59 protein-coding genes, 1 tRNA gene and 1 pseudogene are annotated in these 50,270 nt (G+C 67.4%); 8 read left to right on the top strand and 53 right to left on the bottom strand.

All coding sequences use genetic code 11. The features are described from left to right. Positions 1-94 precede the first annotated feature (94 nt). On the bottom strand, positions 95-1,942 hold the full coding sequence (locus BN13_RS11925) for a methylmalonyl-CoA mutase subunit beta (RefSeq protein ID WP_235434028.1): 1,848 nt from the start codon (positions 1,940-1,942) through the stop codon (positions 95-97). A 173-nt stretch (positions 1,943-2,115) separates the two neighbouring features. Then, on the bottom strand, positions 2,116-2,952 hold the full coding sequence (truA, locus tag BN13_RS11920; RefSeq protein ID WP_048547126.1) for a tRNA pseudouridine(38-40) synthase TruA: 837 nt from the start codon (positions 2,950-2,952) through the stop codon (positions 2,116-2,118). Between the two features lie 134 nt (positions 2,953-3,086). Here truA and BN13_RS11915 point away from each other — a divergent pair, with 134 nt between their 5' ends. From BN13_RS11915 to BN13_RS11905, 3 genes are read left to right on the top strand one after another with little or no spacing between them, the layout of a single operon-like run. Further along, complete coding sequence (locus BN13_RS11915) at positions 3,087-3,575, top strand: GNAT family N-acetyltransferase (RefSeq protein ID WP_048547124.1); 489 nt, start codon at positions 3,087-3,089, stop codon at positions 3,573-3,575. Positions 3,576-3,612: 37 nt separating this feature from the next. Continuing rightward, entirely contained in the window at positions 3,613-4,182 is a 570-nt protein-coding gene (locus BN13_RS11910; protein ID WP_048547122.1) for an MFS transporter, read from the top strand. Between the two features lie 33 nt (positions 4,183-4,215). Further along, the gene (locus BN13_RS11905; RefSeq protein WP_048547120.1) at positions 4,216-4,794 is read left to right on the top strand and encodes an MFS transporter; all 579 of its coding nucleotides are present in this window, start codon (positions 4,216-4,218) and stop codon (positions 4,792-4,794) included. 148 nt (positions 4,795-4,942) lie between these two features. Here BN13_RS11905 and rplQ read toward each other — a convergent pair whose 3' ends face one another. The 7 genes from rplQ to infA all read right to left on the bottom strand — a co-directional run bounded on the left by rplQ (position 4,943) and on the right by infA (position 9,253). After that, positions 4,943-5,944 (bottom strand): 50S ribosomal protein L17, encoded by a 1,002-nt coding sequence (gene rplQ / locus BN13_RS11900; protein WP_048547118.1) that lies wholly within the window; start codon positions 5,942-5,944, stop codon positions 4,943-4,945. 26 nt (positions 5,945-5,970) lie between these two features. Beyond that, positions 5,971-6,993, bottom strand: coding sequence for a DNA-directed RNA polymerase subunit alpha (locus tag BN13_RS11895; RefSeq protein WP_048547115.1), 1,023 nt, complete (start codon positions 6,991-6,993; stop codon positions 5,971-5,973). 253 nt (positions 6,994-7,246) lie between these two features. Further along, positions 7,247-7,855, bottom strand: coding sequence for a 30S ribosomal protein S4 (gene rpsD / locus BN13_RS11890; protein ID WP_048547113.1), 609 nt, complete (start codon positions 7,853-7,855; stop codon positions 7,247-7,249). A 31-nt stretch (positions 7,856-7,886) separates the two neighbouring features. Further along, positions 7,887-8,282 (bottom strand): 30S ribosomal protein S11, encoded by a 396-nt coding sequence (gene rpsK / locus BN13_RS11885; protein ID WP_048547110.1) that lies wholly within the window; start codon positions 8,280-8,282, stop codon positions 7,887-7,889. Beyond that, positions 8,282-8,659: a 30S ribosomal protein S13 gene (rpsM, locus tag BN13_RS11880; protein ID WP_048547107.1), complete on the bottom strand. Its 378-nt coding sequence runs from the start codon at positions 8,657-8,659 to the stop codon at positions 8,282-8,284. The genes rpsK and rpsM overlap by 1 nt, the downstream gene beginning before the upstream one ends. A gap of 198 nt (positions 8,660-8,857) precedes the next feature. Further along, positions 8,858-8,971 (bottom strand): 50S ribosomal protein L36, encoded by a 114-nt coding sequence (gene rpmJ, locus BN13_RS11875; protein ID WP_022925314.1) that lies wholly within the window; start codon positions 8,969-8,971, stop codon positions 8,858-8,860. Between the two features lie 60 nt (positions 8,972-9,031). After that, the gene (gene infA, locus BN13_RS11870; RefSeq protein WP_048549119.1) at positions 9,032-9,253 is read right to left on the bottom strand and encodes a translation initiation factor IF-1; all 222 of its coding nucleotides are present in this window, start codon (positions 9,251-9,253) and stop codon (positions 9,032-9,034) included. On the opposite strand from infA, the gene BN13_RS20630 reads away from it, so the two are divergent. Beyond that, complete coding sequence (locus BN13_RS20630) at positions 9,231-9,653, top strand: IPT/TIG domain-containing protein (RefSeq protein WP_157038567.1); 423 nt, start codon at positions 9,231-9,233, stop codon at positions 9,651-9,653. The two genes, infA and BN13_RS20630, sit on opposite strands and share 23 nt — an antisense overlap. A 25-nt stretch (positions 9,654-9,678) precedes the next feature. Here BN13_RS20630 and trxA read toward each other — a convergent pair whose 3' ends face one another. From trxA to BN13_RS11650, 44 genes and pseudogenes are all read right to left on the bottom strand, one after another. Continuing rightward, positions 9,679-10,044 (bottom strand): thioredoxin, encoded by a 366-nt coding sequence (gene trxA / locus BN13_RS11865; protein WP_048547102.1) that lies wholly within the window; start codon positions 10,042-10,044, stop codon positions 9,679-9,681. A 46-nt stretch (positions 10,045-10,090) separates the two neighbouring features. Continuing rightward, on the bottom strand, positions 10,091-11,548 hold the full coding sequence (locus tag BN13_RS11860; RefSeq protein WP_162199952.1) for a serine hydrolase domain-containing protein: 1,458 nt from the start codon (positions 11,546-11,548) through the stop codon (positions 10,091-10,093). 54 nt (positions 11,549-11,602) lie between these two features. Then, a complete protein-coding gene (map, locus tag BN13_RS11855) occupies positions 11,603-12,445 on the bottom strand; it encodes a type I methionyl aminopeptidase (RefSeq protein ID WP_048547096.1) in 843 nt (280 codons plus the stop codon). Between the two features lie 16 nt (positions 12,446-12,461). Next, positions 12,462-13,034, bottom strand: a complete 573-nt coding sequence (locus BN13_RS11850; RefSeq protein WP_048549118.1) for an adenylate kinase — start codon at positions 13,032-13,034, stop codon at positions 12,462-12,464. A 7-nt stretch (positions 13,035-13,041) separates the two neighbouring features. After that, positions 13,042-14,349 carry a preprotein translocase subunit SecY gene (gene secY, locus BN13_RS11845; protein ID WP_048549117.1) on the bottom strand — a complete coding sequence of 436 codons (1,308 nt, stop codon included), beginning with the start codon at positions 14,347-14,349 and terminating at the stop codon, positions 13,042-13,044. A 208-nt stretch (positions 14,350-14,557) separates the two neighbouring features. Next, positions 14,558-15,031 (bottom strand): 50S ribosomal protein L15, encoded by a 474-nt coding sequence (gene rplO / locus BN13_RS11840; protein WP_048547093.1) that lies wholly within the window; start codon positions 15,029-15,031, stop codon positions 14,558-14,560. A 2-nt stretch (positions 15,032-15,033) separates the two neighbouring features. Beyond that, complete coding sequence (rpmD, locus tag BN13_RS11835) at positions 15,034-15,216, bottom strand: 50S ribosomal protein L30 (RefSeq protein ID WP_048547091.1); 183 nt, start codon at positions 15,214-15,216, stop codon at positions 15,034-15,036. Beyond that, a complete protein-coding gene (rpsE, locus tag BN13_RS11830; protein WP_048547089.1) occupies positions 15,216-15,860 on the bottom strand; it encodes a 30S ribosomal protein S5 in 645 nt (214 codons plus the stop codon). Before rpsE ends, rpmD begins: the two co-directional genes overlap by 1 nt. 31 nt (positions 15,861-15,891) lie before the next feature. Next, positions 15,892-16,266, bottom strand: coding sequence for a 50S ribosomal protein L18 (rplR, locus tag BN13_RS11825; protein ID WP_048547086.1), 375 nt, complete (start codon positions 16,264-16,266; stop codon positions 15,892-15,894). Between the two features lie 2 nt (positions 16,267-16,268). After that, positions 16,269-16,808, bottom strand: a complete 540-nt coding sequence (gene rplF / locus BN13_RS11820; RefSeq protein ID WP_048547084.1) for a 50S ribosomal protein L6 — start codon at positions 16,806-16,808, stop codon at positions 16,269-16,271. 12 nt (positions 16,809-16,820) lie between these two features. Further along, a complete protein-coding gene (gene rpsH, locus BN13_RS11815; protein ID WP_048547083.1) occupies positions 16,821-17,219 on the bottom strand; it encodes a 30S ribosomal protein S8 in 399 nt (132 codons plus the stop codon). A 230-nt stretch (positions 17,220-17,449) separates the two neighbouring features. Further along, positions 17,450-17,635, bottom strand: a complete 186-nt coding sequence (locus BN13_RS11810) for a type Z 30S ribosomal protein S14 (RefSeq protein WP_048547081.1) — start codon at positions 17,633-17,635, stop codon at positions 17,450-17,452. A 4-nt stretch (positions 17,636-17,639) separates the two neighbouring features. Then, complete coding sequence (rplE, locus tag BN13_RS11805; protein WP_048547079.1) at positions 17,640-18,200, bottom strand: 50S ribosomal protein L5; 561 nt, start codon at positions 18,198-18,200, stop codon at positions 17,640-17,642. After that, positions 18,200-18,535 carry a 50S ribosomal protein L24 gene (gene rplX, locus BN13_RS11800; protein WP_048547078.1) on the bottom strand — a complete coding sequence of 112 codons (336 nt, stop codon included), beginning with the start codon at positions 18,533-18,535 and terminating at the stop codon, positions 18,200-18,202. The genes rplE and rplX overlap by 1 nt, the downstream gene beginning before the upstream one ends. A gap of 4 nt (positions 18,536-18,539) precedes the next feature. Beyond that, entirely contained in the window at positions 18,540-18,908 is a 369-nt protein-coding gene (gene rplN / locus BN13_RS11795) for a 50S ribosomal protein L14 (protein ID WP_048547075.1), read from the bottom strand. 130 nt (positions 18,909-19,038) lie between these two features. Continuing rightward, positions 19,039-19,326, bottom strand: coding sequence for a 30S ribosomal protein S17 (rpsQ, locus tag BN13_RS11790; protein WP_048549116.1), 288 nt, complete (start codon positions 19,324-19,326; stop codon positions 19,039-19,041). Positions 19,327-19,349: 23 nt separating this feature from the next. Continuing rightward, positions 19,350-19,562, bottom strand: a pseudogene (rpmC, locus tag BN13_RS11785) (50S ribosomal protein L29); the annotation flags it as partial. Beyond that, positions 19,562-19,981, bottom strand: coding sequence for a 50S ribosomal protein L16 (gene rplP / locus BN13_RS11780; RefSeq protein ID WP_048547070.1), 420 nt, complete (start codon positions 19,979-19,981; stop codon positions 19,562-19,564). The pseudogene rpmC and the gene rplP, both read right to left, overlap by 1 nt. Positions 19,982-19,988: 7 nt before the next feature. Beyond that, positions 19,989-20,786: a 30S ribosomal protein S3 gene (rpsC, locus tag BN13_RS11775; protein ID WP_048547068.1), complete on the bottom strand. Its 798-nt coding sequence runs from the start codon at positions 20,784-20,786 to the stop codon at positions 19,989-19,991. After that, positions 20,786-21,157 (bottom strand): 50S ribosomal protein L22, encoded by a 372-nt coding sequence (gene rplV / locus BN13_RS11770; RefSeq protein WP_048549115.1) that lies wholly within the window; start codon positions 21,155-21,157, stop codon positions 20,786-20,788. Before rplV ends, rpsC begins: the two co-directional genes overlap by 1 nt. A gap of 17 nt (positions 21,158-21,174) precedes the next feature. Then, positions 21,175-21,456, bottom strand: coding sequence for a 30S ribosomal protein S19 (gene rpsS, locus BN13_RS11765; RefSeq protein WP_048547066.1), 282 nt, complete (start codon positions 21,454-21,456; stop codon positions 21,175-21,177). Between the two features lie 15 nt (positions 21,457-21,471). Beyond that, positions 21,472-22,308 (bottom strand): 50S ribosomal protein L2, encoded by an 837-nt coding sequence (rplB, locus tag BN13_RS11760; protein WP_048547063.1) that lies wholly within the window; start codon positions 22,306-22,308, stop codon positions 21,472-21,474. A gap of 14 nt (positions 22,309-22,322) precedes the next feature. Continuing rightward, positions 22,323-22,622, bottom strand: a complete 300-nt coding sequence (gene rplW / locus BN13_RS11755; RefSeq protein WP_048547061.1) for a 50S ribosomal protein L23 — start codon at positions 22,620-22,622, stop codon at positions 22,323-22,325. Continuing rightward, complete coding sequence (gene rplD, locus BN13_RS11750) at positions 22,619-23,233, bottom strand: 50S ribosomal protein L4, sunset domain variant (protein ID WP_048547059.1); 615 nt, start codon at positions 23,231-23,233, stop codon at positions 22,619-22,621. The genes rplW and rplD overlap by 4 nt, the downstream gene beginning before the upstream one ends. 2 nt (positions 23,234-23,235) lie before the next feature. Then, the gene (rplC, locus tag BN13_RS11745; RefSeq protein WP_048547057.1) at positions 23,236-23,892 is read right to left on the bottom strand and encodes a 50S ribosomal protein L3; all 657 of its coding nucleotides are present in this window, start codon (positions 23,890-23,892) and stop codon (positions 23,236-23,238) included. 11 nt (positions 23,893-23,903) lie between these two features. Then, the gene (rpsJ, locus tag BN13_RS11740; protein WP_019146773.1) at positions 23,904-24,212 is read right to left on the bottom strand and encodes a 30S ribosomal protein S10; all 309 of its coding nucleotides are present in this window, start codon (positions 24,210-24,212) and stop codon (positions 23,904-23,906) included. Between the two features lie 576 nt (positions 24,213-24,788). Then, positions 24,789-25,985 carry an elongation factor Tu gene (tuf, locus tag BN13_RS11735; RefSeq protein ID WP_048547053.1) on the bottom strand — a complete coding sequence of 399 codons (1,197 nt, stop codon included), beginning with the start codon at positions 25,983-25,985 and terminating at the stop codon, positions 24,789-24,791. A gap of 102 nt (positions 25,986-26,087) precedes the next feature. Then, entirely contained in the window at positions 26,088-28,202 is a 2,115-nt protein-coding gene (fusA, locus tag BN13_RS11730; RefSeq protein ID WP_048547051.1) for an elongation factor G, read from the bottom strand. A 118-nt stretch (positions 28,203-28,320) separates the two neighbouring features. Next, a complete protein-coding gene (gene rpsG, locus BN13_RS11725) occupies positions 28,321-28,791 on the bottom strand; it encodes a 30S ribosomal protein S7 (protein WP_048547048.1) in 471 nt (156 codons plus the stop codon). Further along, positions 28,791-29,165: a 30S ribosomal protein S12 gene (gene rpsL, locus BN13_RS11720; RefSeq protein ID WP_048547046.1), complete on the bottom strand. Its 375-nt coding sequence runs from the start codon at positions 29,163-29,165 to the stop codon at positions 28,791-28,793. The genes rpsG and rpsL overlap by 1 nt, the downstream gene beginning before the upstream one ends. 504 nt (positions 29,166-29,669) lie before the next feature. Beyond that, positions 29,670-30,473 carry a thioesterase family protein gene (locus tag BN13_RS11715; protein ID WP_048547044.1) on the bottom strand — a complete coding sequence of 268 codons (804 nt, stop codon included), beginning with the start codon at positions 30,471-30,473 and terminating at the stop codon, positions 29,670-29,672. Further along, positions 30,463-31,023: a GNAT family N-acetyltransferase gene (locus BN13_RS11710; protein ID WP_048547042.1), complete on the bottom strand. Its 561-nt coding sequence runs from the start codon at positions 31,021-31,023 to the stop codon at positions 30,463-30,465. Before BN13_RS11710 ends, BN13_RS11715 begins: the two co-directional genes overlap by 11 nt. Next, a complete protein-coding gene (locus BN13_RS20345) occupies positions 31,020-31,847 on the bottom strand; it encodes an endonuclease/exonuclease/phosphatase family protein (RefSeq protein WP_048547040.1) in 828 nt (275 codons plus the stop codon). Before BN13_RS20345 ends, BN13_RS11710 begins: the two co-directional genes overlap by 4 nt. Beyond that, complete coding sequence (locus BN13_RS11700) at positions 31,844-32,083, bottom strand: hypothetical protein (RefSeq protein WP_048547038.1); 240 nt, start codon at positions 32,081-32,083, stop codon at positions 31,844-31,846. The genes BN13_RS20345 and BN13_RS11700 overlap by 4 nt, the downstream gene beginning before the upstream one ends. Positions 32,084-32,420: 337 nt before the next feature. Next, entirely contained in the window at positions 32,421-36,305 is a 3,885-nt protein-coding gene (locus BN13_RS11695; RefSeq protein WP_048547035.1) for a DNA-directed RNA polymerase subunit beta', read from the bottom strand. An 86-nt stretch (positions 36,306-36,391) separates the two neighbouring features. After that, positions 36,392-39,871, bottom strand: coding sequence for a DNA-directed RNA polymerase subunit beta (gene rpoB, locus BN13_RS11690; RefSeq protein WP_048547033.1), 3,480 nt, complete (start codon positions 39,869-39,871; stop codon positions 36,392-36,394). Between the two features lie 443 nt (positions 39,872-40,314). Beyond that, positions 40,315-40,707, bottom strand: coding sequence for a 50S ribosomal protein L7/L12 (gene rplL / locus BN13_RS11685; protein WP_048547031.1), 393 nt, complete (start codon positions 40,705-40,707; stop codon positions 40,315-40,317). Positions 40,708-40,776: 69 nt separating this feature from the next. Next, on the bottom strand, positions 40,777-41,406 hold the full coding sequence (gene rplJ / locus BN13_RS11680) for a 50S ribosomal protein L10 (RefSeq protein WP_048547028.1): 630 nt from the start codon (positions 41,404-41,406) through the stop codon (positions 40,777-40,779). A gap of 326 nt (positions 41,407-41,732) precedes the next feature. Beyond that, complete coding sequence (locus BN13_RS11675; protein WP_048547025.1) at positions 41,733-42,596, bottom strand: hypothetical protein; 864 nt, start codon at positions 42,594-42,596, stop codon at positions 41,733-41,735. 218 nt (positions 42,597-42,814) lie between these two features. Further along, positions 42,815-43,531: a 50S ribosomal protein L1 gene (gene rplA / locus BN13_RS11670; RefSeq protein ID WP_048547023.1), complete on the bottom strand. Its 717-nt coding sequence runs from the start codon at positions 43,529-43,531 to the stop codon at positions 42,815-42,817. Between the two features lie 92 nt (positions 43,532-43,623). Further along, complete coding sequence (gene rplK / locus BN13_RS11665) at positions 43,624-44,055, bottom strand: 50S ribosomal protein L11 (protein ID WP_048547020.1); 432 nt, start codon at positions 44,053-44,055, stop codon at positions 43,624-43,626. A 289-nt stretch (positions 44,056-44,344) separates the two neighbouring features. Then, positions 44,345-45,133 carry a transcription termination/antitermination protein NusG gene (nusG, locus tag BN13_RS11660; protein ID WP_048549114.1) on the bottom strand — a complete coding sequence of 263 codons (789 nt, stop codon included), beginning with the start codon at positions 45,131-45,133 and terminating at the stop codon, positions 44,345-44,347. A gap of 46 nt (positions 45,134-45,179) precedes the next feature. Further along, complete coding sequence (gene secE, locus BN13_RS11655; RefSeq protein ID WP_048549113.1) at positions 45,180-45,428, bottom strand: preprotein translocase subunit SecE; 249 nt, start codon at positions 45,426-45,428, stop codon at positions 45,180-45,182. Between the two features lie 73 nt (positions 45,429-45,501). Continuing rightward, a tRNA-Trp gene (locus BN13_RS11650) sits at positions 45,502-45,574 on the bottom strand. A 142-nt stretch (positions 45,575-45,716) separates the two neighbouring features. Here BN13_RS11650 and BN13_RS11645 point away from each other — a divergent pair. From BN13_RS11645 to BN13_RS11630, 4 genes are all read left to right on the top strand, one after another. After that, on the top strand, positions 45,717-47,036 hold the full coding sequence (locus tag BN13_RS11645; protein ID WP_157038566.1) for an aminotransferase class I/II-fold pyridoxal phosphate-dependent enzyme: 1,320 nt from the start codon (positions 45,717-45,719) through the stop codon (positions 47,034-47,036). Between the two features lie 4 nt (positions 47,037-47,040). Further along, positions 47,041-47,514, top strand: coding sequence for a DUF5709 domain-containing protein (locus BN13_RS19330; RefSeq protein WP_048547016.1), 474 nt, complete (start codon positions 47,041-47,043; stop codon positions 47,512-47,514). A 31-nt stretch (positions 47,515-47,545) separates the two neighbouring features. Next, on the top strand, positions 47,546-48,595 hold the full coding sequence (locus BN13_RS11635) for an adenosine deaminase (RefSeq protein ID WP_157038721.1): 1,050 nt from the start codon (positions 47,546-47,548) through the stop codon (positions 48,593-48,595). A 129-nt stretch (positions 48,596-48,724) separates the two neighbouring features. After that, positions 48,725-50,206 (top strand): outer membrane protein assembly factor BamB family protein, encoded by a 1,482-nt coding sequence (locus tag BN13_RS11630; protein WP_048547014.1) that lies wholly within the window; start codon positions 48,725-48,727, stop codon positions 50,204-50,206. The last annotated feature ends 64 nt before the right edge of the window (positions 50,207-50,270 follow it).

Raw genomic sequence — 50,270 nt, 5'->3', positions numbered from 1 at the left:
CCCCCCGAGTCCCCCCCAACGGCTATGCCTTCGCTGCGCTCAGTCGGCTCCATAGACCCGAGTGCAACTCGAGCGAAGTCGGGGATTGTCGTCATCAGAGGGCTCCTTCCGCCGGGACGCCGAGTCTGTCGAGCAGGCCGGAGAGGAAGGCGACCACATCCATGCCGTCGTAAATCTCGCCGTCCACACTCGTCGCCCCGAGTTCCTTGGCGCGACCGGCGACGAAGATCGTCGGGACGCCGGCCTCGCGCAGGGTCGCCACCGCGTCGGCGGCATGCGCGGCATACCCCTTGGGAGAGCTCGCGATCACGGCCACGCTCGGGTTTGTCGCCGTGGCATCGGCGGCCGCCGACGCGCCCTCGAACAGGCTCGCCTCGATCCCACCAGCCGCCAGCAGATTGGTTACGAATGTCTCGCGGGCTCCGAAGTCGCGGCGCCCGCCGAGCGCCACCAACGCGACACTGGGGGCGACGCCACCCTGGGCGGCGAAGGCGAGCGAGCGATCCCGGAGCCCTTCGTATGCCGCGGCATCCCGCCGCGGGAGCAGCGCACCGTCGCGCGTGGGCAGGTCAGCACGGGACCGGCGAGCCAGGCGTTGCTCCCCCGCCAAGGGAAACATCGAGACGCCGGTGATCGGCTGGCGACGGGTGGCGATGCGCGCTCCCTCCTCAGCGATGGCTTCCTGAATCCGCTGCGCAACAAGGCCGTTGGCCAGAGCAGCGGGCATACCCCCGGCAGCCTCGACGGCCTGAACGACGGCCCACGCCTTCGTCGCGACATCTCGGGTGAGGTCTTCGACGTAGTAGGAGCCACCCGCGGGGTCGGTGACGCGGCCGATATTGGCCTCGTCCGCGAGCACGATCTGGGTGTTGCGTGCTAAGCGCCGCGAGAACTTCTCCGGCAGGCCGGCGATGGTGTCGTAGGGCAGGACCGTGATCGAATCGGCGCCGCCCGCACAGGCGGCGAAGGTCGCGATGGTGCTGCGCAAGACATTGACCCAGGGGTCCTCGCGAGTGAACATCCGGGTCGCGGTGACCGCGTGCACGCGGGCGCCGCGCTCGGACTCGGGCACTCCGCATACCTCGCCGACGCGCGCCCATAGCGCGCGGAGGGCGCGGAGTGCGGCGATCGTCAGGAACTGGTCGGCGGTCGCAGAGATGCGGAACTCAATGTGCGGGAACGCCTTTGGCGCTTCGATGCCGGCCTCGGCGAGCGCGCGCAGGTAAGCGATGCCGGTGGCGACGGCGTACGCGATCTCGTCGACGGCGCTCGCGCCGGCGTCCCGGTAGACCCGCGCATCGACGGTGATGGCGCGCACCTCGGGAAGGCCGTCGAGCCCGCCGATTGCCCCGACGAGTCCGCTGAGGTCCGGCGTCGTCCCGGTGCGCGCCGCCGCGCCGATCGGGTCGTGGCCGAGGTTGCCGCTGGCCACGGCGGCGCCGCGCAGGACCGCGAGAAGGGCCTCGGCAGCCGCGGGCTGAGCGTCCCACGACGAGACGACGACGGGGGCGAGGTCGAGGCGCACATCGGCGAGCGCCTCGGCCACCGCATCGGGGGCGATGCCGTCGGCGCCGATGTGCAGCCATACGGACGTGGCACCGTGCTCGAGATCGTCGAGAACCGCCGCGCGGGTGCGGGCCGCGTCGGGGTCGTCGTGGAGTTGGCGGACGTCCCACGGCTGGTTGGGATCGCGCAGCGCCCGGCCGCGCGTGAAGGGCATCGCGCCGGGGACACCCAGTGGGCGGGCGTCGGCCGGGCGCGAATAGAGCGGGTCGATGACCAGGTCACCGGCGAGCGTGGTGCGCAGGGACGCCTCGGCGTCGGCGGGCGCGAGCTTCGCGTCCTCGGCGCGGATTTTGTTGACGACACCGGCGACCAGGCGCTGCCAGTCCTCGTGGGTCTGCGCGGGGAAGCCCCCGGCGAGGGTCATCGACTCGGACATGCGCGCTCCTTCGGGCAACCGGACAACCGCGGCGGGCGAGGTCGAGACGGCACGCGTCCGGCGGCCTCGCCGGTCGGATTCCAGCCTATCGACGAGTGAGGAAGCGGCTGACCAGTTGGGGGGAGAGGTTCGGCACAGCGGCCGGGGCGGGCGCCGAGCGGTCGATCGAGCGGTTAGCCGGGCAGGCACCGGAGGGCACGCGCGGCCTCGGCCCGGCTGGCGAGTTCGTCATCGAGCGGGTAGCCGACCTCCTCCAGCGACAGGCCGTGCGCGGGCATCACCTTGACCCGAGGGTCGCGTATGCCGGCGCGCAGCACCTCCGCAGGGAAGCTCACGTCCGCGCGGCCGAGCCCGACAGGAACGACGGCGCCGACGAGGGCGCGGACCATCGAGTGGCAGAAGGCATCGGCGATGACGGTGGCCTCGGCGATGCCCTCGCTGGTGCGGTGCCAGGAGTAATCGAGCAGGGTTCGAATCGTTGTGGCGCCCTCGCGCTTCTTGCAGAAAGCGGCAAAGTCATTGAGCCCCAACAGCTTTTGCGCTGCCTCGTGCATGGCGTCGACGTCGAGCGGGTCGCCCAGCGTCACGGTGTCGCGCCGGCGCAGCGGATCGCTGGCAGCGATGTTGTCGCTGATCCGGTAGCGATAGCGCCGGTGCGTCGCCGAGAAGCGCGCATCGAAGCCTGGGGGTGCTTTGGTGACTCGGTGCACGACGACATCGGGCGGGAGTATGCCGCGCAGCCGGGTGGCAGCCGCCAGCTCCGGTGAGCGGGACGAGCGGCCCGGGAGGGCGGCATACGCATCGTGGTTGATGTCGGCGTGCGCGACCTGGCCGCGTGCGTGGACGCCGGCGTCGGTCCGGCCGGCGACGACCAGGCGCACGGGCTCGGGCGCGCGCAGCAAGGTGGTGAGGGCCGCCGACAACTCCCCCTCGACCGTCCGCAGCCCCGGCTGGGCGGCCCACCCGGCGAAGTCGGTGCCGTCATATCCAAGCTCGAGGCGGATCCGCACCCGCCCATCATCCCCCGGTCAACTCAGCACAAGGTAGTCAACTGCGGACAGCTTGCAAGGTGTCCGCAGTTGACTAACTGCTGCTAGCAGAACTTCCTTGGCCCCGGGCCGGCCGACGGAATAGGTTCTGCACCATGCGGATACGGGAGGCCGAGGCGGAGGATTGGGCGGCGATCTGGCCGATCTGGAAGGGGATTGTCGACGACGGGGAGACCTATGCGTATCCCGACACCGCCACCAGCGAGCAGGCGCGCGGGTGGTGGATGGAGGGGCCGCCGAGCCGAGTCGTTGTCGCCGTGGGCGACACCGGTAATGTCCTCGGCACCGCGAAGATGGGGCCGAACCGGCCCGGCCGCGGTGACCACGTCGGCACGGCGTCTTTCATGGTCGGCCCGGCCGCCCGCGGGCTCGGCGTCGGGCGCGCGCTGGCCGAAGACATGATCGCCTGGCACCGGCAGCAGGGCTTCCTCGCCATCCAGTTCAATGCGGTTGTCGAGACGAACACGGCAGCCGTCCGCCTCTGGCAAGACCTCGGTTTCACGATCATCGGCACCGTCCCCGGCGCCTTCCGCTCGCGCCGCCACGGCGATGTCGGGCTGCACGTGATGTATCTGCCGCTCTGACCTCGACTGCGCCCTCGCGGCAGCAAGTTACTCGGCAGTGACAAAGGTCCACAGTGACCCACGTGAGCACGAGCTCGCCAACGTCGAGGTCCACAGCCTGCCGCCCGCGCAATGGCTGCCCGTCGCCGGCGCCTTCGCCGTCCAGGGCCTCCTGTTCATCGGTATGACGACCCACCTCCCCGCCCTGCAACACCGCTTCGACCTCGGCGAACTCGGACTCACCCTGATCCTGCTGGCGATGGTGCTGCTGTCCGGGGCCGGATCGGTCCTGGCCGAGCAGATCGCCACCCGGCGCGACAGTGCCACCGCCCTGCGAATCGGGCTGTCCGGCTTGTCGATTGGCGTCGCGGGCATCGGTCTGGCACCGAGCCTTGTCGCGCTGGGGGGCGGGGTCACGGCATACGGCCTGGCAGTCGGCATGGTCGACGCGGCGAGCAATATGCAGGGCATCGCCCTGGAGCACCGCGCGGGCAGGACCCTGCTTCCCGACTGCACGCCGGGTGGACGACCGGCGGAATCCTCGCCACGGTGCTGGCGCTGCTCACCGGGGACGGGCCCCTGGCGTGGGCCGTGGCGCCGCTGGCCATCGTCCCAGTGCTGCTGCTGACCGCCACCTTCCAACGCCACGACACCCCGGCCGATGCCGGCCAAATCATCACCGTTCCCTGGCGCCAGATCAGCCTCGTCGGCGCGGCGCCGTGCTGTTCTACAGGTCGACACCGCCGCCACGACGTGGGGGCCGGTCTTCCTGCATACGGTCCACGGTCTGGCGGTCGGCTCCGTGGCCTGGGCGACCCTTCCGTATTTCGTCGCCGCGCTCGCGGCGCGGATGGGGGCCGCTGCGACGCGGGCTTGCCTCGGCGGCCCGCGGACGATCTCCCTCGGCGCCCTGATCGCGGCAGCGGCCTTGGCGCTGCTGGTCGCCTCCCCCTCGGGACCGGTTGCCGTGGCCGCCTTCGCGCTACTCGGACTGGGCGTCGGGGTCATCGCGCCGCTGAGCTTTACGGCCGCCGCACGGCTCGCGGGTGGGCCCGGCGCCGACCGCGCCCGGCTCGATGCGGTGGTCGCACGCTTCAACCAGTTCAACTACGCGGGAGCGCTCATCGGGGCGGTGATGACCGGGCTCGTCGGCTCGGGCAACCTGCGCATCGGCTTCGCCGTCCCGATGGTGCTGATTCTCGGCATACTCCCGCTTGCCCGCCAGTTCGCGACGACCTGAGTCTGGGAGAGAACCTAGACATACTCAACGAAGATGAGCCGTTGCGTATGTCCACGTTCCGGCAATGGGCGCAAATGTGTCCCAGGGGAAAGCAAAGGCCCCGCTCCCGAAGTGGGAGCGGGGCCTTCAATCAGGCGTATGACGAGGCTCAGGCCTCGTCGTCGACCTTCTGCTTCGCGGCGCCACCGGCGGGCTTGAAGCCAGCAGCCTCAGCGTCGGCGGCGGACTTGAACCAGAACTCGGCCTCGGTGGCGTCATACCACTGCGAGCCGGGGACGTGGTAGAGCCCGGAGTCGGCGTTGCCCTTGACGGTGTAGCCCTCAGGGGCGGCGCCGTCGGCGTTCGCAGCAACAGCACCCGCGGGCAGTTCGACAGCAGCGGCGGCCTCGGTGGCGTCGGCCGCCGGGGCCTCCTCCACCGCAGCGTCGGACGCAGCGTCAGCCGAGCCCGCGTCGCTCACCAGACCAGCTGCCGCGGTGGCGGCAACCGGCTCGGCGTCGGTCAGGTCGGCAACCGGAGCGGCGGCAGCCTCGTCGGCAACGGCCTCAACCGCAGCACCTTCCGCGGCGGCGTCGGTCTCGGCGGCCTCGACCGCAGCGACCTCGTCGGCGACCGGAGCGTCCTGGACCTCAGCGGCGACGGCCGCGTCGTCCGCTGCGGCACCGGCGGCGTCCTCGATCTCGACCGGGGCGTCCTGATCGTCCGCGGCAGCCCTGGCCTTCTTGTCCTTGGCGGCGCGCTTGGTCGCACCCTCGGCCTCAGCGACGACGGCGCGCTTCGGCTTGGCCGAGACCGGCTCGCGGACGAGCTCGATCACGGCCATGGGGGCGTTGTCGCCCTTGCGGGGGCTGATCTTGACGATGCGGGTGTAGCCGCCGGGACGCTCGGCCATGTCCGGCGCGATCTCGACGAAGAGGCGGTGGACGACACCCTTGTCGCGGATGATCGTCATCACGCGACGGCGGGCGTGCAGGTCACCGCGCTTGGCAAAGGTCACCATGCGCTCGGCGAGCGGGCGCATGCGCTTGGCCTTGGCCTCGGTCGTGGTGATGGCGTCGTGCTCGAAGAGCGCGGTCACGAGGTTTGCGAGGATGAGCCGCTCGTGCGCGGGACCGCCTCCGAGGCGGGGACCCTTCTTGGGGGCAGGCATGTGAATCTCCTAGTTGGGGTGGTCGCTCAGAGCTGCTCGTCCTCGGCGAAGGACAGGTCGTCCTCGTCGAAGTCGTCATAACCGTCGGACATCGCGGTGGGGTCGAATCCGGGCGGGCTGTCCTTGAGGTTCAGGCCCATGTCGTGAAGCTTGGCCTTGACCTCGTCGATGGACTTGGTGCCGAAGTTGCGGATGTCCAGCAGGTCCGCCTCGCTGCGACCGACGAGTTCACCCACGGTGTGGATGCCCTCACGCTTGAGGCAGTTGCAGGAGCGGACCGTCAGGACGAGGTCCTCGATCGGCAGGGCGAGGTCGGCGGCCAGCGCGGCGTCGGTGGGCGACGGGCCCATGTCGATGCCCTCGGCCTCGACGTTGAGCTCGCGGGCCAGGCCGAACAACTCGACGAGGGTCTTGCCGGCAGACGCCATGGCATCGCGGGGAGCCATCGAGTTCTTGGTCTCGACGTCGACGATCAGCTTGTCGAAGTCGGTGCGCTGCTCGACACGGGTTGCCTCGACCTTGTAGGTGACGGCCAGGACCGGCGAGTAGATCGAGTCGACCGGGATGCGGCCGATCTCCTGGTCACCGGACTTGTTCTGCTGCGCCGAGACGTAGCCGCGGCCGCGTTCGACGATCAGCTCCATCTCGAGCTTGCCCTTGTCGTTCAGGGTCGCGATGTGCAGGTCGGGGTTGTGGATCTCCACGCCGGCCGGCGGGGCGATGTCAGCGGCCGTGACGGCGCCGGCGCCCTGCTTGCGGAGGTACATCACCACGGGCTCGTCCTCCTCGGAGGAGACGACCAGGCCCTTGATGTTGAGGATGATCTCGGTGACATCCTCCTTGACCCCGGGGACGGTGGAGAACTCGTGCAGCACGCCGTCGACGCGGATGCTGGTCACGGACGCGCCGGGGATGCTCGACAGGAGCGTGCGGCGCAGGGAGTTGCCGAGCGTGTAGCCGAAGCCCGGCTCCAGCGGCTCGATGACGAACCGCGAGCGGTTCTCGGCGACGACCTCTTCGGTGAGGACGGGACGCTGTGCGATCAGCACTATCTTCTTCTTCCTCGAGGGACACCCGCTATTTGATGCCCGTCGCGTGCGCGACTCTCACGCGCGCACCCCGCCCGTCTGTCTGAGCGCGGCACTACTGGCCTGCGGCCAACCACAGACCACAGCGGACGGGTATGTCGCCCCTTAGGGCGGCATACCCGACCGCGGTCCGAGAAACCGCCGAGCGAAGCGAGGCTTGGTTTCTCGGAACAGAAAGAACGGCCTTCGCTTCGCGAAGACTGTGCCTTCCGGGCTAGTTCTTGGAGTACAACTCGACGATCAGCTGCTCGGTGAGCTGGGTGTCGATCTGCTCGCGGACGGGCAGTTGGTGGATCAGGATCTGCAGGCTGCCCGCGACGACCTGCATCCAGGCCGGGGCGGTGCGCTCGCCGAAGGTCTCCCGCGCCAGCTGGAACGGGAAGGTCTCGACGGACTGCTTGCGGATCGTGATGATGTCGAACTGCTCGACGCGGTATGACGGAACATCGACGCGGACGCCGTTGACCTCGAAGTGGCCGTGCGTGACCAGCTGGCGGGCGTGGCGACGCGTGCGGGCCAGGCCGGCGCGGTAGATGACGTTGTCCAGGCGGGACTCGAGGATGGTCAGCAGGTTGCTACCGGTCTTGCCGGGGCGGGTGGCTGCCTCCTCGTAGTAGCGACGGAACTGCTTCTCCATGACGCCATAGGTGAAGCGGGCGCGCTGCTTCTCCTGGAGCTGAGTGAGGTACTCCTTCTCCTGGATGCGGCGGCGGCCGTGCTGGCCGGGCGGGAAGGGACGCAGGTCGAAGTTCTTGTCGCCGCCGACGAGGTCGAGCTTGTAGCGACGGGACTTCTTGGTGATGGGGCCGGTGTAACGAGCCATGACTTAGCTATTTCTCCGTTTCAGTGCAGGCTCAGACGCGGCGGCGCTTGGGCGGGCGGACACCGTTGTGCGGGCTGGGGGTGACATCGGAGATGGCACCGACCTCCAGGCCGGCAGCGGTCAGGGAACGGATAGCGGTCTCACGACCCGAGCCGGGACCCTTGACGAAGACGTCGACCTTGCGCATGCCGTGTTCCATGGCGCGGCGGGCGCAGGCCTCGGCGGCCATCTGGGCGGCATACGGGGTGGACTTGCGGGAGCCCTTGAAGCCGACCTGGCCGGCGGACGCCCACGAGATCACCGCACCGGTCGGGTCGGTGATGGAGATGATGGTGTTGTTGAACGTGCTCTTGATGTGGGCCTGACCCACGGCGACGTTCTTCTTGACCTTGCGACGGACCTTGGTCGCACGAGCCTTGGGGGGCATTACTTACCAGCCTTCTTCTTACCGGCGACGGTGCGCTTGGGGCCCTTGCGGGTGCGCGCGTTGGTCTTGGTCCGCTGACCGCGAACCGGCAGACCCTTGCGGTGACGCAAGCCCTCGTAGGACCCGATCTCGACCTTGCGACGGATGTCGGCGGCCACCTCGCGGCGGAGGTCACCTTCGATCTTGACGTTGGCTTCGAGGTAGTCACGCAGCGCAACCAGCTGGTCGTCGACGAGGTCCTTCACGCGGACCGACGGGTCAACACCCGTCGCGGCCAGCGCCTGCTTGGACGTCGTCCGACCCACACCAAAGATGTAGGTCAGGGCGACCTCGACGCGCTTGTCGCGCGGGAGGTCAACTCCAACAAGACGTGCCATGGAGTGGCATTCCTTTTCTGTCGTCCGGAGGTATGGAAGCAGCGCCAGTCGGGTGGTCGCTCACGGACTCGTATGCCGTGCCAGCCCGTCCCCGGCCTCCGGGCCGGGGGTGACGTCCCGCCACGTGCGGGGGTCGGGTGCTGCGGTAGTGCGATGTTGAATTGTGTGCGGGAAGGTCGTGCGACCGGTGCCCGGTGCTCAGCCCTGACGCTGCTTGTGGCGCAGGTTGTCGCAGATCACCATGACCCGCCCGTGACGGCGGATCACCTTGCACTTGTCGCAGATCTTCTTGACACTCGGCTGAACCTTCATTGCCTCGGTCTTTTCTCGATCGGCGTCCCGCGTCCCAGGCTGGGCGCGCGGGTCTTGCGGTTAGCGGTAACGGAAAACGATGCGCCCGCGGGTCAGGTCATAGGGGCTGAGTTCCACCACGACCCGGTCCTCGGGGAGGATCCGGATGTAGTGCTGGCGCATCTTGCCCGAGATGTGGGCGAGAACCTTGTGACCGTTGGTGAGCTCCACGCGGAACATCGCGTTGGGGAGGGCTTCAACAATCGTGCCCTCGACCTCGATGACACCGTCCTTCTTGGCCATATCCTCCGTCAATCCATGTTGGCGACCGACCCCGCTGAGGTTGGGAACGGCCATACGAAATCGGCCCCATGGAGCACACGCAAGGCGCGAGCGCACACGTGACCGACGCTCCATCATACGGGAGGTATGCCGCGCCCCGAAATCGCGGCGGGCGACCCTCCTCCCCACGGACTTCCCCGCAGGTGGCTACGACCTGCACATCCAGGGCGCCGGTTTCATCAATGTCACCTCGGTGCTCCTGGGCGACACTCCCGCCACCAACATCCGGGTGCTGTCGTCGAACGAACTTGTCGTCACTGTCCCGCCTCACGCCGCCGGCGTGGTGAACGTGAAGGCGTTCACGACTCTCGGCCACTCGGTCGGGACGGAGTACGACGATTTCACCTACACCTCCGGCTAGGGACGACCACAAGTTGGCAGTCGGCTCAGGCTTCCGGTCGGGTGACGAGTTGGCTGCGGACCTCGTCCATGTCGAGGGCGCGGACGCCGTCGATGACCTGCTTCAGGCCGGCGGCCGGTAGCGCGCCGGGCTGGTTGAAGACGAGGATCCCCTCGCGGAAGGCCATCAGGGTCGGGATCGAGGTGATCTGCAGGTGGGCAGCGAGGGCCTGCTCGGCCTCGGTGTCGATCTTGCCGAAGACGATGTCGGTGTTGTCCTCCGACGCCTTCTCGAAGACGGGACCGAACTGGCGGCACGGTCCGCACCACGAGGCCCAAAAGTCGAGGAGCACGATGTCGTTGTCGGCAACAGTCGACTCGATGTCGGTCAGGGTGACGTCGCGGGTGGCCATGGTTGTCCTTCGGATGGGGAGTGGCTGGTTCCCCTGGGTGAACGCCTCAGTCGGGCGGGTTGATTCCCGGGTCGGCGCGGTGCACCGCGAGCCAGAACGGCCAGGCCCCGCTGAGCGGCTCATAGCGCCAGGCGAATGTCGCCTCCGAGCCGACGGTGCGCAGCCGGACGGTGTGCGGGGTCTCGATGAGCCGAATGTCGGCGCGGAATTCGCTTCCGCTGAAGCTGCCGCAGCACATGACCGGCAGGCGAACGCCGTCAGCCGTTAGATCCCCGGCGAGCCACTGGCCGTCCCCGATCGGCAGCCGGATCACCTCATGCGCACCGGAGGTGCGCCCGAACTCCACGGTCAGTTCCCAGTGCCCGCGGCTGCGCGCAACGGCCACCGAGCCGCTGCGTCCGCCCAGCCCGAAGGCGTCAGTCAGCGACCACACCCAGTCGCGGCCGAGCGAGGTCGACGCGAGCGGACGACACTCCAGCCGAGCCAACCGTTGGGTGAGGGCGCTGTCCGAGCCGAATCCACGGTCGCTCACTCGATCGACCGCGGGCAGGATGTGCGCCCACACGAGGTCGAGCACCTCCTGCATGTTGTCGACTTCCGAGGTAATCGCGATCGTCATCTGCTGCTCCGGTAGCACGATGGCGAACTGGCCGAACGCCCCGTCGCCGCGATAGCCGTGGCGCGCCTGCCAGAAGGAGAAGCCGTAGCCGAGATTCCAGTCCGGACCCGCCTCGGGGTCGGGGACCCCGCGAGGGGCACCGGTGCCGCGGACGGCCTCCGCGACATACGACTCGGAAAGGATGCGACGTCCACCCGCGACGCCACCGTCCAGATAGAGCTGAGCCAGCGACAGGATCGCCTCGGTCGTGACGTGGATGCCGGAGAAGCCGAGTTGGCGACCGTCTGGGGTGACGTGCCAGTAGGCCTCACCCCAGCCGAGCGGCTCGAACACCCGGGCGCGCAGGAGGTCGAGGATGTCGCCATCGGTGATCGCCCGCACGATGGCGCCGAGCAGGTACGTCGCTATCTGGTTGTAGGTGAACACCGTCCCCGGTTCGGCCGGGAGCGGCAACGCGAAGATCCGCCGCACCACCGCATCGCCGGGGAGACCGTCCGCCACCATCAGCTCCGGTGACCACATCTCCGCCAGGTGCCCCGTCGTCATCGACAGACAATGCCGGACCCGGAGCCGCTCATAGCCGGGCGTGACCGCCGCCCGATCGACGTCCGGCAGGTGGTCCATGACGAGGTCGTCGAGGCCGATCACGCCGTCGTCCACCAGCAATCCGATGGCCGTCGCCGTGAACGACTTGCTCAAGGAGTAGCCCAGGTGCACCCGATCGGCGGAATAGGGCTCCCACCACCCCTCGGCGAGCACTTCGCCGTGGCGGGCGATCATCAGGGAGTGCAGGTCGATGCCGGCCCGTGATGCGGCGTCGAGGAAGGCAATGATGCCCGCGGGATCAACTCCCGCGGCGGTGGGCGAGACGCGCAGTAACGGCATGACGCGGAACTTAATGCACGCGTCCCGCGGATTCATCTCGCGTCCGTGCCGACATCATCCGATCAGCGGTGCGTATGCCGCGCCCAACCCCTCCAGGCCGCCGTCCTCGGCGGTGAGCACCCACAGGCCACCCGAATGCGCCGCGACTGTGTGCTCCCAGTGGCAGGCGCGGGCCCCGTCCAGTGTGACCACGGTCCAGTCGTCGTCGAGCACGCGATTGTCCTGCGCCCCGAGGGTGACCATCGGCTCGATTGCCACCGTCGTGGCGTTCTTGACGGTCGGACCCTTGCCCCGAACCCGGTAGTTGGGGACGTTCGGGGACATGTGCATTTCTCGGCCGATGCCGTGGCCGACATAGTCCTCGACGATGCCGTACTCGCGCCCGCGGCGCTCCCCCGTCTCGACCAAGCTGTCCTCGACCGCGGCACCGACCTCGAACAGGCCGCGTCCGACTTCCAACGCCTTGATGCCCGCCCAGAGCGCGTCCCGCGTGGCGTCCATGAGTTCGACATCCTCGGACCGGCCGAGATCGCGGCCCCCGACAATGAGGGAGATCGCGGCATCGCCATGCCACCCGTCGACGATGGCGCCGCAGTCGATGGAGAGCAGATCTCCTTCCGCCAGCACCCGCTCCCCCGGGATCCCGTGAACGATTTCCTCGTTCACCGACGTGCAGAGCGTATGCCGATATCCCGGCACCTCCACGAAGGACGGCCGCCCGCCGTTGTCCCGTATGAAGGCCTCGGCGAGGGCGTCCAACTCCGCGGTGGTCCGTCCCGGGACGGTCGCCGCGTGGAGCATGGTCAGGCACTGCGCGACCAAGAGCCCGGCCGGGCGCATCGCGCGGACCTCGTCCAGGCTCTTGGTCTCGATCCGTTCGCGTCCGAACATGCTCATGTCCTTCAGTCCTACGTCAGGAGGTCCGCGCGTCCAGGGCTTCGCCGATGCGGGCCGAGACCTCGTCCACGTCGCCGAGGCCATCGACCTGCACGAGGAGGTCGCGCGCGGCATACATCTCGGCCAGGGGGGCGGTCTGGGCGTGATAGATGGCCATCCGTTCGCGGACGACGTCCTCGGTGTCGTCGGCGCGGCCTTCGATCTCGGCTCGACGCAGCAGCCGGCCGACAACCTCGTCGTCGTCAACGGTGAGTTCGAGGACGGCGTCAAGGCGGCGCCCCGACTCAGCTAGAACTGCGTCCAACGCCTCGACCTGCTCGGCCGTGCGGGGGTAGCCGTCGAGTAAGAAGCCCGGCTCGCAATCGGCCTGGCCAAGACGGTCGGCGACGATCGCATTGGTGATCTCGTCACTGACATAACCGCCGCTCGCCAGGATCTCCTTCACCTGGACGCCGAGGGGCGTTTCCGCCTTGATATTAGCACGGAAGATGTCGCCGGTGGAGATAGCCGGGATGCCGTAGCGCTCGGCGATCCGCGACGCCTGCGTGCCCTTGCCCGCACCGGGTGGGCCGAAAATGATCAACCGCATCATGTGACTACCTGAGGAACCCTTCGTAATGGCGCTGCTGCAGCTGCGCCTCGATTTGCTTGACCGTCTCCAGCCCGACACCGACGATGATGATGATCGACGTGCCGCCGAACGGGAAGTAGTTCTGATTGGCGTTGATCAGCCGGAAGGCGATCAACGGAATCAGCGAGATGGCGGCCAGGTAGATGGCGCCGGGAACGGTGATCCGGGTCAGGACATATTGCAGGTACTCGGCCGTGGGTCGCCCGGCGCGGATACCTGGGATGAAGCCGCCGTAGCGCTTCATGTTGTCGGCGACCTCCTCCGGGTTGAAGGTGATCGAGACGTAGAAGAACGTGAAGAACACGATCAGCACGGTGTAGATGATCATGTAGATATTGCTGTCACCCTGGCTCAGGTGGTTGTTGATCCAGGTGACCCACCCGGCCGGGTTGGTCGGGTCGGTGTTGAACTGGGCAATCATCATGGGCAGCGTGAGCAACGAGCTAGCGAAGATGATCGGGATCACATTCGCCATGTTGACCTTGATCGGGATGTAGGTCGAGGTGCCGCCATACATCTGCCGGCCGACCATGCGCTTGGCGTACTGCACCGGGATGCGCCGGGTGCTCTGCTCCACATAAACCACGAGGGCGATGATCAAGAAGCCGATCGCGATCACCACGAAGAACGTGAACCAGTTCTGCTGGTTCTTGATCTGCCAGAGGGCGCCGGGGAAGCCGGCCGCGATCGAGGTGAAGATCAACAGCGACATGCCATTGCCGACGCCCTTGTCGGTCATGAGCTCACCGAGCCACATGATCAAGCCGGTGCCGGCCGTCATGGTCAGCACCATGATCAAGATTGTCGGGATGCTGTCGCTGACGAGGATGTTGGTGCAGCCGGGGCCGAAGAGCGCGCCCGGGTTCTGGGCGAAGGTAATCAGCGTCGAACTCTGCAGGATCGCCAACCCGATGGTCAGATAGCGGGTGTACTGCGTCATCTTGGCCTGGCCCGACGAGCCCTCCTTCTTGAGGGTCTCGAAGCGCGGGATGACGACCGTCAACAACTGCACGATGATCGCAGCGGTGATGTACGGCATGATGCCCAGCGCGAAGATCGAGAGCTGGAGCAAGGCGCCGCCGCTGAAGAGGTTGGCGAGGCCGAGGAAGCCGGACTTCGGGGCGTCCTTCATACATTGCTGGACGGCGGGGTAGCTCACCCCGGGCGTGGGAATGTGCGTGCCCAGGCGATAGAGCGCGATGATCGCGAACGTGAACAGCAGCTTCTTGCGCAGGTCCGGTGTCCGGAACGCGCGGCCGAAGGCGGTGAGCAAACTGGTCCCCTCCATGGGCGGGCCGGGGGGCGGGCCCGCTGGTCTTGCTGACGAATAGGGCGGAATCGTCCGCCGATGCACGATACCCGACGAGGGTGTCGCGTCCGGCATCGAGTCGATCCCCCTGGATAACGCCGTATGCCGTGAGGCGAGTTCCGAGATCGGCTCGCCTCACGGCATACGGGAGGAAATCGCGGGTGCGACGCGATCAGGCGGTGGCGGTGCTCCCGCCCGCGGCCTCGATCTTGTCCTTCGCGCTGGCGGAGAACGCGTCGGCGGTGACCTGCACCGCGACGGTGATCTCGCCGGTGCCCAGCACCTTGACGGGCTGACCGCCGCGGACGGCGCCCTTGGCGACCAGGTCCTCGACCGTCACGACGCCACCCGAGGGGTAGAGCGCCGAGATCTTGTCGAGATTGACGACCTGGAAGGTCGTGCGGAACGGGTTCTTGAAGCCCCGCAGCTTAGGCAGACGCATGTGGATGGCGGTGGAACCACCCTCGAAGTGCGCCGGCACCTGGTAGCGGGCCTTGGTGCCCTTGGTGCCACGACCGGCGGTCTTACCCTTGGAGCCTTCCCCACGACCAACGCGGGTCTTGGCAGTCTTGGCACCGGGGGCGGGACGCAGGTGGTGGACCTTCAGCGCGTGGGTGTTCGCGCCCTTTTCGGCCTGCTCAGCCATGCTCACTCAACCTCCTCGACGACCACCAAGTGGCGGACCGTCCGGACCATACCCCGGATCTCGGGGCGGTCCTCCTTGACGACGACATCGCCGATGCGCTTGAGGCCCAGCGTGCGCAGAGTCTCCCGCGCGCTGTGCTTCTCGCCGACGATGCCCTTCTTCTGGGTGACCTTCAACCGTGCCATCACGCACCAGCCCCAGCGGCCTGGGCGCGCAGCATGGCGGCCGGAGCAACCTCGTCCAACGGCAGGCCACGACGAGCCGCGACCGCCTCGGGACGCTCGAGACCCTTCAGGGCCGCGACCGTCGCGTGCACGATGTTGATGGAATTGTCGGAGCCGAGGCTCTTGGAGAGCACGTCGTGGACGCCCGCACACTCGAGAACGGCGCGCACGGGGCCACCGGCGATGACACCGGTACCAGGAGCGGCCGGACGCAGCATGACGACGCCGGCCGCGGCCTCACCCTGGATGGGGTGCGGGATGGTGCCCTGGATCCGGGGAACCTTGAAGAACGCCTTCTTGGCTTCCTCGACACCCTTGGCGATGGCGGCGGGGACCTCGCGGGCCTTGCCATAGCCGACGCCCACGGTGCCGTCACCGTCACCGACGACGACCAGAGCGGTGAAGCTGAAGCGACGACCACCCTTGACGACCTTGGCAACGCGGTTGATGGTCACCACGCGCTCGAGGTACTGGCTCTTCTCGGGAGCATCGCCACGACGGTTGTCGCGGCGGTCTCCGTCGCGGCCGCGACGCTCTCCGCGCTCGTTGGTCCGGTCGCCGCCGCGGTCGGCGGCGCCGGTGCCTCGACGCTGGGGTCCGGGCATCAGATGTTCCTCATCTCGATGGTTGCGTTGTTCACAGGGAAAGGCCTCCCGCGCGGGCACCGTCGGCGACGGCAGCGACCCGACCGTGGTACTTGTTGCCACCGCGGTCGAACACGACGGCGTCGACGCCGGCGTCCTTGGCGCGGGTGGCGATCAGCTCGCCGACCTTCTTGGCCTTGGCGCTCTTGTCACCGTCGGCGCTGCGCAGGTCGACCTCCATGGTGGAGGCGCTGACCAGCGTCTTGCCCACGGTGTCGTCGACGATCTGGGCGACGATGTGGCGGGCGCTGCGGGTGACGACGAGACGGGGACGCTCGGTTGTGCCGCTGACGTGCTTGCGGATGCGCTCGTGACGACGAATGCGGGCAGCAGACTTGCTCTTGCCGCGCTTGATGATCATTCCCATGACTACTTCTTCCCGGTCTTGCCGGCCTTGCGGCGAATCTGCTCGCCGGCGTAACGGACACCCTTGCCCTTGTAGGGGTCGGGCTTGCGCAGCTTGCGGATGTTGGCGGCGACCTCGCCGACCAACTGCTTGTCGATGCCCTGGACCGAGAACTTGGTCTGGCTCTCGACCGCGAAGGTGATGCCAGCCGGCGGCTCAACGGTGATCGGGTGGCTGTAGCCGAGGGCGAACTCGAGGTTGCTGCCGCGTGCCATGACGCGGTAACCGGTCCCGACGATCTCCAACTTCTTCTCATAGCCATCGGTGACACCGAGGACCATGTTGTTGAGGAGGGTGCGGGTCAGGCCGTGCAGCGAGCGTGACAGACGCTCGTCGTCAGGACGGGTGACCTCCAGGCCACTCTCGCCCTGGGCGACGGCGATGGGCTCGGCGACGACGTGCTGAAGCTCGCCCTTGGGGCCGGTGACCTTGACGGTCTGGCCGTCGATCGCGACCGAGACACCCGAGGGAACGGTGACCGGCATACGTCCGATTCGAGACATGTCGGTACTCCCTTACCAGATGTAGGCGAGGACTTCCCCACCCACACCCTTGTTAGCCGCCTGCTTGTCGGTCAGCAGGCCGGACGACGTGGAAATGATCGCGATGCCGAGGCCGCCGAGCACCTTCGGAAGGTTGGTGCTCTTGGCGTAGACGCGCAGACCGGGCTTGCTCACCCGGCGCAGGCCGGCGATGGAGCGCTCCCGGTTGGGGCCGTACTTCAGCTGGATCGTCAAGGTCTTGCCGACCTCGGCGTCCTCGACCGCCCAGGAGGCGATGTAGCCCTCGGCCTGGAGGATCTCGGCGATGTGCGACTTGAGGTTCGAGAACGGCATGGAGACGTCGTCCTTGTGCGCCGAGTTGGCGTTCCGGACGCGGGTCAACATGTCCGCAATCGGGTCAGTCATGGTCATGGGCTTAGTCGGCCCCTTCTCACCGCGGTTTCCTTACGGACCTTCGATGTTGGTGGTGGTGTGGTGCTGTGAAATTCTTGGTGACACCGTGAGCCTTCCGCGTTAGCGACAGACCCACGGCGAGCACTGAAATCCGCGGAGCGGACCGGGCAACCGTCGAGCGTAGCGAGCTTGGTTGCCCGGAACGAAAGAGACGGTCTTCGCGGAGCGAAGGCGGTGCCTTTCGGTCTCTACCAAGAGGACTTGGTCACGCCGGGGAGCTCGCCGCGGTGCGCCATCTCCCGCAGGCAGATCCGGCACAGGCCGAACTTGCGGTAAACCGAGTGGGGGCGGCCGCAGCGCTGGCAGCGGGTGTAGCCGCGAACCTTGAACTTCGGCTTCTTCTCGGCCTTGTTCTTCAGAGCGGTCTTCGCCATGGCGTCAGTTCTCCTTGAAGGGGAAGCCGAGCGCCTTGAGCAGCGCGCGTCCCTCGTCGTCGTTGGTGGCGGTCGTGACCACGGTGATGTCCATGCCGCGAACGCGGTCGATGCGGTCCTGGTCGATCTCGTGGAACATCGACTGCTCGGTCAGACCGAACGTGTAGTTGCCACGACCGTCGAACTGCTTCGGCGAGAGGCCGCGGAAGTCACGGATACGCGGCAGCGCAATGCTGACGAGACGGTCGAGGAACTCCCACATGCGATCGCCGCGCAGCGTGACGTGGGCGCCGATCGGCATACCCTCACGCAGTTTGAACTGGGCGATGGACTTGCGAGCCTTGGTGACCTGCGGCTTCTGGCCGGTGATGGCGGCCAGGTCGCGGATGGCACCCTCGATCAGCTTGCTGTCCTTGGCGGCGTCGCCGACACCCATGTTGACGACGACCTTGACGACGCCCGGTACCTGCATGGCGTTGCCATAGGAGAACTGCTCGGAGAGCGTGCTGCGGATCTCGTCCGCGTAGCGCGTCTTGAGGCGCGGCTTGGTTGCGGTTTCGGTCATCAGATGTCCTTGCCGGAGCGCACGGAAACCCGCACGCGGGTGGTCTTGGTGCGGCCGTCGCGCTCGACCTGCTCGACGCGGGTCTTGACGCGGGTGGGCTTCTTGTCACTGGGGTCGACGATCGCGACGTTGCTCACGTGGATCGGGGCCTCCTGCACCACGAGGCCACCGGTGCCCTGGGGGCCCGGCTTGACGTGGCGGGTGATCCGGTTGACGCCCTCGACCGTGACGCGCTGCGTCTCGGTGTCGACGGCGATGACCTTGCCCTGCTTGGCCTTGTCCTTGCCGGTGAGCACCTGGACGGTGTCACCCTTCTTGATCTTCATCTTGGCCATGGCCTCAGAGCACCTCCGGTGCCAACGAGATGATCTTCATGAAGCGCTTCTCGCGCAGCTCGCGCCCAACCGGGCCGAAGATGCGGGTTCCACGCGGGTCGCCGTCGTTCTTGAGGATGACGGCGGCGTTCTCATCGAAGCGGATGTAGCTGCCGTCGGCGCGACGGCGCTCCTTGGTCGTCCGGACGATGACAGCCTTGACGACATCACCCTTCTTGACGTTGCCGCCGGGGATGGCGTCCTTGACGGCCGCCACGATGATGTCGCCGATGCCGGCGTAGCGGCGGCCCGAGCCACCGAGAACGCGGATGCAGAGGATCTCCTTGGCACCCGTGTTGTCGGCAACCTTGAGGCGCGATTCCTGCTGAATCACCACACACCTCCGGTGACGGTCGGCTCCGCCGACCCAACTGCGCGGACGGGCTGCGCCCGGCGACTGCTGTTTCGCCCAATCAGGCTCGCTGCGCTCGCGAGTGCGCGAGCTCCTCGCTTCGCTCGGTGCATCACTTGGCCTTCTCCAAAATCTCCACGACGCGCCAGCGCTTGGAGGCGCTCAGCGGACGGGTCTCCATGATCAGGACGCGGTCACCGACGCCGGCGGCGTTCTGCTCGTCGTGCGCCTTGACCTTGTGGCTCTTGCGCATGACCTTGCCGTACAGGGCGTGCTTGACGCGGTCCTCGACCTCGACGACAACGGTCTTGTCCATCTTGTCGCTGACCACATAGCCCTGGCGGGTCTTGCGGTAGTTGCGCTCCACGCTCGACTTCTCTTCCATAGTGTTCTCGCTCATGCCGCTCACGCCCCGGTCCCGCCGATGCCGAGCTCGCGCTCACGCATTTCGGTGTAGATGCGGGCGATGTCCTTGCGGACCGCGCGGAGGCGGCCGTGGCTTTCCAGCTGGCCGGTGGCGGACTGGAAGCGGAGGTTGAACAGCTCCGCCTTGGCCTTGCGCAGTTCCTCGACGAGACGGTCCTCGTCGAGGCCACGCAGTTCAGCGGACGTCAGGTCCTTCGAACCGATAGCCATCAGATGTCACCACCTTCACGCCGGACGAAGCGGGCCTTCATCGGCAACTTGTGCATCGCCAGGCGCATGGCCTCGCGAGCGGTCTCCTCGGGAACACCGGACAGCTCGAACAGGATGCGACCGGGCTTGACATTGGCGATCCACCACTCCGGCGAACCCTTACCGGAACCCATGCGGGTTTCGGCCGGCTTCTTGGTGAGCGGACGGTCGGGGTAGACGTTGATCCAGACCTTGCCGCCACGCTTGATGTAGCGGGTCATGGCGATACGAGCGGACTCGATCTGCCGGTTGGTGACATAGGCGGGCTCAAGAGCCTGGATGCCGTAGTCACCGAAGGCCAGGACGTTGCCGCCCTTGGACATCCCCGAACGACCGGGGTGGTGCTGCTTGCGGTGCTTGACGCGACGCGGGATCAGCATCGAATCCTCACACTCCCTCGGAGACGGCCTCGGCGGCGGGGGCGCTCGCGTCGGTGGTGTCGGTGGCGACGGAGTCACGACGGGCACGCGCGGGGCGCTCGTCCCGGTCGCGACGCGGACCGCGAGCCTGGCGCGGCGCGTTGACCTGCTGCGCGGCGAACTCCTTCTCGGTCATGTCGCCCTTGTAGATCCACACCTTCACGCCGATCCGGCCGAAGGTGGTCTTGGCCTCGAAGAAGCCGTAGTCGATGTTCGCGCGCAGGGTGTGCAGCGGCACACGGCCTTCGCGGTAGAACTCGGAGCGGGACATCTCGGCGCCGCCGAGACGACCGGAGCACTGAATCCGGATCCCCTTTGCGCCGGCGCGCTGGGCGGACTGCATACCCTTGCGCATCGCCCGACGGAAGGTGACACGGGCGCTGAGCTGCTCGGCGATGCCCTGGGCGACCAACTGAGCGTCAATCTCGGGGTTCTTGACCTCGAGGATGTTCAACTGGACCTGCTTGCCCGTGAGCTTCTCGAGCTCACCGCGGATGCGGTCGGCCTCGGCGCCGCGGCGACCGATGACGATGCCCGGACGCGCCGTGTGCAGGTCGACGCGGACCCGGTCGCGGGTGCGCTCGATCTCCACGCGGGAAATGCCGGCGCGTTCCATACCCTTGGCCATGAGGCGCCGGATGGCGACGTCCTCCTTGACGTAGTCGCGGTAACGCTGCCCCTCCTTGGTGGAGTCGGCGAACCAGCGGCTCTTGTGATCGGTGGTGATGCCCAGGCGGAAGCCGTGCGGGTTGACCTTCTGACCCATCAGCGGGTACCTGCCTTTCCGGAGTCCTTCGGCGCGACGTGCACGGTGATGTGGCTCGTCCGCTTGTTGATGCGGCCGGCGCGGCCCTGAGCGCGCGGACGGAACCGCTTCATCGTCGGGCCCTCGTCCACGAAGGCTGCCGTGATGACCAAGTCACGCTCGTCAAAGGCCTCCGACGCAGCGTCGGCCTTGACCTTGGCGTTGGCGATGGCACTCTGCAGCACCTTCAGCACCGGCTCGCTCGCGCTCTGCGGGGCGAAGCGGAGGACGGCGACAGCGTCCGCGGCCTTCTTGCCGCGAATGAGGTCGACGACCCGGCGTGCCTTCTGAGGCGTGACCCGCACGTGGCGGGCACTCGCCGTGGCTTCCATGACGCTCTCCTGCGTGCTCATCGACGACGGCCCTTCTTGTCGTCCTTGATGTGACCCTTGAAGGTCCGGGTCGGCGCGAACTCACCGAGCTTGTGACCGACCATCGACTCGGTCACGAAGACCGGGATGTGGCTCTTGCCGTTGTGAACGGCAAAGGTGTGGCCCAGGAAGTCCGGCGCGATGACCGAGCGACGCGACCAGGTCTTGATGATCTGCTTGGAACCCGAAGCGTTCTGCGCGTCCACCTTCTTCTGCAGGTGGCCGTCGATGAAAGGGCCCTTTTTCAAACTGCGTGGCATCTCGAAAGGCTCCTATCAGCGCTTCTTGCCGGAACGGCGACGGCGGACGATCATCTTGTCGCTCGCCTTGCCAGGACGACGGGTGCGGCCCTCGGGCTGACCCCACGGGCTGACCGGGTTCCGGCCACCAGAGGTCTTGCCCTCGCCACCACCGTGCGGGTGGTCGACCGGGTTCATCGCGACACCGCGAACGGTGGGGCGCTTGCCCTTCCACCGCATGCGGCCGGCCTTGCCCCAGTTGATATTGGACTGCTCGGCGTTGCCGACCTCACCGACAGTGGCGCGGCAGCGCAGATCCACGTTGCGAATCTCACCGGACGGCATACGCAACTGGGCGTAGGGGCCGTCCTTGGCGACGAGCTGCACTCGGACGCCGGCGGAGCGAGCGATCTTGGCGCCACCGCCCGGCTTGATCTCCACGGCGTGGATGACCGTACCGGTGGGGATGTTGCGCAGCGGGAGGCTGTTGCCCGGCTTGATGTCGGCCGCGGGGCCGTTCTCAATCTGGTCGCCCTGGCGCAGCTTGTTCGGCGCGAGGATGTAGCGCTTCTCGCCGTCCGCGTAGTGCAGCAGCGCGATGCGCGCGGTGCGGTTCGGGTCGTACTCGATGTGCGCGACCTTCGCGGGCACGCCGTCCTTGTCGTGGCGACGGAAGTCGATGACGCGGTAGGCACGCTTGTGGCCACCACCGATGTGACGGGTGGTGATGCGACCGGAGGCGTTGCGGCCACCGGACTTCGAGAGCGGCTTGACGAGCGACTTCTCGGGCGTGGTGCGCGTGATCTCGACGAAGTCGGCCACGCTGCTGCCACGACGCCCCGGCGTCGTCGGCTTGAACTTACGGATTCCCATGTCTACCTAGCTCCTCAGGCGCCAGCACCGAAGATGTCGATCGCGCCCTCGCGGAGGGTGACGATCGCACGCTTGGTGTCCTTGCGCTTGCCCGTGCCGAAGCGCGTGCGGCGGGACTTGCCCTGGCGGTTCATCGTGTGGACCGAGTCGACCTTGACATCGAAGATGCGCTCGACAGCGATCTTGATCTCGGTCTTGTTGGCCCGCGGGTCGACGATGAAGGTGTACTTGCCCTCTTCGAGGAGGGTGTAGGACTTCTCCGAGACGACCGGCGCGATCAGGATGTCGCGGGGGTCCTTCTGGACGTTGCTCACTTGGACTCCTCCTTCGCGGGCGCTCCGACGAAGGTGTCGAAGGCGGCCTGCGTGAAGACCACGTCGTCAGCGCACAACACGTCGTAGGTGTTGAGCTGGTCGACGGCCAGGACGTGGACGTTGTCGAGGTTGCGGACCGACTTCAGCGAGACGATGTCGCTGCGGTCGAGAACGACCAGCAGGTTCTTGCGCTCGGTGAGACCGGCCAGCAGCGCCACCGCATCCTTGGTCGACGGGGTGGACCCGGTGACCAGAGACTCGACGACGTGGATGCGGCCGTGACGCGCCCGGTCGGAGAGGGCACCGCGCAGGGCGGCGGCCTTCATCTTCTTGGGGGTGCGCTGGCTGTAGTCGCGCGGCTGTGGGCCGTGAACCGTGCCACCGCCGGCGAACTGCGGTGCACGCGTCGAACCCTGACGGGCGCGGCCGGTGCCCTTCTGCTTGTAGGGCTTGCGACCACCACCGCGGACCTCGCCGCGGGTCTTGGTGGCGTGCGTTCCCTGGCGCGCAGCAGCAAGCTGCGCGACGACGACCTGGTGGATCAGCGGGACGTTGGTCTGAACGTCGAAGATCTCAGCCGGCAGGTCGACGGCAACGGTTTTGGCGGTCATGCTCAGGCTCCCTTCGCGGCGGTGCGAACGAAGACCAGGCCGCCGCGGGGACCGGGGACGGCGCCCTTGATCAGCAGCAGGCCGCGCTCGACGTCGACGGCGTGGATGGTGAGGTTCTGCGTGGTCTGGCGCTCGCCGCCCATACGACCCGCCATGCGCATGCCCTTGAAAACGCGACCGGGGGTGGAGCACCCGCCGATGGAACCGGGCTTGCGGTGATTGCGGTGGGAACCGTGCGAGGCCGAGACACCCTTGAAGCCGTGACGCTTCATGACACCGGCAAAGCCCTTGCCCTTGGTGGTGCCCGAGACGTCGACCTTCTGGCCGGCCTCGAAGGTGTCGGCGCCGATCTCCTGGCCGAGCGCGTAGTCCGCGGCGTCGGAGGTGCGTAGCTCGACGAGGTGACGGCGCGGGGTGACCCCGGCCTTCTCGAAGTGGCCGCCCATGGGCTTGTTGACCTTGCGGGGGTCGATGGCGCCGAAGGCGAGCTGGACCGCGGCGTAGCCATCCGTCGCGGCGTCGCGAACCTGCGTCACTACATTGGGACCGGCCTGGACGACGGTCACCGGAACGAGGCGGCTGTCAGCATCCCAAACCTGGGTCATGCCGAGCTTCTCGCCGAGCACGCCCTTGACGGCGCGCGCATTTGCGTGAGTCATCGCGGTGTCCTTCAGAGCTTGATCTCGATGTTGACGTCCGCCGGCAGGTCGAGACGCATCAGCGAGTCGACAGCCTTGGGCGTCGGGTCGATGATGTCGATGAGGCGCTTGTGAGTGCGCATCTCGAAGTGCTCGCGGGAGTCCTTGTACTTGTGGGGGCTCCGGATGACCACGAAGACGTTCTTCTCCGTGGGCAGGGGAACCGGGCCGACAACGGTCGCACCCGCGCGGGTCACCGTGTCGACGATCTTTCGCGCCGAGCTGTCGATGACCTCGTGGTCATACGACTTCAGCCGAATGCGGATCTTCTGTCCCGCCATCGTGTGGTCGTCTCTCTCTCGCCGTCCAACTGACAAAATCCTGTGGCCTGCTCCGGCCTCCGACCCCCGAGGTCGGGCGTGTCGCCCTAGCTCCGCTACCCGACGGCCGCGCTCAGCGCGATCGTTCGGATGATCGGTGGTCCGGCCTGAGCCGGCGGCTTGCACTCGACGGTGTGTCGCCCCTGCCTTGCGGCGGGTTCGATTCGTTCGCACCGTCGGGCGGCCGCAGACCCGTAGAGGGCGCAGCCGCGTCAAGCAACCTAACTATCTTGCCACGTCCTGGTCGGCGATCCAAATCGGGCCGGTACGGACCCTGCGCCGGAGCCAGGGCGTGGGGAAGCCGAGGTGGGAGGAGCCGAGGCACGCGGCATACGGCAACTCAGCACACGTTAGTGAACTGTGGACAGGTTGCAACCTGTCCACAGTTGACTAACTGCTGCTAGCAGAAGTTCCAACCTCCGCAGATCCGCCCGCATGACGGCGTGACTGGGCTCGTCGAGCGGAACAGGAAGGCGCGGCACCCGCAATGCGGGTACCGCGCCTTTCTGGGGGTACACGGGGGCGAGCCCCCATGGACTACTTGGTGATCTTGGTGACGCGACCCGCGCCGACCGTCCGGCCACCCTCACGGATGGCGAACTTGAGGCCTTCCTCCATGGCGATCGGCTGGATCAGCTCGACCGACATCTCGGTGTTGTCGCCGGGCATGACCATCTCGGTGCCCTCGGGGAGGTGCACGACACCCGTCACGTCCGTGGTGCGGAAGTAGAACTGCGGACGGTAGTTGTCGTAGAACGGCGTGTGACGGCCGCCCTCGTCCTTGGACAGGATGTAGACGTTGGCGTCGAAGCCCGTGTGCGGGGTGATCGAGCCGGGCTTGACGACAACCTGGCCGCGCTCGACGTCCTCACGCTTGACACCACGAAGGAGCAGACCGACGTTCTCGCCGGCGCGGCCCTCGTCGAGCAGCTTGCGGAACATCTCGACACCGGTGACGGTGGTCTTCTTGGCCGGACCCTCGTGGATGCCGACGATCTCGACCTCCTCGTTGACCTTGAGGATGCCGCGCTCGATACGGCCGGTGACGACAGTGCCACGACCGGTGATCGTGAAGACGTCCTCAACGGGCATCAGGAACGGCTTGTCGATGTCACGCTCGGGCTCGGGGATGTAGTTGTCCACCGCGTCCATGAGCTCGAGAACGGACTCGCCCCACTTCGCGTCGCCCTCAAGCGCCTTCAGCGCCGAGACGCGAACGACGGGCAGGTCGTCGCCGGGGAACTCGTAGGTCGACAGGAGCTCACGGACCTCCATCTCGACGAGCTCGAGGATCTCCTCGTCGTCGACCATGTCGGTCTTGTTGAGCGCCACGACGATGAAGGGGACGCCGACCTGGCGGGCCAGGAGGACGTGCTCCTTCGTCTGCGGCATGGGGCCGTCGGTGGCGGCGACCACAAGGATCGCGCCGTCCATCTGGGCCGCACCGGTGATCATGTTCTTGACGTAGTCGGCGTGCCCGGGGCAGTCGACGTGGGCGTAGTGACGGCCCTCGGTCTGGTACTCGATGTGCGCGATCGAGATGGTGATACCGCGCTGCTTCTCTTCCGGCGCCTTGTCAATGTCGTCGAACGCGAACTTGGGGTTGACGTCCGGGTACTTGTCGTGCAGGACCTTCGAGATCGCAGCCGTCAGCGTCGTCTTGCCATGGTCGATGTGACCGATGGTGCCGATGTTGACGTGCGGCTTGGTCCGCTCGAACTTTGCCTTCGCCACTTGCTTGTCCTCCTCAGGACTTCTCTGGGATACCGCTTGCGACCAGGAAGGACGGGCGGTGCTTAGGGGTATGACTAGAGGGTCAGCCGGTAAGTCTACCGGTCACTCGCCCCTGGTCTTCTTGATGATTTCTTCCGCGACGCTCTTGGGCACCTCGGCGTAGGAATCGAACTCCATCGAGTAGTTGGCCCGACCCTGGGTCTTGGACCGCAGGTCGCCCACATAGCCGAACATCTCCGACAACGGGACGAGACCGCGAACGACCTTCGCACCGCTGATGTCCTCCATGGCCTGAATCTGGCCACGGCGGGAGTTGATGTCGCCGATAACGTCGCCCATGTACTCCTCGGGCGTGCGGACCTCAACGGCCATCATCGGCTCAAGAAGGACCGGGTCACACTTCTTGACGGCCTCCTTGAAGGCCATCGACCCGGCGATCTTGAACGCCATTTCCGAGGAGTCGACGTCGTGGTAGCCACCGTCGAGCAGGGTCGCCTTGACCCCGACGAGGGGGTAACCGGCCAGGGTGCCGTACTGCATGGCGTCCTGGATGCCGGCGTCCACCGACGGGATGTACTCGCGGGGAACGCGGCCACCGGTGACCTTGTTCTCGAACTCGTACATCTCGCCCTCGGAGGTGTCCAGCGGAGCCAGCGCGATCTGCACCTTTGCGAACTGACCGGAACCACCGGTCTGCTTCTTGTGGGTGTAGTCGTACTTCTCCACGGCGCGACGAATCGTCTCGCGGTAGGCCACCTGCGGCTTGCCGACGTTGGCCTCGACTTTGAACTCGCGACGCATGCGGTCGACGAGGATGTCGAGGTGGAGCTCGCCCATACCGGCGATGATCGTCTGACCAGTCTCCTCGTCGAGGTTGACCTTGAAGGTCGGGTCCTCTTCGGCGAGCTTCTGGATCGCGACGCCGAGCTTCTCCTGGTCGCCCTTCGTCTTGGGCTCGATGGCGACCTGGATGACCGGCTCGGGGAAGGTCATCGACTCCAGCACGACCGGCTTCTCGATATCGGAAAGCGTGTCACCGGTGGTGGTCGTCTTTAGGCCGATCGCGGCGTAGATGTGCCCGGCCAGCGCCTCGTCAACAGGGTTCTCCTTGTTGGCGTGCATCTGGAAGAGCTTGCCGACGCGCTCCTTCTTGACCTTGGTCGAGTTGAGCACCTGGGTGCCCGCCGCGATCCGGCCCGAGTAGACACGAATGAAGGTCAAGGTCCCGAAGAACGGGTGCGCAGCAACCTTGAACGCCAACGCCGAGAACGGCTCGTCGATCGAGGGGTTGCGGACGATGACCTCGTCCTCGTTACCGACGGCGTGGCCGTTCATGGCCGGGACGTCGAGCGGGCTCGGCAGGAAGTCGATGACCGCATCGAGCATGGGCTGCACGCCGCGATTCTTGAACGCCGAGCCACACAGGATCGGGTAGAGCGTCGAGGAGACGGTCAGCGCGCGGATGCCGGCCTTGAGCTCGGCGACCGTGAGGTCACCCTCCTCGAGGTACTTCTCCATCAGCTCGTCGCTGGACTCGGCAACCCGCTCGACCAGGGCCATGCGGTACTCGTCCGCCTGGTCCTTCAGCTCGGCGGGGATCTCCTGGACCTCGTACTTCGCGCCCATGGTGACATCGCCCTTGGCATCGCCCGGCCACACCAGGGCGCGCATCTCGATCAGATCGACGACGCCGACGAAGTCGTTCTCGGAACCGATGGGCAGCTGGATGACCAGCGGCTCGGCGCCGAGGCGGTCCTTGATGGTCTGGACCGTGAAGTAGAAGTCCGCGCCGAGCTTGTCCATCTTGTTGACGAAGGCGATGCGGGGGACGTCGTACTTGTCCGCCTGACGCCATACGGTCTCGGACTGGGGCTCCACGCCCTCCTTGCCGTCGAACACGGCAACGGCGCCGTCGAGGACACGCAGCGAGCGCTCCACCTCGACGGTGAAGTCGACGTGGCCGGGGGTGTCAATGATGTTGACCTGGTTGCCATTCCAGAAGGAGGTCACCGCGGCGGAGGTGATGGTGATGCCGCGTTCCTTCTCCTGCTCCATCCAGTCGGTGGTGGAGGCGCCGTCGTGGGTCTCACCGATCTTGTGGTTGCGACCGGTGTAGAAGAGGATGCGCTCGGTCGTCGTGGTCTTGCCAGCGTCGATGTGCGCCATGATGCCGATATTCCGGACCTTGGTCAGGTCGGTCAGGACGTCCTGTGCCACTTTGGGTTATCTCATCTCGTTCGTTGCGAACTGCGTTACGTGTCGTGGTCCGGCGCGGCTGCGCCGGGGGCCGTATGCCGCGCGCTCGGGTGAGCGCGCGGCATACGACCTGCTGGGGTCACCAGCGGTAGTGCGCGAAGGCCTTGTTGGACTCGGCCATCTTGTGGGTGTCCTCGCGACGCTTCACGGCGGCACCGAGGCCGTTGGAGGCGTCGAGGATCTCGTTCATGAGGCGCTCGGTCATGGTCTTCTCGCGGCGCTGCCGGGAGTAGCCGACGAGCCAGCGCAGCGACAGGGTCGTGGCGCGGCCCGGCTTGACCTCGACGGGGACCTGGTAGGTCGCGCCACCGACGCGGCGGGACTTGACCTCCAGGGTCGGGCGGACATTGTCCAGCGCGCGCTTCAGGGTGGGCACCGGGTCGGTGCCGGTCTTGGTGCGGACTCCTTCGAGGGCGCCGTAGACGATGTTTTCGGCGATCGACTTCTTGCCATCGAGCAGAATCTTGTTGACCAACTGGGTCACCAGGACGCTGTTGTAGACCGGGTCGACGACGAGCGGGCGCTTGGGGGCGGGACCCTTGCGAGGCATTACTTCTTCCCCTTCTTGGCGCCGTAGCGGCTGCGGGCCTGCTGGCGGTTCTTGACACCCTGGGTGTCGAGCGCGCCGCGAATGATCTTGTAGCGAACGCCGGGGAGGTCCTTCACACGACCGCCACGCACGAGCACCATCGAGTGCTCCTGCAGGTTGTGGCCGACGCCGGGGATGTAGGCGGTGACCTCGATGCCGCTGGTCAGGCGCACACGGGCGACCTTGCGCAGCGCCGAGTTCGGCTTCTTGGGGGTGGTGGTGTACACACGCGTGCACACGCCGCGGCGCTGGGGAGAGCCCTTGAGGGCAGGAGTCTTGACCTTGGTGGCCTTGTCCTGCCGGCCCTTGCGCACCAGCTGGTTGATGGTAGGCAAACTGCGTCCTTCGAAATCGTCGTTGCCTTCGCGTCCTCGCGAAGACTCCTAGCTATGCTCGACCTGCGACCCCCGTGGTCGGGTGTGTCGCCGATGAGCGCTCTCCCCTGCACTCCCCAGGCCCGAGGCCAGCACCCGCGTTGAGGCGGGAGCCGACACGGACGTGGATTGCCCGGCGAGAGGTCTGGGCCGAACTCAGTCACCCAGGACTGCGGCCGATGTGACCGGGGGTCGACGCGGAGGCGTCGAAAGACCAGACACGGCTTTTCAGTCTACTTTGCCCGTGGGCAGGGGCCAAATCGCGGGCGGTCGCCCCTCGGACGCTCCGCCTGGACACCGCTCGTGGGCCCCGAGTTGGTGGGCCCCGAGTTGGAACTTCTGCTAGCAGCAGTTAGTCAACTGTGGACACCTTGCAACCTGTCCGCAGTTCACTAACCTGTGCTGAGTTGAGCCGAGCGGTGCTGAGTTGAGCCGGCGGTGCGGAGTTGGCCGAGCGGTGCCGAGTCAGGCCGAGCGCGGTCGGATGAGCAGGGCCTGGGCGGAGATGCCGAGGAGGCCGGACGCGTCATACAACGTCGAGCGAGCCACGCCCGAGCCGGCCCCGGAGATGAGCGTCTCCGCCTCGACCGCCACCCACTCACCCACCACCGGCCGGGTGAGGTGGACGGTGAGTTCGAGATTGCGGAAGTCCCACTCCCGGATGTCGAGCACAGCGCTGATCCCTGACGCCGAGTCGACGCACGCCAGCACCCGCTGCAGCGGCGTCAACTCCTCCCCCGCCACCAGCGGCACCCGCGGCCGCATCCACGCCGTCCCCGGGCCGGGCTCCGCGATATGACCGGCCACCCAGCGCCAGTCGATGGCATCGGCATACCCAGGAACCCACCCCGGCGGCAGGTCGAGCGCCCGACCGGTTTCCGGGCCGGGCGGCACCGGGCGCGCGCCCGCGACGGGCCCATGCGCCAATTCCGGCACGCACCAGGCGGAGGCCTGGGCAACGACCCGGCCGGTCGCCTCGTCGACCAACTCGGCCCGGAACTGACTCACCACCCGTCCCGACCGGGCGACAGCGGCGCTCACCCGCAGGTCCCCGACCGGCACCGCGCCGAGGAGATCCATCGCGAAGCGGCTCACGGTCATCCCGTCTGGGAGGAGTCCCTCGATGGCGCGCCCCATCAGCGCGGCCGGCGGTGACGCGTGCTGGGCCTGGTCCGTCCACGGCCCGGCCGTATGCCGCGTGGCCCGAAACCGCTCTCCCGCACCATCATCCGACGGCAGGGCAAGGAAGAAGGCGTCCTCAGTGGCCATCCTCGCCCTCCCCGGCCGGGCCGTTGAGTCGGTCGAAGGCCGCGGCATACCGGAAGGAGCCGCCGTCCGTGGCCGGGTCGAAATCCGCGAGCGGCTTGACCTGGAAGTAGGCGTCCGGCCACGGAGCCGGACTCACTACCCCGACCGTGGTGGCGGGCACGAAGCCGAACCGCCCATAGAACCCGGGGTCGCCGAGAAGTACGATCTCGCGCTCCCCCGACTCCTGCGCGGCCCCGATCACGGCCTCCATCAGGCGCGTCCCGATCCCCTTGCCTTGGTATGCCGCGCACACCCCGATCGGGCCCAACCCCACCGAGTCCCGCTCGTCGATCGTCCCGCGACTGCAGACAACGCTGCCGACGATCTGGCCGTCGCGCTCGGCCACGAGGGTCAGCGGCCACAGGACGTCGCCGTCCTCGCGCAGCCAATCCACCAGCACCGACTCGACACTTTGCACCTCGCCGTCCGGCACCGGGAAGGCATCAATGTGGACGGCCCGGGCCGCGGCGGCGTCCTCGGGCCGCTCCGGGCGAATCACGACGTCAGTCACAAGCCAGGATCGTATGCCGTGAAGCTCGCGCTCAGGGCGGCGTGGTCGGTCAGGCGGCTGGTACGCGGAGTCTGGTCGATAACGACTCCGGACCCGGTCACCCCGCCACCGGTGAGCAGGTAGTCGTAGCGACACCCAACCCCCGAATGATCCACCCATGTGGGGTCGCCGGCGAGGTCCGTGCCGTGGTGGGCCGCGGCATACACGTCGGTCAGGCCGAGATCCGTCGTGAGGGTGTCGTATGCCGCGCGCTCTTCACTCAGCACATATGGCAGCCGGTCGCGGTGTCCCGGGGCGACGATGTTGAGGTCGCCCGCGATGAGGGTGGGCGTCGGTGGCAGGTCCTGGAGCGTCGCGACGAAACCGTTCAGCCAGTCGCGTTTGCGTTGTCGCTGGGCCGCGTTCGCGTAGCGGACCGGATCACTGGCCGCACCGTATGCCGCGAGCAGCCTCACCCGGGGACCTGACGAGGGCGTGAGGCGGCATGCCATAAGCCGCTCGGGCAGGAGGGGCAGGGCCGGAATGTCGTCGGGGACTAGCGTGAATCCGTTGCGCGCCACGACCAGGACGCCCAATGCACCTCGCTCGGTGCTACCTCGTTCGATGAGCCCGCGATCGGCTACCCCGCGCAGGCTGGAGTGGACGTCGTGGCCAGCCGCGCGGCATACGGACTCGATCAGGGCGGAGCCCTCGCCGCGCCCCGTCTCGGTGAGGACGAGGATGTCATCCTCGCGGTGCCAGAGGTATTCGAGGAGCGCGGCGGCGCGATCCTTCGGCGGCCGGGAGATGTTGAGCGTCAGGACCGAGAAGGCGCTGTCGGTCACGTGGTGCGCTGCCAGGCCCGATAGGCGAACCAGGCGAACATGCCGACGAGCACCACCATCACCGCCGTCAGGCGCTTCGGGTCGGTCTTGTTGAGGTGGAACGCCCCCGCCGCGACCAGCGCGATGGCCACGAGCCGCGCGGGGCCGGCGACCCGGAAGAGCACGAAGAGCCCGGCGGCCGCCAGCACTCCACCCAGGAGCGCGCGCCGCAGCTCCGGGCTGACGTCATCGAGCATGACCCGAATGTACGTGGTCAATGCTTCTGGAGGAACGTGAGGCGTTCCCGCAACGTCGTGAGGCTTTCCCGGAACGTCGTGAGGCTTTCCTGCAACGGCGTGAGGCTTTCCTGACCGCGTGAGGGGCTATAGCGCCTCACGCGGTCAGGAAAGCCTCACCTGGTCGACAAAAGCCTCACCAGCTCAGAAAAGCCTCACGCCGTCAGAAAAGCCTCACCGGCAGAGGGGGGCTGGGGCGGCGGGACGGCGAAACGCCGTCCCGCAGGGTGCGGGGCGGCGTTTCGTCGGCTACTACTCCGTCTGCTGCTCGGTTAGCCCAAGCTCAGACGAATCCGGGTCAGTTGTAGTCCAGGCCCAACTCGGCATCGTCGAGGCGGATGGCCTCGCCGGTGCCGGCGCCGAACACCGGGTAGACGTAGTCGTCGTAGTTCGGCATCGCGTACATCGCGGCGCGGGCCTCAGCGGTCGGCTCGACCTTGATGTTGCGGTAGCGGGTCAGGCCGGTGCCGGCCGGGATCAACTTGCCGAGGATGACGTTCTCCTTCAGGCCGAGCAGCGGGTCGGACTTGCCTTCCATGGCCGCCTCGGTCAGGACGCGGGTGGTCTCCTGGAAGGAGGCCGCCGAGAGCCAGGAGTCGGTCGCCAGCGAGGCCTTGGTGATACCCATCAGCTCGGGGCGCCCGGAGGCCGGCCGGCCACCCTCGCCCACGACCCGACGGTTCTCCTCCTCGAAGCGGCCGCGCTCGGACAGCATGCCCGGGAGCAACTCGGTGTCACCCGACTCGATGATCGTGATCCGGCGCAGCATCTGCCGCACGATGACCTCGATGTGCTTGTCGTGGATGGCGACACCCTGCTGGCGATAAACCGCCTGGACCTCGTCCACGAGGTGCATCTGCACCTGACGCGGACCCTGGATGCGCAGGACCTGCTTGGGGTCGATCGCGCCCTGGACCAGCTTGGTGCCGACGGCCACGTGCTCACCGTCGGAGATGAGCAGGCGGGCGCGCTTGCTGACCGGGTAGGCGTGCTCCTCCGAGCCGTCGTCCGGGGTCAGCAGGATGCGCCGAGCCTTGTCGCTCTCCTCGATCTGCACCCGGCCGGCCGCCTCGGCGATCGGGGCGACACCCTTGGGGGTGCGCGCCTCGAACAACTCGACGACACGCGGCAGACCCTGGGTGATGTCGTCACCGGCCACACCACCGGTGTGGAAGGTACGCATCGTCAACTGGGTGCCCGGCTCACCGATGGACTGCGCGGCGATGATGCCGACCGCCTCACCGATGTCGACCAACTTGCCGGTCGCCAGCGAGCGGCCATAGCACTTGGCACACGTGCCGACCCGCGACTCACAGGTCAGGACGGAGCGGACCTTGACCTTGTCGACGCCGGCGGCGTAGAGCGCGTCGATGACGACGTCACCCAGGTCGATGCCGGCCACGGCCAAGACGTCCCCATCGACGGTGACGTCCTCGGCGAGGGTGCGGGCGTAGACCGAGGTCTCGACCTCCTCGTGCAGGGACCGACCCAGCTCGTTGGTGACAGAGATCGGCATGGTCAGGCCACGCTCGGTCCCACAGTCGTCCTCGCGGATGATGACGTCCTGGGAGACGTCGACGAGACGACGGGTGAGGTATCCGGAATCGGCCGTCCGCAACGCCGTGTCGGCCAGACCCTTGCGGGCACCGTGGGTGGAGATGAAGAACTCCAGCACCGACAGACCCTCACGGAAGTTCGTGCGGATCGGGCGCGGGATGATCTCGCCCTTCGGGTTGGCCATCAGACCTCGCATACCGGCGATCTGACGGAGCTGGAACCAGTTGCCTCGGGCACCCGAACGCACCATGCGGTAGATCGGGTTGTCCTGCGGGAAGTTGGACTCCATCTCCTTGGAGACCTCGTTGGTCGCCTTGGTCCAGATCTCGATGAGCTCCTGACGGCGCTCGTCGTCGGTGATCAGACCACGATCGAACTGGGTCTGCACCTTGGTCGCATTGGCTTCGTAACCAGCCAGGATGTCGCTCTTGCGCGGCGGCGTCACGACATCCGAGACGGCCACGGTCGTGCCCGAGCGGGTCGCCCAGTGGTAGCCCGCCTCCTTGAGCGCGTCGAGGGACGCCGCGACCTGCACCTTGCTGTAGCGCTCGGCCAGGTCGTTGACGATCGTGGACAGGCGCTTCTTGTCGACGGTCTCGTTGACGAAGGCGTAGTCGTGCGGGAGCGCGACATTGAAGAGCGCGCGACCCAGCGTCGTCTCGACCAGGAGCGAGGACACCACGCCGTTGTCGTCGGCCTCGAGGCCCTCCGGCAGTTCCGTGCCGGCGGTCGGGACGATGTCGGCCAACCGGATCTTGACCAGCGAGCCGAGCTCGATCTCGCCCGCGTCGAAGGCCATCCGCGCCTCGGCCGGGGTCGAGAACACGCGACCCGCACCCTTGCCGTCCACGACCTCGGAGGTCAGGTGGTAGAGACCGATGATCATGTCCTGGGTGGGCATGGTCACCGGACGTCCGTCGGCCGGCTTGAGGATGTTGTTGGAGGACAGCATCAGGATGCGGGCCTCGGCCTGCGCCTCCGCGGACAGCGGCAGGTGGACAGCCATCTGGTCACCGTCAAAGTCGGCGTTGAACGCCGTGCAGACGAGCGGGTGGATCTGGATGGCCTTGCCCTCGACCAGCTGCGGCTCGAAGGCCTGGATGCCGAGGCGGTGCAGGGTGGGTGCACGGTTGAGCAGCACGGGGTGCTCGGTGATGACCTCTTCGAGGACGTCCCACACGACCGAACGCTGACGCTCGACCATCCGCTTGGCCGACTTGATGTTCTGGGCGTGGTCGAGGTCGACCAGTCGCTTCATCACGAACGGCTTGAACAGCTCCAGCGCCATGGTCTTGGGCAGGCCGCACTGGTGCAGCTTCAGCTGCGGACCGACGACGATGACCGACCGACCGGAGTAGTCGACACGCTTGCCGAGGAGGTTCTGGCGGAAACGGCCCTGCTTGCCCTTGAGCATGTCGGACAGCGACTTCAGCGGACGGTTGCCGGGGCCCGTGACCGGGCGACCACGACGGCCGTTGTCGAAGAGGCTGTCGACCGCCTCCTGCAGCATCCGCTTCTCGTTGTTGACGATGATCTCGGGCGCGCCGAGGTCGAGCAGTCGCTTCAACCGGTTGTTGCGGTTGATGACGCGACGGTAGAGGTCGTTCAGGTCCGAGGTCGCGAACCGGCCCCCGTCGAGCTGCACCATCGGGCGCAGGTCCGGGGGGATGACCGGGACGGCGTCGAGCACCATACCGGCGGGGTGGTTGTCGGTCGTCATGAACGCCGAGACGACCTTCAGACGCTTGAGCGCGCGGGTCTTCTTCTGCCCGCGGCCGGTGGCGATGATCTCGCGCAGCAGCGCGGCCTCGGCATCCAGGTCGAAGGTCTCGAGCCGACGCTGGATCGCCGCGGCGCCCATACCGCCTTCGAAGTAGAGACCGAAGCGGTCCCGCATCTCGCGGTAGAGGATCTCGTCACCCTCGAGGTCTTGGACCTTGAGGTTCTTGAAGCGGTCCCAGACCTGGTCGAGGCGGTCGATCTGCTGGTCGGCGCGGCGACGCAACTGACCCATCTCACGCTCGGCCCCATCACGGACCTTGCGCTTGATGTCGGCCTTGGCGCCGTCGTTCTCCAGCTCGGCCATGTCGGTCTCGAGCTTCTTGGCGCGCGCCTCGATGTCGGCGTCCCGCCGGTTCTCGATCTCCTTCTTCTCGACCTCGATCTGCGCCTCCAAGGAGGGCAGGTCGGCGTGGCGCTGGTCCACATCGACACTCGTGATCATGTATGCCGCGAAGTAGATGACCTTCTCAAGGTCCTTCGGGGCGAGGTCGAGGAGGTAGCCGAGACGGCTGGGGACACCCTTGAAGTACCAGATGTGGGTGACCGGTGCGGCCAACTCGATGTGGCCCATCCGCTCGCGCCGCACCGCGGCCCGAGTGACCTCGACGCCACAGCGCTCACAGATGATGCCCTTGAAGCGGACCCGCTTGTACTTGCCACAGGCGCACTCCCAGTCCCGGGTGGGACCGAAGATGCGCTCGCAGAACAGACCATCCTTCTCCGGCTTCAGCGTCCGGTAGTTGATGGTCTCCGGCTTCTTGACCTCGCCGTGGCTCCACGTGCGAATGTCATCGGCCGTGGCCAGGCCGATCTGAAGCTGGTCAAAGAAATTCACATCCAGCACTTCGTGCTTCCGTTCTTTCGTATGCCGAGAAAGTTCAGTTCGTGCGTACCGCACTAGAGCCCTGACGGGCTGGTGGTCGGGTGCGCCTAAACCTCTTCGACGCTGCTGGGCTCACGGCGGGAGAGGTCGATGCCGAGTTCCTGCGCGGCCTGGAAGACGTCGTCCTCGCTGTCGCGTAGCTCAATCGCGCTGCCGTCGCGGGAGAGGACCTCCACGTTGAGGCAGAGGCTCTGCATCTCCTTGATGAGCACCTTGAAGGACTCGGGGATGCCCGGCTCGGGGATGTTCTCGCCCTTGACGATCGCCTCGTAGACCTTCACGCGGCCGTTGACGTCGTCGGACTTGATCGTCAGAAGCTCCTGCAGGGCGTAGGACGCGCCATACGCCTCCAGGGCCCAGACCTCCATCTCACCGAAGCGCTGGCCACCGAACTGGGCCTTACCGCCGAGCGGCTGCTGGGTGATCATCGAGTAGGGACCCGTGCTGCGCGCGTGGATCTTGTCGTCGACGAGGTGGTGGAGCTTCAGGATGTACATATAGCCCACCGACACCGGGGCGGGGTAGGGCTCGCCGGAGCGACCATCGAAGAGCCGCGCCTTGCCATTGGGGCCGACGAGGCGCTGACCGTCACGGGTGGGGAGGGTGTTCTCCAGGAGACCGAAGATCTCCTCCTCGCGGGCACCGTCGAAGACGGGGCTCGCGACCCGGGTTCCGGCCGGCGCGACCCGCGCGTCCGCACCCATCCGGGCGGCCCATTCGGCGCCGTCCGGGACCTCCCAGCCGCGGCTGGCAGCCCAACCGAGGTGGAGCTCGAGGACCTGTCCGATGTTCATCCGGCCGGGGACGCCGAGCGGGTTGAGCACGACGTCGACGGGGGTGCCGTCCTCAAGGAAGGGCATGTCCTCGACCGGCAGGATCTTGGAGATGACGCCCTTGTTGCCGTGGCGGCCGGCGAGCTTGTCGCCATCGGTGATCTTGCGCTTGTTGGCGACATAGACGCGGACCAGCTGGTTGACGCCCGGGGGCAGCTCGTCGCCGTCGTCCTTGTCGAAGACCTTGACGCCGATGACCGTGCCGGTCTCGCCGTGCGGGACCTTCAAGGAGGTGTCGCGAACCTCGCGCGCCTTCTCACCGAAGATCGCGCGGAGCAGGCGCTCCTCCGGGGTCAGCTCGGTCTCGCCCTTGGGCGTGACCTTGCCGACGAGCAGGTCGCCATCGCGAACCTCGGCGCCGATGCGGATGATGCCGCGCTCGTCGAGGTCGGCCAGGACGTCCTCGGAGACGTTCGGGATGTCCCGGGTGATCTCCTCGGGGCCGAGCTTGGTGTCGCGGGCGTCGACCTCGTGCTCCTCGATGTGGATCGAGGACAGCACGTCGTCCTGCACCAGGCGCTGGCTGAGGATGATCGCGTCCTCGTAGTTGTGGCCTTCCCACGGCATGAATGCCACGAGCAGGTTGCGCCCGAGCGCCATCTCGCCGCCGTCGGTCGCGGGACCGTCGGCGATGAGCCCGCCCTCTTCCAGGCGATCGCCCTCGGCGACCATCACCCGCTGGTTGTATGACGTGCCCTGGTTCGAGCGCGCAAACTTGGCGATGCGGTAGGTCCGGTAGGTGCCGTCGTCGCCGGCGACCGTCACGAGGTCGGCGGACACCTCGGTGACCACACCGGCCTTCTCGGCCCGGACGACATCGCCGGAGTCGAGCGCGGCGCGGTACTCCATGCCGGTGCCCACCAGCGGGGCCTCGCTGCGCACCAGCGGAACCGCCTGACGCTGCATGTTGGCACCCATGAGCGCGCGGTTGGCGTCGTCGTGCTCAAGGAACGGGATCATCGCGGTCGCCGCCGACACCATCTGGCGCGGGGAGACGTCCATGTAGTCGACCTCGGCGGCCGGAACGTCGATCGCCTCGCCGCCCTTGGTGCGCACGAGAACGCGCTCTTCGGTGTAGGTGCCGTCGGCGTTGAGCGCCGCATTGGCCTGCGCGATGACGTACTTGTCTTCCTCGTCTGCGGAGAGGTAGTGGATCTCGTCGCTGACGCGGCCGCCCGTGACCTTGCGGTAGGGCGTCTCGATGAAGCCGAAGGCGTTGATCCGGGCGTAGGACGCGAGCGAACCGATGAGGCCGATGTTGGGGCCTTCCGGCGTCTCGATCGGGCACATGCGGCCGTAGTGGCTCGGGTGGACGTCGCGGACCTCCATGCCGGCGCGGTCACGGGAGAGACCGCCCGGACCCAGCGCGGACAGACGCCGCTTGTGCGTCAGGCCGGCCAGCGGGTTGTTCTGGTCCATGAACTGCGACAACTGCGAGGTGCCGAAGAACTCCTTGATCGACGCCACGACCGGGCGGATGTTGATCAGGGTCTGCGGGGTGATCGCCTCGACGTCCTGGGTCGTCATGCGCTCGCGCACGACGCGCTCCATCCGGGACAGGCCCGTGCGGACCTGGTTCTGGATGAGTTCACCCACGCTGCGCAGACGGCGGTTGCCGAAGTGGTCGATGTCGTCGGTCTCGACGCTCAACTCGACCGGCGCGCCGTCGCGCACGCCGGCGATCGTGTCGTCGCCACGGTGCAGGGCGACGAGGTACTTGATCGTCGCGACGATGTCGTCCAGCGTCAGGACCGAGTCGTGCAGGTCGACGTCACGGCCGAGCTTGCGGCCGATCTTGTAGCGGCCGACCTTCGCGAGGTCATAGCGCTTGGGGTTGAAGTAGAGGTTGTCCAGCAGGGTCTGGGCGGCCTCACGCGTCGGCGGCTCACCCGGGCGCAGCTTGCGGTAGATGTCGAGCAGGGCATCGTCCTGGCCGGCGATGTGGTCCTTCTCGAGGGTGAGTTCCATCGACTCGTAGCCGGCGAACTCCTCGCGGATCTGCGCCTCGGTCATGCCGAGGGCCTTGAGCAGCACCGTGACCGACTGCTTGCGCTTGCGGTCGACGCGCACGCCGATCATGTCGCGCTTGTCGATCTCAAACTCCAGCCACGCACCCCGGCTCGGGATGACCTTGACGGTGTAGATGTCCTTGTCGGACGTCTTGTCAGGCGTCCGCTCGAAGTAGACGCCCGGGGAGCGGACGAGCTGCGAGACGACGACGCGCTCGGTGCCGTTGATGATGAAGGTGCCGCGCTCGGTCATGAGCGGGAAGTCGCCCATGAAGACCGTCTGGCTCTTGATCTCACCGGTGGTGGTGTTCATGAACTCCGCGGTGACGAACAGGGGCGCGGAGTAGGTCTGGTCGCGCTCCTTGCAGTCCTCGATGGAGTACTTGCTCTCCTCGAAGCGGTGATCGCGGAAGCTCAGGCTCATCGAGCCGGAGAAGTCCTCGATCGGGGAGATCTCTTCGAAGATCTCCTCCAGGCCAGAGCGGTCAGGAACGTCGCGGCGGCCGTCCTCCAGGGCGGCGGCGACGCGGTCCTGCCAACGCTCGTTGCCCAGCAGCCAGTCGAAGGACTCGGTCTGCAGGGCCAACAGGTCAGGAACCTCGAGAGGCTCCCGGATCTTGGCGAAGGAGAGACGGCCGGAGGCCGTCAGAGCGGATGCAGCTGAAGTGGTGCGCGAGGCAGCCAAGGAGGGTCCTTCCACGGGCCTGACTTGTCTTCATGCGCGGAACAACCCGACGCTCACGCCCTGGGGCAACAGCGCGGCATACGGACGAAAAGCCCGTGGACAAGCCGGTGGCACACAGGGTGGAAGGAGGGAAGCACAGCGCAAAGAACGACTATACGGCATCCGGGCATGACTCGGCAAGCCTGTCCAACCGGCCTCCGAACCAGCCAAGCGGCGGGGAGGCGCTGAACTCGACGCGTAGAGGATGCAGTGTGCAGCGGCTCACGTCAAGCAGGCGCGTGGTGCCGGGCGCGTCGGGGCCCCGACGAGTGACTTCCATGGGGACCGGCGACAGTCCGGGAGGGGAGCGCGCGGCATACGAAAAGCCCCTCCCCCGCAACGATTTCTCGTATGCGGAGGAGGGGCTCTCGCAGATCATCAGACCCGGAACCCCGGGCCTTCAATCACTTGAGGGTGACGGTCGCGCCCGCGCCCTCGAGCTGCTCCTTGGCCTTCTCGGCCGCAGCCTTGTCGACCTTCTCGAGGACGGGCTTGGGGGCGCCGTCAACGAGGTCCTTGGCCTCCTTGAGACCGAGCGACGTGAGCGCACGGACCTCCTTGATGACCTGGATCTTCTTGTCGCCGGCAGCCTCGAGGATGACGTCGAACTCGTCCTGCTCCTCGGCCTCGGCCGGAGCGTCGGCAGCGCCGCCACCGCCGACGGCCGGGCCGGCCATCATCGGGGCCGCGGCGGTGACGCCGAAGGTCTCCTCGAACTGCTTGACGAACTCGGAGAGCTCGATCAGGGTCATCTCCTTGAAAGCGTCAAGGAGCTCGTCGGTGCTGAGCTTCGCCATGATGGGCGTCCTTTCTCGTTATTTCGTATGCCGTGAGTGGCGTGAAGGGTGCTGAACCGCGGGTGCGGCTCAGGCGTCGTCGCCACCCGTGGCGACGTCCTCGGCCGGGGCGTCCTGCGGGGCGTCCGCGGGAGCGTCCTGGACCGTGTCCTGGGGAGCCGGCGCAGCCGCGACGGCGGGACCCTCGGCCTCGACCTTGGCACGCAGGGCGTCGACGGTGCGAGCGGCCTGCGACAGGGGCGCGGCGAAGAGGTAGACAGCCTTGCTCAGCGAGGCGTTCATGGCCCCGGCAAGCTTGGCGAGCAGAACCTCGCGCGACTCAAGGTCGGCGAGCTTCGTGACCTCTGCGGCGGTCAGGGCGCGCCCGTCAAGGACACCGCCCTTGATCACGAGCAGAGGGTTGGCCTTGGCGAAGTCACGCAGCGTCTTGGCTGCCTCGACGGGGTCACCCTCGACGAAAGCGATGGCGGTCGGACCGGCGAGCTGACCCTCGAAAGCGGTCACCCCGGCTTCCTTGGCCGCCAGGTCGGTCAGCGTGTTCTTGACCACGGCGTAGGTGGCGTTGCCACGGAGAGTGGTGCGCAGCTGGGTCAGCTGCTTCACGGTCAAACCGCGGTACTCCGTGAGAACGGCCGCGTTCGAGGAACGGAACTTGTCCGTCAGCTCGGCAATGGCAGCGGACTTGGTCGTCTTCGCCATGTGGGCCTCCTTCGTCGTTGGCGACCGCAGTGAGGGCCCAACCACGAGAAAAGCCCCGGCGCAGGGCACGGGGCGGGCACGGCATACGAGGAAGAAAATCCTGATGCATCGTGGAACGTCGTGGCCTGCGCTGGTCGCCCACTCGAGGGTGGAACCTTCGGCTTCACGGCGTATGCCGTGCAGCAACCGGCGGTCATTGGTCGTTGTTCAGGATACGGGCTGCCGACGCGGCCACCAAATCGTCGGCCGGTGAACAGGCCCACGTATGCCGATCGGCCGGCACCCAAACGAGGGTGCCGGCCGATCGAGTCCGCGGTGGCGGATCGTCACATGGTGGTGACTTCGGAGGCCGGCGGGGCCTCGATCGAGACCTTCTTGCCCCAGTCGGAGTAGGTGACCTTGATCTCCATACCCATGTTCATGACCGTCTCGACGGGACGGCCCTCGCTGTCGAGGGTGTAGGTGACCGGGATGGACTTGGGCATCGATGCCGTGGCCGACCCAAGGCTGTCGCCCGCGTCGCCCATGGCCTCGATCAGGTTGGCCATGTTGAGGTCCATCTTGACCGTGGTGTTGCCGCCGTCCTTAGCGGTGACGGTGATGTCCTGGTCGCCTAGGGCCTTGGCCATCGTCTCGGGGTCGAAGGTGTTGACGTCGGGCGCCCCTGCGTCGCCGGCCGTGGCGCTGTCCATCGACACCCACTTGGTGCCGCCGGCGAACATCGGCGACTTCATGTAGGTCTTGCCCCCGACGGAGATCATCTCCATCCTGGAGCCGGCGACCTCCATGGTCATGGTGCTGTTCTGCTTGCCGTCGGCGACCTGGAAGTCGCCCTCGGCGGTGATGGAGCCGCCCATGTCCATGCTCATGTGGCCGGACGTGCCGTCCTTGAAAGCCGCCGACATGGCGTCGGCCAGCGTCTTGCCGCTGATCTTGTCGCCGACCTTGGCGTTGGCCAGCGAGCTGGCGGTGTCGCCAGTGCCCGCGTCGGTGGTCGTGGTCGAGGCGGGGGCCTCGGACTCCGAGGACGTCGCGGCCGATGCCGACCCGCTGCCGCTGGCGGTCGAGGCGCTGGTGGACGCACCGGCGGCCGTGCTCGTGGACGGATCCGCCGTCTTCGTGCCGCCCCCGCAGCCAGTCAGCGCCAGCGCGCCCGCGGCGACAGCCGCGGCCAGGCTCATCTTCTTCACGGTGATTTCCCCTCTGGATCTTCCGATTTCGGCCACCGGGTGTCCCGCTGGCCGGCTGACAGCGATTCTAATCGCTGCCTCCGTGCGCATAGACGTGCGGCCTCCCGCCGTCGGTTCCGTCCGAGGTTGCGCCGGACACGACTCCGGGCGGGCACGAGGGGAGTCCTCGTGCCCGCCCTGGGTGCGGGAGAACGGCATACGGTATGCCGCGGCGAACGTCAGGCGTTCGCGTCCTCCTCCAGGAGGTTGCGGGTCTTGGTGTAGTCCAGCGGGATGCCGGGGCCCATCGTGGTGGTGAGGGTCGCCTTGAGCAGGAACCGGCCCTTGGACGCGGACGGCTTCAGACGCAGGACCTCCTCCAGTGCGGCGGCGTAGTTCTCGACCAGCGCGTTGTCGTCGAAGCTCGCCTTGCCGATGATGAAGTGCAGGTTGGCGTGCTTGTCGTTGCGGAACTCGATCTTGCCGCCCTTGATGTCGGTGACAGCCTTGGCGGTGTCCATCGTGACGGTGCCGGTCTTGGGGTTCGGCATGAGACCGCGGGGGCCGAGGACCTTGCCGAGTCGACCGACCTTGCCCATGAGGTCCGGGGTCGCGACGACGGCGTCGAAGTCGAGCCAGCCACCGGAGACCTTGTCGATCATGTCGTCGGAACCGACGTAGTCGGCGCCGGCGGCGCGAGCGGCTTCAGCCTTGTCGCCATTGGCGAACACCAGGACGCGGGCGGTCTTGCCCGTGCCGTGGGGCAGGTTGACGGTGCCGCGGACGAGCTGGTCGGCCTTGCGGGGGTCGATGCCGAGGCGGAAGGCGACCTCCACGGTCGGGTCGTACTTGGTGGTGGAGGTTTCCTTGGCGAGGCGGACGGCCTCGAGGGGGGTGTAAAGCTTGGAGCGGTCGATCTTCTCGGCCGCGGCCTTGTAGGCCTTGCTGCGCTGCATGGTGACTCCTTGAGTGAGTGGTTGTGGTGCGGGCCAGCGCGGCCCTGCCACGCCGCCACCGGTGCTGGTGGCGGTTGATGAAACCCTGAGGATCAGAGTTCGGTGGTGATGCCCATCGAGCGGGCGGTGCCGGCGATGATGCGCATTGCCATCTCGACGTCGTTGGCGTTGAGGTCTTCCATCTTCTGCTCGGCGATCTCGCGCACCTGGTCCTTGGTCAGCTTGGCGACCTTGGTCTTGTGCGGCTCGCCGGACCCCTTGGCAACGCCAGCAGCCTTCTTGATCAGCTCGGCGGCCGGCGGGGTCTTGGTGACGAAGGTGAACGAGCGGTCTTCGTAGACCGTGATCTCGACGGGGATGACGTTGCCGCGCTGGGCTTCCGTCGCGGCGTTGTAGGCCTTGACGAACTCCATGATGTTGACGCCGTGCTGACCGAGGGCCGGGCCCACGGGCGGCGCGGGCGTCGCGGCGCCGGCGTTGATCTGCAGCTTGATGAAGCCGGAGACCTTCTTCTTGGGAGGCATGTGCCATTCCTTCTGTTCGTGGGCCTACGCCGTGGGCGATGACCCGGTTGCATCGTCCGAACCGCGAGCTTGCGAGCCTGGTTCGGACGAAATATGGGTTGTGGTGAGCGAAGCGAGCGCCTGGCTCTTGGGGGGTCCACGGGGGGCGAAGCCCCCCGTGCCGGTCAAACCGCGAGCTCGCGAGCCTGGTTTGACCGGAACATTCAGTTGTGTGAGCGAAGCGAACGCCTCGCCTTTGGGGGGCACACGGGGGGCGGAGCCCCCCGTGTGGGCGGAGCCCCCCGTGTGATCAAATTTTTGCGACTTGGCCGAAGCCGAGCTCGACGGGGGTTTCGCGGCCGAAGATGGAGACGAGGACCTTGAGCTTCTGGGTGTCGACGTTGATCTCGGAGATCGTGGCCGGCATGGTCTCGAACGGGCCTTCCATCACGGTGACGGACTCGCCGATCTCGAAGTCGACGAGCGTCGCCGACGAGGACTTCGAGGGGGCGGTGCCACCCTGGCCGCCGGCGGTGACGCCTTGCTCCAGGTCGGCGGGCTTGAGCATGGAGAAGACCTCGTCGAGGTGCAGGGGCACGGGGGCGTGCGCGTTGCCGACGAAGCCGGTGACCCCGGGCGTATGCCGCACGGCTCCCCAGGACTCGTCGGTCATCTCCATCCGGACCAGGACGTAGCCGGGCATCCGCACGCGGTTGACCTGCTTCTTCTGGCCGTTCTTGATCTCGGTGACGGTCTCCATGGGGACCTGCACCTCGAAGATGTAGTCCTCCATGTTGAGGGAGGTCATCCGGGTCTCGAGGTTGTGCTTGACGCGGTTCTCGTAGCCGGCGTAGGAGTGGATGACGTACCAGTCACCGAACTTGGCGGCGAGGTCATCCTTGAACGCCTGCACCGGGTCGGCCGGGAGGGCGTCGCCATCGGCGTCGGTGTCGTTCGGCTCGGTCTCGTCGGCCGCAGCGTCGTCAGCCAGCTCGACCGCAGTCTCGTCGGCCGTCGTCTCCTCGGCCGCAGTGGCGTCGCCCGCGTCGAGGGTGCTCTCGTCGGCTGCGGTGTCGTCGAACTCAGGCTCCTGGGACATCAACACTTCCTCACAGTTCGGTGGATCGATCGGCGGTCGTCGGCGCTCAGTTGCCGAAGACCAGCGCGACGAGCTTGCTGAACCCGAAGTCCAACGTTGCGGTCATGGCCATCATGAACGTGACGAACACGATGACGACGGCGGTGTAGTTGAGCAGTTCGGAGCGAGTCGGCGGCACGACCTTGCGCAACTCATCGAGGATCTGCTTGATGAACAGCCGCAGCCTGGCAACCGGCGACATCCCTTTGTCACCCCTCCTGGTGGAGGCGCGCGAAGAGCTACCCACGTCGGTCACGGCGTAACTTCCTTCGATGGCGGCGAATACGGTGCGGTGGCAGCAGGCGCCGCACCGGGCGACGACCACAACGCAGGGCAGGAGGGACTCGAACCCCCAACCGCCGGTTTTGGAGACCGGTGCTCTACCAATTGAGCCACTGCCCTAGGCAACGCGCGGGTTGAGTCGCGCGTTCCCGGAGGTGTCCGAAGGCATGCCGGAGCAGGCCTAGGTGGACACCGAGGAACAAGCATACGGGACAGGGTGGGCTGGGTGCGAACTCGTATGCCGGAGTGGAAGCATGGGGGTGTGAGCGACGTGACGCAGCCCTTGACCGACCTGACCCCCGCCGAACTCCAGGATTACTTGGGTCGGCAGCGCGCGGCATACGACGCCTTGAAAGAGCGCGGGTTGACCCTCGATCTGACTCGGGGGAAGCCGTCGGCGGCCCAGTTGGCACTCGCCGACCGCCTCCTCGACCTGCCCGAGGGTTTCAAGGACGCCGACGGTGTGGACGTGCGCAACTACGGCGGCCTGAACGGTCTGCGCGAGATCCGCGAGATGTTTGCCGACCTGCTGTGGGTCGAGCCGGATCAGGTGATCGCGGGCGGCAACTCCAGCCTGACGATGATGCACGACACCCTCGTCATGTGCCTGCTGCACGGGGCGGTCGACTCCGAGCGTCCGTGGGGGCGCGAGGAGACGGTGAAGTTCATCTGCCCCGTGCCGGGCTATGACCGGCACTTCACGATGCTCGCCTCCTATGGCATCGAGATGATCCCGGTGCCGATCAACGCCGACGGCCCCGATGCGACCGCGATCGCCGCCCTCGTCAAGGACGACCCGGCGATCAAGGGCATGTGGATCGTGCCGACCTATGCCAACCCGTCCGGGACGACGATCAGCGAAGACGTGGCCGCGACTCTGGTCGCGATGCCGACGGCAGCCCCGGACTTCAAGATCTTCTGGGACAACGCCTATGCGTTCCATCACCTGACCGAGGACGAGGCCAAGAGCGTCGACATCCTCTCGGTCGCGGCAGCGGCAGGAAACCCCAACCGCCCCATCATGTTTGCCTCAACGAGCAAGATTTCGTATGCCGGTTCCGGCGTCGCCTTCCTCGCCGCCGCCAAGGACAATGTGGCGTGGTGGCTGCGGCACTATCAGTACGCCTCGATCGGGCCGGACAAGGTCAATCAACTGCGGCACATCCAGTTCTTCGGCAGCGCGCAGGGCGTGCGTGACCACATGCTCAAGCACCGCGAGATCCTCGCGCCGAAGTTCGCCGCCGTCGACGCGGCGCTCACCGCGGCGCTGGACGGGCTCGGGGTCGCCACGTGGTCGAAGCCGACGGGTGGCTACTTCGTCAATCTCGACGTGCTCGACGGCACCGCCTCGCGGGTCGTCGCGCTCGCCAAGGAGGCCGGGATCGTGCTGACCCCGGCCGGCGCGTCGTTCCCGCACGGGCACGATCCGCGCGACCGCAACATCCGCCTCGCGCCGTCCTTCCCCGTCCTGGCCGACGTCGAGACGGCGATGGCCGGGGTGGCCACCTGTGTGGGGTTAGCCGCCGCCGAGAAGCTGGCCGCGCGGCATACGGCCTCCGCATCGACTCCGGAAGGAGAATGACGCCATGTCTGAGGCAACCGAGAACATCGGCGACGAGTTCGGCACCTACAGCGTCGATGACGAGGACCAACTCCAGCCCGAGGACACTCTGATCGACGACGGGATCGAGGACGTGCTGGACCGGGGCTACTCCCCTGCCGACACCGATCGCGGGTCCCGGGCGTATGGGGTGACCGCCCACGAGCAGGCCGGCCACGAGAGCATCGAACAGCGCATCGCCCAGGAAGTCCCCGACCCCAATTCGGCGTATGGCGCGCCCTTCCACGAGTCGATCCTGGACGAGGAGCGGATCGGCGGCGACGACCCGGATTCCATTGACGCCGAGGATGACTGGCTCGGTGACGACGAGGTCGGCGACCAGCGGGCCGGGCGACTCGTGGACGACGGCGGGGACCACACGTGGGGTCGCGACGTGGGCGTCGACGGCGCCGGCGCGTCCGCCGAGGAAGCAGCCATGCACATCCTCGAGGCCGAGTGACTGTCGCACGACAACCGGGAGCGAGGACCCGCTGAGTTCTCCCGTCACTGGGCGCGATCTCGCGACCCTGCCCAAGGCTCACCTGCACCTGCATTTCACCGGCTCGCTGCGGCTGTCGTCCCTTGTGGAGTTAGCGGCGGGTCACGGGATCCGGCTGCCTGACGCCCTCGTCGGGGCTTGGCCGCCGCGGTTGGCGAGCGTGCGGGACGAGCGTGGGTGGTTCCGCTTCCAACGGCTGTATGACGCGGCCCGCGCCTGCGTCCGCGCCGAGGAAGACATGCGACGCCTCGTGCGGGAGGCGTCGGTGGACGACGCCGCCGAGGGATCGCGGTGGTTGGAACTGCAGGTGGACCCCACGTCATACGCGCCCTTTGTCGAAGGGATCACCCCCGCCCTCGAGATCGTGCTGGACGAGGCGGCCGCGGTGTCGGCGGCGGGCGGGGCGCCGGTCGCGATCATCGTGGCGGCGAGCCGAATCCGGCATCCGCTGGATGCACGAACGCTGGCGCGGCTGGCGGCCCGGTATGCGGGTGACGGGCCGGGCACGGTCGTGGGATTCGGGTTGAGCAATGACGAGCGTCGCGGGGAGACACGTGAGTTCGCCCCGGCCTTCGCCATCGCGCGGAAGGCGGGGCTGGCGCTGATGCCGCACACGGGTGAGCTCCTCGGGCCGAATGCCGTCGAGGAGACGCTGGACGCGATGCAGCCGGACCGGCTCGGCCACGGGGTCCGCTCGATCGAGGACCCGCGCGTGGTCGAGCGCATCGCGGCGGACGGGGTCGCGCTGGAGGTCTGCCCGGCCTCGAATGTCGCGCTCGGCGTGTATGCCGAGCCCGCCGACGTCCCCGTGCGTGCGCTGGTGGAGGCCGGGGTCTCGGTCGCGCTCGGGGCAGACGATCCGTTGCTGTTCGGCTCGCGGTTGGTGGCGCAGTACGCCCTGGCGCGGGACGTGCTGGGGTTCGACGATGCCGGGCTCGCCGAGCTGGCGCGGGGGTCGGTCCGGGCGGCCCGGATGCCGGCCGCGCTGCGAACCTCGACGTTGAACGCGATCGACGACTGGCTGGCGGCAGCCCCGGTTTGAGTCCGGGTTGGCGAGGCGGAGTCGCCGGGTGGCTCCGGGGGCCGCGGGGGCCGCGGGGGCGCATGGGCGCGGGGGCGCATGGGCGCGGGGCGACGCCGCGGGCGATCACCCGAACTTACGTTGCTTGACATGACCCACATCGAAAACACCCACATCAGCATCCTCCCCACCGCAGGACGGTCCGACTTGGTCCCGTCCGCCCTAGTCCCGTCCCGACGCGCGCTGCGGCGCGACCTACCCGCGGCGGTGATCACAGCGCTGAGTCTGGCGGCCTGCTCCGGGGGGCCGGCGCCCCATACGTCGTCATCGACTCCGGCGAGCGCTTCGGGCTCCTCCGCCTCGCCGGACGGCCCCACGGCTCGACCCTCGGCCTCCGCCACCTCGGGGAGTTCGGCCGCGGCGCCCGAGGCGAAGGTTGCCTGGCGTGTCGCCGACATGGACCCAGTCACGGGCGTCACCCTGTCGGCCGGGAAGGACCTGGCGCTGTACTTCGCGCAACGCGGCGAGCGCCGCTACCTGCGCGCGATTTCCACCGCCACGGGCAAGGTGGCCTGGCAGCAGGCGCTGCCGAAGCAGGTCGGCTGGCATGGCGTGACCAACACCCCGCCCGCCATCGTCGGCAACCGTGTCGCTGCGGCGATCGCCGCGGGGGACGACTCCCGCATACGCATCCTTGATGTGGCGACGGGCAAGCAAGTCGGCAAGGACAGCGCGACCGTCAACGCGGTCGAGGATCTCGCGCTGTGCGCCGATGGGATGGCGTGGTGCTTCCTGGGCAGCCGTGACGGGACGGTGCCGATGCCCGCGCAGCGGCTGGCCCCGGGGGCGGCGACCTTCACGACGACGCACGCGGGCATCATCCGCTGGGACAGTGCGAGGGAGGACACGCTGAGCTACTACGTCGACGGGGCGAAGCAATGGACGTTCCGGCCGGCAGCGATCCTGAAAGACTGCGCCTCGTGGTTCTGCGCCCGCGGCTGGGCGACGGTCGAGGACACCGCCGTGGCGTCGCTGACGGTCCAGGCTCGCGGTGAGCGACTCCACGCCGCGACGGTTGCGGCCTTCGACGCAGCCTCCGGGGCGCAGCGCTGGACGTCCCGCGGGGACGTGCTCGCGATGCCCGAGGACGACCACGGCCGCGATGTGCGCACCGGCGACGTGATCTATGTCTTCACGCCGGACCCGACGCGGATGACGGGCCGGTATGGGGAGTGGGACCCCCAATTGCTGCACGGCGGGAGCCTGCGCGCGCTTGACCGGGAGACGGGTGCGCAGAAGTGGCGGGTCGAGTTCGAGCGGCCGAGCTCCTTCCCGAAGGTGATCGTGCTGCCCGGTGGCAGCGTCATCGTGGAGTTGGGCAACGCGACGATGCAGGTCGATGCCGAGAGCGGGGTGGCCACGGACGCCGCCGACCTGACGTATTGGCGCGGCACGGATGAGTCGGGCAATGGGATGAATACCCAACGGCTCTTGGAGGTTCTTGAGCCCGTGCGGGACGCGGCGATCGCGGAGGCGGTGCCACTCCCCATACCGGACGGGGTTGGGTCCCAGGCGGGGGACGTGCGGGTCGTGGCGCGGCCGGACGCCCTCGTGGCTTATCGCGTCGGCTGAGGCCCAAATCCGACAACTCAGCACAGGTTAGTCAACTGTGGACACCTTGCAAGGTGTCCACAGT

The sequence above is a fragment of the Nostocoides jenkinsii Ben 74 genome (assembly GCF_001046875.1).
Lineage (GTDB): Bacteria > Actinomycetota > Actinomycetes > Actinomycetales > Dermatophilaceae > Nostocoides_A > Nostocoides_A jenkinsii.
This window is presented reverse-complemented; position numbering and strand designations above follow the sequence as displayed.

Bases quoted from the DNA above. Each gene is read 5' to 3' on its own strand.
- rplF (WP_048547084.1), bottom strand. From the start codon at position 16,808: ATGTCTCGAATCGGACGTATGCCGGTCACCGTTCCCTCGGGTGTCTCG.
- rpsJ (WP_019146773.1), bottom strand. From the start codon at position 24,212: ATGGCGGGACAGAAGATCCGCATTCGGCTGAAGTCGTATGACCACGAG.
- nusG (WP_048549114.1), bottom strand. From the start codon at position 45,133: ATGTCCCAGGAGCCTGAGTTCGACGACACCGCAGCCGACGAGAGCACC.
- BN13_RS11850 (WP_048549118.1), bottom strand. From the start codon at position 13,034: ATGCGGTTGATCATTTTCGGCCCACCCGGTGCGGGCAAGGGCACGCAG.
- rplC (WP_048547057.1), bottom strand. From the start codon at position 23,892: ATGACTCACGCAAATGCGCGCGCCGTCAAGGGCGTGCTCGGCGAGAAG.
- BN13_RS20630 (WP_157038567.1), top strand. From the start codon at position 9,231: ATGACACCGTCCTTCTTGGCCATATCCTCCGTCAATCCATGTTGGCGA.
- rplD (WP_048547059.1), bottom strand. From the start codon at position 23,233: ATGACCGCCAAAACCGTTGCCGTCGACCTGCCGGCTGAGATCTTCGAC.
- rplV (WP_048549115.1), bottom strand. From the start codon at position 21,157: ATGGAAGCCACGGCGAGTGCCCGCCACGTGCGGGTCACGCCTCAGAAG.
- rplJ (WP_048547028.1), bottom strand. From the start codon at position 41,406: ATGGCGAAGACGACCAAGTCCGCTGCCATTGCCGAGCTGACGGACAAG.
- rpsG (WP_048547048.1), bottom strand. From the start codon at position 28,791: ATGCCTCGCAAGGGTCCCGCCCCCAAGCGCCCGCTCGTCGTCGACCCG.
- rplQ (WP_048547118.1), bottom strand. From the start codon at position 5,944: ATGCCTGCCCCCAAGAAGGGTCCCCGCCTCGGAGGCGGTCCCGCGCAC.
- BN13_RS11715 (WP_048547044.1), bottom strand. From the start codon at position 30,473: ATGGCCACTGAGGACGCCTTCTTCCTTGCCCTGCCGTCGGATGATGGT.
- rplB (WP_048547063.1), bottom strand. From the start codon at position 22,308: ATGGGAATCCGTAAGTTCAAGCCGACGACGCCGGGGCGTCGTGGCAGC.
- rpsE (WP_048547089.1), bottom strand. From the start codon at position 15,860: ATGCCCGGACCCCAGCGTCGAGGCACCGGCGCCGCCGACCGCGGCGGC.
- rpsQ (WP_048549116.1), bottom strand. From the start codon at position 19,326: ATGAGCGAGAACACTATGGAAGAGAAGTCGAGCGTGGAGCGCAACTAC.
- rplA (WP_048547023.1), bottom strand. From the start codon at position 43,531: ATGCAGCGCAGCAAGGCCTACAAGGCCGCGGCCGAGAAGATCGACCGC.
- rplK (WP_048547020.1), bottom strand. From the start codon at position 44,055: ATGCCTCCCAAGAAGAAGGTCTCCGGCTTCATCAAGCTGCAGATCAAC.
- rpsM (WP_048547107.1), bottom strand. From the start codon at position 8,659: ATGGCACGTCTTGTTGGAGTTGACCTCCCGCGCGACAAGCGCGTCGAG.
- rplP (WP_048547070.1), bottom strand. From the start codon at position 19,981: ATGCTGATCCCGCGTCGCGTCAAGCACCGCAAGCAGCACCACCCCGGT.
- trxA (WP_048547102.1), bottom strand. From the start codon at position 10,044: ATGGCCACCCGCGACGTCACCCTGACCGACATCGAGTCGACTGTTGCC.
- rplL (WP_048547031.1), bottom strand. From the start codon at position 40,707: ATGGCGAAGCTCAGCACCGACGAGCTCCTTGACGCTTTCAAGGAGATG.
- rplO (WP_048547093.1), bottom strand. From the start codon at position 15,031: ATGGCTGAGCAGGCCGAAAAGGGCGCGAACACCCACGCGCTGAAGGTC.
- BN13_RS11700 (WP_048547038.1), bottom strand. From the start codon at position 32,083: ATGCTCGATGACGTCAGCCCGGAGCTGCGGCGCGCGCTCCTGGGTGGA.
- rpsH (WP_048547083.1), bottom strand. From the start codon at position 17,219: ATGACCATGACTGACCCGATTGCGGACATGTTGACCCGCGTCCGGAAC.
- BN13_RS11905 (WP_048547120.1), top strand. From the start codon at position 4,216: ATGCCGGCCAAATCATCACCGTTCCCTGGCGCCAGATCAGCCTCGTCG.
- BN13_RS11925 (WP_235434028.1), bottom strand. From the start codon at position 1,942: ATGTCCGAGTCGATGACCCTCGCCGGGGGCTTCCCCGCGCAGACCCAC.
- BN13_RS11915 (WP_048547124.1), top strand. From the start codon at position 3,087: ATGCGGATACGGGAGGCCGAGGCGGAGGATTGGGCGGCGATCTGGCCG.
- rpsC (WP_048547068.1), bottom strand. From the start codon at position 20,786: ATGGGTCAGAAGGTCAACCCGCACGGCTTCCGCCTGGGCATCACCACC.
- BN13_RS19330 (WP_048547016.1), top strand. From the start codon at position 47,041: ATGTCTGAGGCAACCGAGAACATCGGCGACGAGTTCGGCACCTACAGC.
- rpmD (WP_048547091.1), bottom strand. From the start codon at position 15,216: ATGGCACGGTTGAAGGTCACCCAGAAGAAGGGCATCGTCGGCGAGAAG.
- BN13_RS11810 (WP_048547081.1), bottom strand. From the start codon at position 17,635: ATGGCGAAGACCGCTCTGAAGAACAAGGCCGAGAAGAAGCCGAAGTTC.
- BN13_RS11860 (WP_162199952.1), bottom strand. From the start codon at position 11,548: ATGCCGTTACTGCGCGTCTCGCCCACCGCCGCGGGAGTTGATCCCGCG.
- rpmJ (WP_022925314.1), bottom strand. From the start codon at position 8,971: ATGAAGGTTCAGCCGAGTGTCAAGAAGATCTGCGACAAGTGCAAGGTG.
- rpsK (WP_048547110.1), bottom strand. From the start codon at position 8,282: ATGCCCCCCAAGGCTCGTGCGACCAAGGTCCGTCGCAAGGTCAAGAAG.
- map (WP_048547096.1), bottom strand. From the start codon at position 12,445: ATGAGCATGTTCGGACGCGAACGGATCGAGACCAAGAGCCTGGACGAG.
- rplX (WP_048547078.1), bottom strand. From the start codon at position 18,535: ATGGCCAAGATGAAGATCAAGAAGGGTGACACCGTCCAGGTGCTCACC.
- rplE (WP_048547079.1), bottom strand. From the start codon at position 18,200: ATGACCGAAACCGCAACCAAGCCGCGCCTCAAGACGCGCTACGCGGAC.
- rpsS (WP_048547066.1), bottom strand. From the start codon at position 21,456: ATGCCACGCAGTTTGAAAAAGGGCCCTTTCATCGACGGCCACCTGCAG.
- rplR (WP_048547086.1), bottom strand. From the start codon at position 16,266: ATGGGAATGATCATCAAGCGCGGCAAGAGCAAGTCTGCTGCCCGCATT.
- BN13_RS11630 (WP_048547014.1), top strand. From the start codon at position 48,725: ATGACCCACATCGAAAACACCCACATCAGCATCCTCCCCACCGCAGGA.
- infA (WP_048549119.1), bottom strand. From the start codon at position 9,253: ATGGCCAAGAAGGACGGTGTCATCGAGGTCGAGGGCACGATTGTTGAA.
- rpsD (WP_048547113.1), bottom strand. From the start codon at position 7,855: ATGGCTCGTTACACCGGCCCCATCACCAAGAAGTCCCGTCGCTACAAG.